The following is a 56706-nucleotide window of genomic DNA, read 5'->3' on the forward strand; positions in this document are numbered from 1 at the left end:
TATCTGCGCTCGCCTTGGAAGCGCAGGCGCGCCCCGGCCGAGGAGCTGGATACGTTATTCGCCCCGGCGGACGATCCACAAGTAGACGATACCCTGCCGCATGCCGTCATGAGTCTTTCCCGTCCCCTCCGCGAAGTCGTCATCCTGTACTACTATCAAGAGCTGAAGGCGAGGGAGATCGCCGATATGCTTCACCTGCCCATTTCCACTGTTACCGCGCGTCTCTCCCGCGCGCGGGAGCAACTGCGGCACACACTGAAAGGGTGGTACTACGATGAAGAATAACCACCGGAACATGAGGAGTGATCTTGACATGACCATGGCTAATATAACGCTAACCTCCGCCAAACGCGATGCGATCTTACGCGGTCTGGAAGCCAAACGACGCCCCATCCACTGGACTGCCGGTAAGATTCTGCTGGCGGCGGTTCTGGCCGCCGTGCTGACGGTCTCGGCCTTTGCCGCCGTCAGCCCCATGATACGAGAAGCGCTCGCCAATGCACTTGGCAGCTTCATCGCGCAAAGCCAGCCGATCACCGGCGTCGCCGTTGAGCAGGACGGGATCGAGATCCGTGTGGTCTCCGCGCTGTCGGACAGCGGCATGACGCGGATCTACTGTGAGGTGCAGGACAAAACCGGCGACCGACTAGGCCCCAACATGCAAATCGGCGCCATGATCGAAGGTCTGCCGTGGGAACCCGACAGCACCATGATCGGTACCACCCTTATCGCGTATGACAAGGAAACGCGTACCGCGCTGGTTGAACTGCGCGGTTCAGGCGGCTCAAGCGAGAATGATTTCCCTGCAACAATAAAATTTAAAGCATTTAAGCCCATTGAGGATCTCAAGGATTCTTCCGTCCGTGTCCCCATCGAAGCGGTTACGGAAAAGACGCTCACCACGATGCTGACAGAAGACGGCAAGACCGTGCTACAGCCCAATCAAACGGAATTGAAGCTTGAAAAGACAGAGCAACTTCGTTTTTCTTCCGTCGGCTTTGGCAGCGACAACCGCCTGCATGTGCAAGTGGCCTTTATGGGCGCCGCCAACCGGAATGATAGCTATGTGCTCACGAACGCGCGCAGCCGATCGGGCCGTGAGGATATGCTATACAACGAGGATGCCGATTTCATTTCTTTCTGTCAGGACGGAATCTGGTATGAAGATATGGCTTTTCATGTTACTCCCAGTGATTTAGAGGACCTTGTCTTTGACGATTTATATGGTAGCCTTTATGTGAAACCTGCGTTAGAGGGCGAATGGAACGTCGATGTTACAATCGAGCGCACGCCAACGCTGACCTATGAAACCAATGTTCAGGTAGGCGGCGCGCTCGTCAAAAAGGTGAACCTCTCTGCGATCTCGGTATTTGTTATTTCGGACAGTGAACGCACCGTGCTCGGCCACCGCCCCACCTACGCCATGCTGCGCGACGGCACCAAGCTAATCCTGACGAGCAACTGTGTAAGCAGCATGTGGGCGCTTGATACAGAAACCAACCAAGGCCATGCCTACGACCAATGGACGTTCAACGAACCGCTTGATCCAGCAGAGGTCGTATCCATGAACTTTGACGGCGTGACCGTGCCGCTGCAATAGCAGCAGTTCCCCTTTCTCAGCCTGACGGCAACGAGAAAGGGGATTTTTCTTTATCCATCTTGCCAGAACATTTGTTCGGTGTTATAATACAGATAAAACAGAAATGGTGGTGAAAGGATGGAACAGCAGACCCTGTTCGGCGGCGATGCGACAAGGCCCTTGGCCGACCGGCTGCGCCCGCAAACGCTGGACGATTTTTTTGGCCAAACGCATTTGCTTGGCGAAGGCAAGGTTCTGCGGCGGCTGATCGAAAACGATCAGGTATCCTCCATGATCTTCTGGGGCCCGCCCGGCGTTGGTAAAACGACGCTCGCCCGCATTATCGCAAACCGCACCAAGTCCTCTTTTATCGATTTTTCCGCTGTTACCAGCGGCATCAAGGAGATACGCGAGGTCATGAAGAGTGCGGAGGACAACCGCCGTTTTGGCGAGCGTACCATTGTATTTGTCGACGAGATACACCGTTTCAATAAAGCCCAGCAGGACGCCTTCCTCCCCTTTGTGGAAAAGGGCAGCATCATCCTGATCGGCGCGACGACTGAAAACCCTTCGTTCGAGGTAAACGGCGCGCTATTATCCCGCTGCAAGGTGTTTGTGCTGCAATCGCTCTCCGCGGACGAGCTGACCGGTCTGCTTCGCCGCGCGTTGACGAGCAAGCGCGGCTTTGGCGGCCAGCAGATCCACTTGGAGGACGACATGCTCGGCATGATCGCCGCCTTCGCGAACGGCGACGCGCGCACCGCGCTCTCCACCCTTGAAATGGTCGTTTTAAACGGCGATACGGAGGGCGGCGTGGTCACCGTGCGCCCAGAAACGCTGGAACAGTGCATTTCCAAAAAATCGCTTTTATATGATAAAAACGGTGAGGAGCACTATAACATCATCTCCGCGCTGCACAAGTCCATGCGCAACTCCGATCCGGACGCCGCCGTTTACTGGCTTGCCCGCATGCTGGAAGCCGGAGAAGACCCGCTGTACGTCGCCCGCCGCGTCGTCCGCTTTGCAAGCGAGGATGTCGGCATGGCCGATTCGCGCGGGTTGGAGGTCGCCGTTGCCGCCTATCAGGCGTGCCACTTCATCGGCATGCCGGAATGCACCGTGCATTTAGCGCACGCGGTCACGTATTTATCGCTCGCGCCTAAGTCGAACGCCCTCTATATGGCTTACGAAAGCGCGAAGAAAGATGCGCTGCAACAGCTTGCCGAGCCGGTCCCCCTTGTCATCCGCAACGCGCCCACGAGGCTGATGAAGGAACTGCACTACGGCGCGGGCTACCAATACGCGCACGATACCGAGGAAAAGCTGACCAACATGCAATGCCTGCCCGATTCGCTGGAGGGCCGCACCTACTACCGCCCCACCGATCAGGGCTCCGAAGCCAAGTACAAACAGCGTTTGGAACAGATTAAAGCATGGAAAAAAGCGCACCGCGATAAATAGCATATTTATCAAAAACCGGCCGTTATTTTTGGATAATCGGCCGGTTTTTCCTGCGTGTTTGTTGTTTTTTTCACGATTTATTTGCTTTTAACCACAGAACAGTATATCATGATAGTAATATTTTAATATTCAATAGGAGGTGAGCGGCATGTTATCTGCACTTTATGAACCTTTGACAGAAAATACTTCTGTCCTGATCGCACTCAGCCTGATCCTTTTTTCAGGCTTTCTTCTCACACGCCTGACCAAGCGGCTGCATCTGCCCAATGTAAGCGGCTTTATTCTGGCCGGTATGATCATCGGCCCGCATGCGCTCGGCCTCGTGCCCCATCAAATCGTCGACCGTATGGGCTTTGTCAGCGATATTGCTTTGGCCTTTATCGCCTTTGGCGTGGGCAAGTTTTTCCGTAAGAAAACGCTGAAAAAGACCGGCTGGGGCGTTATCGTCATTACTGTGATGGAATCGTTGCTGGCAGGCGTGCTCATTTCGTTGGCAATGTACTTCATTTTCGGCCTGCCCAGCGCTTTTTCCCTGCTGCTCGGCGCGATCGCGACCGCCACCGCGCCCGCCAGCACGATGATGACCATCAACCAATACCACGCGAAGGGCGAATTTGTCGATACGTTGCTGCAAGTGGCCGCGCTGGACGATGTTGTTTGCCTGCTGGCCTTTAGCGTTGCTTCCGCGCTTGTCAACAGCCACGATACCGGCGTAACGGCGGTACTCGATATTGTTTTACCCATTGTTTACAACCTGCTCGCCATCTGCCTCGGTTTTGTTTGCGGCTGGCTGCTCGCGCGGCTGCTTCGCCCGACGACCCGCTCGCGCGATAACCGGCTCATTTTGGTGGTGGCCATGCTGCTCGGTCTTTCCGGCCTGTGCGCGCTGGTCGATATCTCTCCCCTGCTCTCCTGCATGGTGTTTGGTGCATCCTACATCAACCTAACGCGCGACAAGGCGCTGTTCCACCAACTGAACGGCTTCACGCCGCCTGTGATGAGTATTTTCTTCATCGTGTCCGGTATGAATCTGGACATTCGCCTGCTTGGCACGGTGGGCATCATCGGCGTTTCCTATTTCTTCATCCGTATTCTGGGCAAATACGGCGGCGCTTATCTAGGTGCGCGAGCAACGCACGCCCCGCCGGAGATCCGCAAATACCTCGGTCTTGCCCTGATCCCGCAGGCGGGCGTTGCGATCGGCCTTGCGTTTCTCGGCCAGCGGCTGTTGCCACCCGCCATCGGCAACATGCTGCTGACGATCATTCTAGCCTCGTCCGTGCTATACGAACTGATCGGCCCGGCCTGCGCCAAGCTGGCGCTCACCCTCTCCGGCGCGATCCCCAAGGAGCATCTGAAAAACCCGCCCCCCCATTCGCCGGACGAAACAGACGACGAAGACCTGCCATAACGTCGGTACAGCTCATGCAAAAAGCTCCTCCTTTTTTCAAGGCGGAGCTTTTTGCATGAAGAGAATGAAAGGTCTATCATAGCGACAGATATAGCACTTTCATCTTTGACGGAGAAGTCAGTAAGGCAATAAGGCGATCCATTTATCATTCATTTCCTTCGCTGCGCAGCTCTTCCTTTTCTATGTCTTCAACACAAAGGTACTCCAAAAGCGCATATGTGACCGGAAAGATAACAATGAAAATATAAAATAATGTATATGTTACAGCCGATACAAGCATGCTACCGTATCTTCCAAAGATATGAAACCAACCCAAGTCAAACTTGATGCGATAGATATCTATTATATAGACGCATAAAAGAAAAACTAAAACGGCCAAAAAACGGACCGCCAGCCTGAAAGCCCTCCCTTTAGGTTGTGGTCTTAATAACCGAAAATGAAAGCTTTTTCGATGTGTCAAAAAGCAATAGCCATAAGCGCAAACCGCAGGAATACAAATATAGAGTCCCATAAGCAGCCACCCTGTTATTTCAGCCGTGGAGTCCGGCAGAATGCGAATCACACATAGGAGCATTGCAAAAAACAGCACGCTGAATACAACGCACTGACCAATCGACCCCCAAAAATACCGCAAAAATCTTTTGACATTCCGCATGCTACTTTCCTTTCCCGCAATTACGATAGAACACCTAGTTTTTTCGCGACTTGGTTCTCCACGTTCCAACAATATATTATAGGTTGAGCGGTCTCTGCTTTCTCTTTTGTAAGCCACAAGGGCGACAATTACCCCGCTCGCATCATAAAGAATGCGAGCGAGGTCATTGTTTCAGCAAGAAGTTCTTCTGATGTGCAACTAGATTAGGTGGTAACTCTACTAAAAGCAGTCACTGTTAGTGTGCCAATATTCACAACATCAATACTTGCATCACATCGGAAAGTGAGACCCGTATAAGAGTTGTCATACAACGTTGAATCATCTTCGCTGACTCTTACTCTGGATACATAGCCAATCCACCCCAAACCACCGACATGACTATTTCCATATTCAAGAACCCTGTTTTCAACCGCCATTCCTCCTGTTGACCATGATCCTCTGACAGAATGCAACTGATTATTATCACCCGGATTATCTATCCAGTAAACAAAAGACCACGCATGGACATCTCTTAAATACCAGTGTTCATAGTCCTCTTTAACAGTAGCGGCTGCAGCGGATACATACATATTAGCAATACCACCATCTTCGCAAACGATTTCTCCAAGCTTTTGAACAGTAGAGTTAACTTCTACTTCAACCGCATCCTGCCCACTTCTTGAAAACGGGATAAAGGTGGCATCAGCGCCTACACTTTCCCTAATAGAAATCGGAACAGAAGCATCAACAGCGTTGTTTAAAGCGGCTTCCTTCAAAACTTCATCATCTATAGACGCAATCAAAGCGTCAGCTTGAAGCTGAACAGATGAAGTTGCGTGATTGACATTATCAACTGAGCTATCGCTTGCTGATGCATAAGGAACGCCCAAAAGCAGTGCTGCGCTAAGCACTAGTGCGGTAAAAGACCTTTTTGTTATGTACATTATAAAGCTCCTTTCAAGCTGTTGTCATGATAGCCTGTGTAAAAGCTACTCAAAGTTAAATGAAGATATAAAAATTTTATATCCATTCGCGTCCGATTGACTTTGCATACTTATCTGCTATAATAGCATTATCCACACAAATCCGAGTTGCCGCTCTGCGGCAAGGTGTCCAGCCTTTCGGTTTTATGTGGATTTTTTATGTATTCATAAGCATCATCCTTTCTTTGGGAATACGGTGATATATACCGTTACAGATCGATCCATTCAGGATCAACCCAATAACCTCGCGTTTCATTCCAGCGTCTATATTGTTGTCTGCCTTCGTGGATTCTCGTTTTATAAACGATTACATCAGCGCGTAAAATGATCTCATTCACGGTAGTCAGATTTTCAAGGGCTGGCGTTTGTATGGGCTCAGCTGCATTCGCAAGTGTAAGCGAGCTTGCAATCAAAGCCACCGTGCTGATTGCATATATTATCTTTTTATTCATCTTCATTCACTCCTTCAAAATTGAAAATCCAATATTTTTGTAAAATATAGCTTCGTTCTCCTCCAGACGGGTATATGGGGATTCTTTAATGTATAGCCAATACTCTCCATCTCCTTCTAATAGAATATAGGAAGTTGACGGGTCAAAATCTATCGTATTCTTCTCGGTGCTTCGAGGCGCTTCAAACTTCGGCTGCGGCAGAAAGACATACGAAGTCAGAAGCACCATAGTAGTGCTCAGCGCAAGAACAGTTTGCCGGAGCTTGCTGCTTTTTCCCGGTCTGAAGTTCATAACGGCTCTGAACCGTTCCTCAATTCCGGCTTGCTCCGCACACTGCAAAAGCGCTGTAGCGGTGTATGGGAGAGTATCATTGGATGCGGAAATCCTCTTTAAGCTGTCTATGATCGCTTGCAGATATGGCGCTTTTTCCCTTGCGCCCAAATGCGCAATTACCGTTAGGTCACATTTGATCTCCAGCGTTTGCTCCAGATCCTTTTTCAGCAAATAGACGAACGGATTCATCCAAAATATGATACAGAACAGCGAAGTCATAAATTTCACAACGGTATCTTTATTATTGAAGTGCATAAGCTCATGTAGCAAGATATACCGCAGCTCCCGATCCGTGTATTCTTTTGGAGGCAGAATAATTCTTTTCTGAAAGATACCCAAACCGAACGGCACATCGATATTGGGACAAACCCAGACAGAGATTTTTACCTGCTTGTGCACCGCTGTTTGCAGGCGCTCAAGTGTCTGCTGGATTTTTTCATCCGCCAAGGCGGCATACCGCGTCATTCCGCGTATGGTCTTTTGGTATTGAAGCACATACCTGATGAGCAGAATGCAGCAAACCGCAACCCACAAGATCGACAGAATAGAAAGGTACGATATGGCAAGGCTTGTACCTGCAAAAGCTTTCGTATGTAAAAAACGATAAACCGCCGGATAAATCTTTTCCGACTCGACGATTACGGATGGGGCAACCTCAACCGGGCAAAACATTCTCGCCGCGCTGAATAAATAGAGCAGGAACATATAAAACACACCAAAGCACCTTGATGATCTTTTTGCTTTTCGAAGCAAATAGGTTAGAACGATCAGCGCGCTGCTCCAAAGAATTGCGGATAAAAAGGAAAATATCGTAACCTGCATTTTTATTCTTCCTCTTTTAAAGCATCAACCATCTCCTGCAGTTTTTTGATTAATTGCTCGTCGATCACATCCTTTTGGTCCGCTTCGCTTTTTTTCTTTTTAATCTGCTTTTTCTTCACGAACGCTACGGCGATGTCCGCCAGCGCCTTTGTGCTAAGGCCTTGTTGCTCTAAGAAAAAGGTTGCATAGTCTTCCCGCGAAACGATTGCTTTAAATTGCCTTACCAAACGCCCCCGGTGCTTTTCTGCGCCGCACATTTCAATAAACTTTTTCTCTTCTAATTCCCTGAGCATTTTGTGGATGTAGTTTCCGCTCCATGTCTTATCCTTCGCATATTGCAAAATATCTACGCTCGTGATCGGCGTGCCGATTTTCCAAAACACATTCATTAATTCCTCTTCCGACAGGGACAGTCTTTTTAATCCCATTTTATCACCTTCCACCAATCAATTAGTTACTAACTGATTTGTTACTAACTTTATAAGCTTATTATACCATTATTTCTCTTTTTGTCAAGGTTTCAATATATCTTGTTTTGTTTGCAGCGTTCCACCCCTGCATGCAGCAGAAAGGGCGCGTTGCAAAATAAAAGAATGTTCCAAATTCTTGTCATTCTGAGGAGCGAAACGACGAAGCATCTCGCGCGAACGCGCGGTTTCCACGTTAATTCCGCGCGTTCGCGCGAGATTCTTCACTTCGTTCAGAATGACAGACGGAATTTCTTTTATTTTGCAACGCGCCCTTTCCCAATTTATTTCAGCGTTTTGGCAAAGCTGTCTTTCAGCGTGACGACACGGTTGAAGCGGCCGGGTTCACGATCTTTTACGAAATAGCCCATACGGACAAACTGCATGTGCGCGCCCGTTTCCACTTCGGCAACAGACGGCTCCAGCTTGCAGCCGGACAGCTTTTTCAGCGAATCCGGGTTAAGGAAATCGAGGTAATTGGTGCCTTCCGGTACGTCCGCCGTGTTTTCCAGCGTGAAGAGGTTTTCATACAGATAGACCTCCGCGTCGATCGCGGTCGGCGCGGATACCCAATGGATCGTGCCGCGCACCTTGCGGCCATCCGCCGGCATGCCGTTGCCGGTTTCCAGATCGGCCGTGCAGCGCAGCTCAACGACCTCGCCGTTCTCATCCTTGACGATCTCGTTGCACTTCACGATATACGCGCCCATCAGGCGGACCTCGCCGTCCGGCTTGAGGCGCTGGAACTTCGGAGGCGGCACCTCGGCAAAGTCGCTTTTTTCAATATAAAGCTCGCGCGTGAACGGCACCATGCGGGTGCCGGTGGCTTCATCCTGCGGATTGTTCGCGATCTCGAACGACTCCTGCTTGTCCTCCGGATAGTTGGTAATTGTCAGCTTGATCGGCTCCAGCACGGCCATGCGGCGCAGCGCGGTCTTGTTCAGCTCCTCGCGGATGCAGTGTTCCAGCAGCTTGATATCGACCAGACTATTCGCCTTGGCGATGCCCGCGCGCTGCACAAAGTCCAAAATCGCGGAGGGCGTATAGCCACGGCGGCGTAGCGCGGAAAGCGTGGGCATGCGCGGATCGTCCCAGCCCTCGACGCGGCCGGTCTCTACCAGCTCGCGCAAGTAGCGCTTGCTCATGACCGTATTGGTCACATTCAGGCGGGCAAATTCGCGCTGCTTGGGGTGGTGCGGCAACGGACAGTTGTCCACGACCCACTCATACAGCGGCCGGTGGTTTTCAAACTCGATCGAACACATCGAATGCGTGATGCCCTCGATCGCGTCTTGGATCGGGTGCGCGAAATCGTACAGCGGATAAATGCACCACGCATCCCCCTGCCGGTGGTGATGCGCCCGTACGATACGGTAGATCGCGGGGTCGCGCAGGTTCATGTTGCGGCTCGCCATGTCGATCTTGGCGCGCAGCGTTTTAGAACCGTCCGGATACTTGCCCGCGCGCATCTCTTCAAAAAGGCGCAGGTTTTCTTCGACCGAACGGTCGCGGTAGGGGCTTTCTTTCCCCGGCGCTTTAAGCGTGCCGCGGTAGGCGCGCATTTCCTCCTGCGTCAGGTCGCACACAAAGGCCTTCCCGTCGCGGATGAGCTGCACGGCGCATTCATAGCAAGTCTCGAAATAGTCCGAACCGTAGTAAACGCCGCCGTTCGGCTCTTCGCCGGTCAGCCACTTGATATCCTCCCAGATCGAATCGACGTACTCCGTATCCTCTTTGACCGGGTTGGTATCGTCGTAACGCAGGTTGAACAGGCCGCCGTACTTCTTGGCGATCGACCAGTTGATAAAAATCGCCTTGGCCGAGCCGATGTGCAGATAGCCGTTCGGCTCCGGCGGGAAGCGGGTGTGTATCCTTTCGGTAAGGCCCGCCGCGAGATCCTCGTCGATGATCTCAGTCAAAAAGTTGTTTACGTTTTCCAACATTTTCTCTTTTAAATTAGGAATTAGAAATTAAAAATTAGGAATTGCGGAACGCCGGCATAGCCGGCATGAAATTAATGCGCTGCGCGCAAATACCGCTTTCCTAACTCCAACTCCCTACTTCCTAACTCCTACCTCCTAAAAATTCTCAAGATGCCCGGCTCCGCCGGACTCCATAATTACTAATTACTAATTGCCCTTTCGCATTTCTTCAGCCGCTTTAATACGGCTTCGCGCCCCATAATGCCCATGACCGATTGCAGGTCGGGCGCATTCTGCCGCCCCGCCACCGCAACACGGATGACCATTGAAACGTCGCCCACCGGGCCCTTGAACTGATCCGGGTTTTCCTTGTAGGCCTTGGTATCGCTGGCAAAGCCAAACCGGTCGGCCAGCTTCTTCATTTTTTCAAAGAAGGCGTCCGGCGTGTCGCTACCATCAAATTCCGCGGCATAGGCTGCCAGAATGGCCTTCGCATCCTCTGCCGAAACGCGCTCCGGCATGGTGTAATAGGGCTGGAACAGCTCGTCAAACAAAAAGTCCATATAGGGTTTGACGTCCGACCAAAGCGCCAGATCCTTGCGCGGCTTCTTGCCGCCGCGTCCAATGGCGAGATAAGCCTTGCTCTTTTCCGGCTCCTGCGTGAAAAGGGCGTGGAACGCGGCGTCGTGATCGCGGCTCCAATCGGCCACATAGTCGTACACGGTCTCAGCCGACATGCGGGAGATGACGTTTTTCGACACGTCGCGCAGCTTTTCGATATCGAACAGCGCGCCGGAGCCGCTCATCTTCTTGGTCGTGAACGGGAAATCGTTCATCGGCAGATCCGGTTGGCGCGTCGCCATTCCTCAAAGTTGGAATTGAGAAGCGTCATCAGGTATTCGAGCACGGCGGGCACCGGGTAACCCTCCGCGTAATAGAAATCGAGCGCCAGCTCCGGATCCTTGCGCTTGGACAGCTTGCGCTTGCCGCCGGTCTCCGGGTCGATCTTCATCAACTGCGCGGTGTGCGCGTATTTGGGCGCCTTCCAGCCCATGGCGCGAAACAGCTGTAAATGAACGGGCAGCGTGGCGAGCCACTCTTCGCCGCGCACGACCACGGTCGTGCCCATCAGGTGGTCGTCCACCACATGGGCGAAATGGTAGGTCGGTATGCCGTCCGATTTCAGGATCACGATATCTTGATCGTTCTCGGTCAGTTCCATTTTGCCCTTGACCAGATCCTCGTGGCGCACCTTGTTTTCGATTGAGCCCTCCGAACGGAAGCGGATCACATAGGGTAAACCCTGCGCGAGCGCCGCCTCGATATCCTCCATCGGCCGGTCGCGCCAGACCGCGTAGGAACCGTAATAGCCGAAGTTTTCTTTGTTCTGCTCCTGTCGCGCGTGCGCGGCGGCAAGCTCGTCCTCGGTGCAAAAGCACGGATATGCAAGGCCGCGCTGCACCAAACTTTTTACAAAGGTCTGGTAGATCTCGGCGCGCTGGCTCTGGCGGTAGGGCCCGTAAGCGCCATTGTCTCCCGTCAGGGTCGCGCCTTCGTCGAACGGCAGGCCAAAGGACGAAAAAGCGGAAAGAATGGTCTGCACGCCGCCTTCGACCTCGCGCTTTTTATCGGTATCTTCGATGCGAAGGTAGAACACGCCGCCGGATTGGTGCGCCAGCCGTTCGTCCACCAGCGCGCCAAATAGGTTACCCAAATGCATAAAGCCGGTCGGGCTGGGGCCCATGCGGGTCACCTTAGCGCCTTCGGGCAACTCTCTTTGGGGATAGCGCGCTTCTACCTGTTCGGGCGTTTCCGTAATATGCGGAAACAGTCGTTCCGCCAGTATAGTATGATCCATTCTTTTCACTCCAAAAACGTGTCTGCGGGCATATTTTTCCGCGATATTGATATTTTATCACGTAAACCTGCCCCTTGCAAGGTTGTCGACATAATTCGACAAATTTAGACGATTTTTTTTGTTCCAGCCTCTTGTATCCCGCTAAAATCTATGATAAACTATATAGGCACTTGTGAGAACAGGTGTGACCACCCAGCATCCGGAGAAGTATCGAAGTGGTCATAACGAGCTCGACTCGAAATCGAGTTGCCGGTAACACGGCACGTGGGTTCGAATCCCACCTTCTCCGCCAAGAAGAAGTTGACAGGTTGCCGTTTTGGGAAATCTGTCAACTTTTCTTTATTATGTAGGTTTGTACTATTTTTAAGGATCATTGAAATAAGGGGGATTTATCATGGCATGTTTTGTCGTTCCTGTCGCCGAGGCCGTCGTTACCACGATCGCCGCGCGCATCATGAAATCGAAGGAAAAGGAAGCGTCCGTACGCATAGGCGGCGCGGAGCTCGCGCACGCGGAAACACAGGTGAAAATTCCCTTCTCGCGCAAGCTGAAGTGGCTTTCGAGCCTGCTCTGGGGCGGTTCGGTCCTGCTTGCGTTCGAGCACCTTTGGCACGGTGAAATCGTGCCGTGGTTCCCCTTCCTCACCGCGGCCGCGAACCCCGCGGACGCTTCCGTGATGCTGCATGAAATGGCCACGGTGGGCGTTAGCATGGCGCTGCTCGTCACTGCGGTCTGGGGCGCCATGGTGCTGGTTACGAACGCCATGGAGAAAAAGGCCCGGCTGCCGGAGCCTGCCTCCGAACAGAGGTAAACCGGATGACCTTACTTATCACCGTTTTTGCCGCGGTCATCAGCACCGCTGTTTGGTATAAAAACGCGCCGAAAAACGATCTGCGCGTCGGCATTCTGTGCTGGATGTATTGGGGCGCTTCCCTGATGTGGCTGGTGGACGCGATCTTTTCATACGCGGAACAGGGCGCGGCCTTTTTCACCCCCGCCCTGCCGGACATGCTGAACGATCTGTACCTTGGCCTTTCCGCCGTCGCGCTGGGGCTGGTCATTTGGGTGGTCTCTCTGCTGATCCGCGACCCCAAGGGTGTTGTACGAGCCTCCCTTACGGGACGAAAGTCATGACCACCCCAAAGCGGGGTGGCATGAACAAGCCCTATAAGGGCATAAAAAAAGAGCTTTCCCCAAAAACTTGGGGAAAGCTCTTTTTTTCATGTTTTGATCTTACAGATACATTACGCTGCCCATCAGCACGGCGGAATTTTCGCCGCACAGCAGGGTGATGAGCTGAGCCGGAGCCCAAGTCGTGCCGTCCTGCTCATAGGAGGCAGCGCCGAGCGGGCTCGGCTTGGACATGCCGACAGCCTTGGCGGAGGCATAGTAGTACAGATCCTCGCCCAGCGTCACCGTGGTCTGGATCTCGCCGTTCGAGAGCTGAACGCTCTGATCCTTGCCGTTCCAAGTAACGGTAAAACCCTTGGCTTCGGCGGCGGCGCGCAGCGGCACCATCGCGATACCGTTTTCCACCTTGCCCTCGCCGATCGCGATGTCGCCTTCATGGATCATGGTGAATGCGCGATCCTGCTGGGGCGGCAGCACGACCTTGGTCGCAGTGGCCTGACCGGGCATGGAAAGCGCCATAAAATCATACCAAGCGAACAGCTGGGTGCCCATGTGGATATCTTCCAAGGAAACAATATTCTTGGTGGCCAGCGGGCGGATGTCGGTCTCAGCCGGAATGGTCACGAACATGCTGCCGGATTCGGCCAGAATGGTAACGCTGCCGTCCTGATTGCGCACGACCTCTTCCGCGGTCAGCAGGTGCGCGGGCGAATGCTTATCGTCCAGATTGACCAGCACGGCTTCGGCCGTGACCTGCGGCGGCAGGCTGCGGGTCATCGCGGCGCCGTAGTAAACGTATACCTTGTCGCCCTTATTCAGGTCGGTCTCATTGGCCAAAAATCCGGTCTGCGTATCCATGAGCAGCGTGTTTTCGGAAAAATGCAGTACCAGTTCCTCATGCGTATCGGTTTTAACCAGCATATCCGCATACTCGCCGGAGCCCTGCTGCATTTCAAGCACGGTGGCTTCCTCGCCGATCGTATAGGGGTAGTTGCCGGGTTCGGCCGGGGTCGTGTCCTCAGGCGCCGCCGGGTCGGCGGCAAAGGCGGTAGCGCCCAGCATGGCAGCGCCAAGCACTGCTGCTAAAAATCTCTTTTTCATAATCAATATCCTCCTTTAATAGGCTTCTGCAATCTTAGACGGCAGGGGTCTCCTTTTGTTCCTATTTTGCGAGGGGATATTGAGATAAATTTTCCGGCGGCGTCAAAACGACTTTGTCGTCCACCGCGACCAGCTCCATTTCGCTAAACAGCGTACCGGCCACCGTGCCGCCGTCGAACTCCACCGTGGTGCCCTGCGATACGATGCGGCCGCCGGACACGTTGTGCTTGACGAAAACGGAGTAGATCGTCATATCGCCCAGCCGGCCCACCGCATCCGCGGCGGCGCCCAGCGCGCCGTCGAGGCGGTTCAGGCCGGCCTTATTATAGGTAATGACATAGCCGCCGTTGCCGCTTTTCGCGATATTCTCCACCAAAGCCGCCGGCACGCGAGCGTAGGAGCCGGTGAGCGCATGCATCTGCTCGGCCGTCTGCGCGGTGCGGGCTTTCACACCGTTCTGCGAAACATACCGCATGCCGTCCGCCGTATAGCTTTCGGCGATAAAGGTCTTTTCCGTTCCGTCCGGCGCGCGCATGGTAACGGTGCGCTCCGAAAGCAGGACGGGCGAAACGCGGTCAAGCTTTAAGGTCTCCGCGCTGGTCAGGTCGAACAGCTTATCTTTTTCGCGATTCTCCCACGAAGCGCTGATCGAGCCGGTCAAGGTGTGCGTCACCTCCAGCGCTTTTAGATCGTCCATTCCGGCGGTCGCCTCGCGGTATTCCTGATAGACCGCGAACTGCGCAAGATAAGGCTCGGCCGCCGTTTTGTCCACCGCGCCCTGCTCGGTCAGTGTGCGCAATAACGTTTTTTCGCTGCCCTTGGGCTGCGCGGCCAGCGCGGTATAGCTCGCCGCGGCCACATGGTCGCGCAAAAAATGGCCGGCATCCACAATGGTTTCATCGTACACGCCGAGTTCTTCCGCATAGTCGGAAGCGCCGCGATAGGTAAAATCGCCCGCCGTATCGCTATAGCCGAGCGCCCGCAGCAGAAAAGCAGCATACATATTCGCGGTCAGCGGCGCTTCGGGCTCATAGGTGGTAGCCGTCGCGCCGGTGGTCAGGCCGTTTTCATATAAGTACTGCACATAAGGCTTTTCCCAGTTTTGCAGATCGGTAAAGGGCGCGGAATAGGTCAGGCTCTTTGCCTCGCTCTCCTTACCGAGCAGACGGGTCAGCATGGCGGCCGCTTCGGCCCGTGTGGGCGCGCGGTCCAGCTCGTAGCCGTTTTCCGTGCCCTGAAACAGGCCCAGTTCGTGCAAACGGTCCGCGCTTTGGGTAAAATCAGCCGCCAGAGCGGCTGTGGAAAGCGCGGCGCAGAGCGCTGCGCCCGCGTACGCGATACGAAACATTTTTTTCATCGTTTTTTCTCCTTATCTGTCGCAAAGACTCGCGCGCCGGCGCGCGTTTTTTATAGAAAATAGTCAAATCCGTGCCATCATTATAGCATATTCTCTGTGCCTTGCCAACCGAAAGGATTTGTGATTTGCGGGCATACTAAACCAAACGAATTAAAAAAGAGGTGTCTTTGCCATGAGCAGTATTCAAAAATGCGGTGTGATCGGCGTGGGCTTCGTCGGCGCGACCTCGGCCTTTACCCTTGCGACAAGCGGCCTGTTTTCCGAGATCACCCTTGTCGATATGAACCAGAAAAAGGCCGAGGGCGAGGCGGCCGATATCAACCACGGCATTTCCTTTGCCCGGCCCTGCCACGTGCGCGCGGGCGGCTACGCCGAACTGAAGGATTGCGGGCTGATCATCATAGCGGCGGGCGCAAACCAAAAACCGGGCGAGACCCGCGTCGAGCTGCTGGGCCGCAACCAAGCGATCATGTCCTCTATTATTAACGAAATTATGAATGTCAATCAAGACGCGATCCTGCTGATCGTATCCAACCCGGTGGACGTGCTCACCTATATGGCGCACAATATCTCCGGGCTGCCCGCGGGACGCGTGCTCGGTTCGGGCACGGTGCTGGACACCTCGCGCCTAAAGTACCTGCTGGGTCAGCACCTTGGCGTCGATATGCGCAACGTGCACGCTTTTATCATTGGCGAGCACGGCGACAGCGAGCTTGCCGTTTGGTCCTCGGCCAACATCTCCGGCGTCGACCTTGCCGATTACTGCCGCATCACGGGCAAGGATTATTCCTTTGGCGCAATGCAGCGCATCTATGAAAATGTACGCGACGCGGCGTACTCGATCATAGACGGCAAGGGCGCGACGTATTACGGCATCGGCATGGCGGTGCGCCGCATCGCGGAGGCGATCGTGCGGGACGAGCACTCGGTACTGCCGGTCTCTTCCCTGATTAGCGGCCATTACGGCGTAAACGGTCTTTGTTTGGGCCTGCCCTCGGTCGTGGGCCGGGGCGGCGTGGAATCGGTGCTGGACATCCCGCTCTCCTACGACGAGCTGCGGCAGCTGCAAACCTCGGCGGACAAGCTCGGCGAACTGATCGGCGAATTGGAGACCATAGGCTGACAAGAGACCGAAAAAAGGAACCGAAACAAAACAGTTTCGGTTCCTTTTCAAGCTATGTTTTAGGCCGCCGGGGTTGTCGGAAGGGTACCGGTCATCTCCTGATAAGTGCTCAGATCGGTCGGCAGCGTAACCTTGACGCTATCGCCCGTCGCATTCACCTTGCACTTCATGGTCATATCCATCGACGCCTTAACGTCCGACACGGTAACGGACAGGCGCATGGTCATATCCATTGCGGAAAGCTGGCCGTTCTTTACCGTTTCCTTCGCGGTCATCTCGTCGATATTGAACGAGAGATCGGCCACCGCGTCGCCCATGCCGGTCGCGCCCAAGATCGAATTGACCATGGAGCCAAGCGCGCCGCTCGCATAGGTCACGGTGTAGGTATCGCCAGATTTTTCAATGCTCTTGATCATGCTGATCGGGTTGTTCTGCATCTGGGTCATTTCCGTCATGCCGCCCAGCGAATCTTCAAAGGACATATCCATCTTGATTTTCTCGCCCATGCCGTTCATGTAATACACGCCGTCCGCGTAGTAATACTCGATCGCGGCTTCCTGCGTGTTGCTTGCGCCTTCCTCTACCAGTGAGGGATCAAGCACGGCCTTCATCGTGCCCTTCATGGACATTTTAGACTGATCCATGTTCGCCAGATTCATATCCATCTTCATGTTCATGGGCATGGAAAGGCTCATCAGCTTCTGATCGTTCATGGAAAGGTTCATGGAAATATCAGCGTCCATATCGACCTTGGTCTGCTGGCTGGTCAGGTATGCGTCGGCTGCATATTCGGCAACGGTCTCAAATGTTTTGAGTACCGGCGCTGCCTTGGCGCTGTCCACAGAGCCGTCCTCTACCAGCTTTTCGAGCAGCACCGTCTCGGTCTCGCCCTTGGGCGGGCAGGCCAGCGCGGTGTAGCTCATCGCGGCGACGTTGTCGCGCAGGAAGGGGGCGTTGATATCACAGTTGGCAAAGTCGGCAAGGCCGATCGAATACGCCTTTTCCACCGCCTGCTTGTAGGTGTAGCCGTCCTCAGTCTCGCTGTAGCCGAGCGCGCGCAGCAGGAACGCGGCGTACATGTTCGCCGTGCAGGCTTCTTCCGGCTCAAAGGTGGTCGCGCTCGCGCCGCTCGTCAGCTTGTTATCATACAGGTATTGCACATAGGGCTTCTGCCAGCCGTCCAGATCGGTAAAGGGCGCGGAATAGGTAAGCGTTTTTGCCTCCGCTTCCTTGCCGAGCAGCCGCACCAGCATGGCGGCCGCTTCGCCGCGCGTCGGCGCGCGGTCCAGCTCGTAGCCCTGCGCCGTGCCCTGAAACAAGCCCAGATCCTTGAGCGTATCCGCACAATGGTCAAAACTCGCCGCAGCGGCCGAAACAGCCAGCGATCCGACGATCAGCAGTGATGCGGAAAGGGTTTTCAGCAATCTTTTCATAATGACTCCTCCATTTTTATAAGGTGTTTGATAAAATACAATCACCCCACTATATGTCCCTTATTGTAGCACCGAATCCATCGGAAGTAAACGACAAATTGCGTGCCGTCGCGATCTTTAAAATATTTTAAGAAAGCGCGGTCTGCCTATTGACAATCGCGGTGGTTCGCGCTATGTTGTATATATTCAATATGCACATATTGCAGACGAGACATTCCACCATTTCGTCGTCCATGCACGATTCCAACCAACACACAGTGAGAAAGGACAATCCTATGAAAACCAAACGATTGTTGGCCGCGCTGCTTAGCAGCGCCATGCTGGCCGGTACGCTGCCCACGGCGCTTGCCGCGGAGCCCAACGCCGCTACCCGCGGCGAGGTATGCGCCGCACTGATTCAGGCGGCGGATGACTACAACCCGGCCGTGACCAAAAGCGACATCATGCACGGCGACCCCAACGGAGACCTGCGCGAACAGGCACCCGTCACCCGCGCGGAGGCGCTGGTGATGTTGCAGCGGGCCTTCGGCACGCTGCCCGCGCCCGTGGGCGATAATGCGCGCAAAGCTTACCCGGCCGCAAATTTTACCGATATCCCGAACTGGGCCAAGGATGAATTACAAAATGTATTCGACGCGGGCATTGTGGCGGGCACCTCGGCCACCACTTTTTCGCCCGAGGAATTTGTCACCATGGAGCAGATGAATAAATTCATCCGCCGCACCTATGCCCTATTCGGCACAAATGAAAAAGACGATTTTTACGCGACGGTTAACAAATCTTGGCTGGACAGTTCGGCCATCAAGCCCGGCTACACGTCGAACGGCACGCTGAATGAAATGATGACCAACACCGAACCGCTGACCGAGCTGATCGAACAAGCGGCCAAGAATCCGACGAACGAGGACGCGAGGCGCATTGCCGCGCTCTACAATAACTTTTTGGATTATGACGCGCGCGACGCGCTCGGCATCGAACCGATCAAGCCGTATCTCACCGCCCTCGATAACACAAAAACGCTATCCGATTTGATGGACGTACAGCAAAAGCTCTCCGACGAGGTAGGCGGCTCGCTTCTGCTCACCTTCTCGCTCACAACGGACATGAAGGATTCCAACCGCTACACGGTCGCCCTCTCAGGGCCCGGCGTTTCGTTGACCAAGGAGATCTACGCGGCGGACAGCGGCAGCCAGAAGGACGCTTATATCGCTTATGTGCAAAAGCTTTTCACCCTCGGCGGCTATGACGAGGCCACCGCTAAAGAAAACGCGTCGCTTGTCTGGCAGTTTGAGAAGGCGCTTGCCCCCCATATGCTGGACCGGCAGGATTACAGCAATGTTGATAAGATCTACAACCCGTACACGATGGATCAGCTTCGGGCCTTGTTCCCGCACGTCGATCTGGACAAGGTATACGCGCAGTCCGGCCTGACGAAAAGCGACCAGATCATCGTCATTGACCCGGGGCTTTTAAAGGCGCAGGCCGCTTATTTCGACGACGCGCACGTTCCCATGCTCAAGGCCTACACGCAGCTCGTCGTAATCTCGAGCTTCGGCAGTTATCTGGGCCGCGCCTTTGAGGACGCCGCCAACGAATACCAGCAGGCATTCCTCGGCATCAGCGGCACGCTGTCCGACAAGGAGCGCGCGACTAACATCGTGATGGCGCTGCTCTCCGACGAGCTCGGCCGGCTGTATGTGGAAAAATACTTTTCCGCGGAAGCCAAGGCCGACGTGACCGACATGGTGCGCGATTTTATTTCCATCTATGAAGAGCGCATCAAAAAAATAGACTGGATGAGCGACACAACCAAGCAAAAGGCGATCGCCAAGCTGGATACCATGGGCATCAAGATCGGTTACCCAGACGAGGGCCAGTGGAACGACCTTTTAAAGGATGTAACCCTCAAATCCAAGGCCGATGGCGGCAGCTATTTCGACAACATGCTGACCATTCAAAAGGCGCAGAAAAAGCTGCTGCAAAGCTGGCAGAGTAAGCCGGTGAATAAGGGCCTGTGGGCGATGAGCGTGTTCACCGTGAACGCCTGCTATGTGCCGCAGAACAACGAGATCGTCTTCCCCGCCGGCATCCTGCAAGCGCCGATGTACGATGTAAAGGCCCCGCGCGAAAAAAATCTGGGTGCGATCGGCTACGTTATCGCTCACGAGATCACGCACGCTTTTGATAACAACGGCGCCAAATTCGATGAAAACGGCAACGCCGCCGACTGGTGGACGTCCGCGGATTACGCCGCGTTCCAAAAGCTGTGCGAAAAGGCTATCTCTTACTACGACGGCGTGGAATCCGCGCCCGGCATCGTTTGCAACGGCACGCTGACTCTTTCGGAGAACATTGCCGACCTTGGCGCGGCCGCGTGCATTCTGGAGACGGCAAAGCGCGAAAAGGCCCCCGACCTCGCACTGCTGTTCCGCACCATGGCCGAAACTTGGGCTTCGACCGCGACGCGTGAATACGAGCAGTACGCCGCGACGATCGATGTACACGCGCCCGCCAAGCTGCGCGGCAGCCGCGTGCTGCAATCGATGGATGATTTCTATACCACCTTCGATATCAAGGAAGGCGACGGCATGTGGCTCGCCCCCGAAAACCGTGTTCGGATCTGGTAACGACAGAGTAATTAGCAATTAGGAAGTAGTAATTAGTAATTTTGAAATAAACGTTAAGCAGCAAAAATAAAATTAGGAAGTAGCATCTAGCGATTAGTAGTTGAGACACGGCACGGTGGCCGATCATTCGATCCCCCACCTGTGCGATTCTATAATTACTAATTACTACTTACTACTTCCTAATTTTTTAGTTTTTTTCTACTATAACAAGGTGCGGATACGCAATATCCACGCCGTTTTGCGCGTATTGCTTTAGGATGTTTTCCTGCACCGCGCACTTTAGGGCAAACGCGCTGCCATTGTCCTTGGCCCATAGCGAGGCGCGCAGTTTGACCGCGCTCGCGGCCAACTCCAGCACGACGACCGGCACCTCCGGCGCGTCCGCCGCACGCTGCGCCGGAGTCCGTACATCCAGAAATTCCGGATTGCGCGCGACCTCCTCCGCCAGCAGCTTTTTGGCCAGATCCACATCGGATTCATACGTGATACCGATCTCCAGAAACACGCACACGCGGCTGTCCGCATAGTCGGCGTTCTCTATAATGGCGCTGTTCATTTTGCTGTTGGGGATGATGACGCGCTTGTTTTCCCACGTACGGATGGTGGTATGGTGCAGCGTGATCTCTTCGATCACGCCGGAAATATCGTTATCCAGATACCGCACCACGTCGCCGATGACAAAGGGTTTGAACGCTAGGATCATCATACCGCTGACCACGCTGCCCAGCGCTTCCTGCGCGGCAAAGCCCGCGACCACCGCGATCACGCCGCCGGCGGCCAGCACCTTGTTCAGGCCCGCGCTTAAAAACGGAATGTTGGATACGATCACCGCGAAGCCTGCAAAATAGACCGCGGCGATTGCCACATAGCGGAAAAAGGCCAAAACCGTTGCATTCGCGCTGTTTTTCTGTTTTTGCAGCTCGATCATGCGCCGCATAAAGCGGCTCACCAGCCGCGCGCCCCATAGGGTAAGCAGCACGACCACCACGATCAGCCACACCGTGCCGATCAGCCTGCCGGCGTCTGTCGAGAAAAAAGCTCTGACCTGCTCAGAAAAATCCGCCATAAAAGCTCCTTTTGCTTAGTAAGCGATGCCCCAAACGACCATCTGGTGCGCGGGCTTGCCGCAAACGGGGCATACGTCGCCGATGTTCTCCTGCTCGAACGGAATACAGCGGGACGGCATACCCGTGACTTCCTTGATCTTCTCCTCGCAGGCCAGATCGCCGCACCACATGGACTTGACAAAGCCGATGTTTTCCTTCAAGATCTCCTGCATCTCATCCAGAGATTTTGCGGTGTAGGTGTGCTCCTCGCGGTTTTTCAGCGCCTTGTTGTAAAGCGCCTGCTGAATCTCTTCCAGCAGCTGCGGAACGACTGCTGCCAGCTCCTCGAATTTGACCACGGTCTTTTCGCGGCTGTCGCGGCGCACCAGCACGCACTGGCCCTGCTCGATATCGCGGGGGCCGACTTCCAGACGAAGCGGCACGCCCTTCATCTCGTACTCCGCGAACTTCCAGCCGGGGCTGTTCTCGGAAAGATCAATCTTGGCGCGCACGCCCGCGTTCTTAACAAGCCCTAACAGCTCCTGCGCCTTCTCTGTCACACCCGGCTTGTGCGAAGCGACCGGAATAACGACCAGCTGCGTGGGCGCGATGCGGGGCGGCAACACCAGACCTTCGTTATCGCCGTGCGTCATGATGATGGCGCCGATCATACGGGTGGACATGCCCCACGAGGTTTGGTACATATACTGCAGCGTATTGTTCTTATCGGTGTACTGCATGCCGAACGCACGGGCGAATCCATCGCCGAAGTAATGGCTGGTGCCGGATTGCAGCGCCTTGCCGTCGTGCATCATGGCTTCGATCGTATAGGTTTTTTCCGCGCCCGCAAAGCGCTCCTTAGCGGTCTTTTTCGCCCTTGATGACCGGAATGGCAAGCCACTCCTCAGCAAACTGCGCGTAAATGTTCAGCATTTGCAGGGTCTCCTGCATGGCCTCTTCCGAAGTCGCGTGCACGGTGTGGCCTTCCTGCCACCAGAACTCGCGCGAGCGGAGGAACGGGCGGGTCGTCTTTTCCCAGCGTACCACGCTGCACCACTGGTTATACAGCTTGGGCAGGTCGCGCCATGGAACGGACGATCTTTGCGTAATGCTCGCAGAACAGCGTTTCCGAGGTGGGGCGCACGCAAAGGCGCTCCTCCAGCTTTTCGCTGCCGCCGTGCGTTACCCACGCGACCTCGGGCGCAAAGCCCTCCACATGGTCCTTCTCCTTTTGAAGCAGGCTTTCCGGGATAAACAGCGGCATGGCCACGTTTTCATGTCCGGTCTCCTTAAACATGCCGTCCAGCGCCGACTGGATGTTCTCCCACAGCGCCTGCGCGTACGGGCGCATGATGATGCAACCCTTGACCGAGGAATAATCGATCATTTCCGCCTTTTTTACAATGTCGGTATACCACTGCGCAAAGTCCACGTCCATGGACGTAATCTCGCTTACCAGCTTCTTCTTGTCTGCCATTTGTGAACACTCACCTTTTCTTTTTGTATTTCATAGATTATTTTAAGGCACCACCGCACCGTTGCGCCCACGGCGCTGCCTTAACTAATTTTGATTTCCTGAAAGGGTTTTTGCCATGAATTATACGCAATCCTTCTATGTCAAGCCCGCCAGCCACGAAGTGGTGCAAACCACGGTCTCACTTTCGGCCGATCAGCGGCCCGCGCTCATCGGCACGGTCGTTTCGGGGGATGACAAACCGGTGGAGGCCGCGCTCGTCACCTTTTACCGCGCGGACGCGCCGGACTCGCCCATCGGCGCGCTGTACACAGACGAACTCGGCCGCTTCTCCTTCGGCCCGCTCGAACCCGGCAAGCTTTACCATGTCAAGGTATTCAAGCGCTCGGACAATATTCGCGCGCTTGAGCAAAATACTTAAGTCCTGTTTCCTAGCGCTTGCAGCCGTGCCTGCTCGGCGGCGCACATCGTGTCTTCGTCCGCCGTGCCGGTATCCGGCTCGCTCTGCGATACGATTTCCGTATTGTCGCCAGTATCGAGCAGTAAAGGCGTTGCATCGTCCGTGCGGATGAGATATATGCCCTTCGGCGCAGTCACTATGATCGCTGTCAGATCGATATAATCAATGGAGAAAATCTGCCTGCACTGCCGGGTCGTTGTTGATCCGGTCGCTGCATAGATAGACTGTATTCGGATAATACGTTCCCGCGTTCGGCACTTCGTATGCGGCCGCGCCGCCCATGAGCATCGCGGCCGCGATACAGGCAGATAACAGCTTTTTCATGATATCCCCTCCATCATGCACCCACGCCCGCGCCTAGGGCGTCGAGGCGATGCTGCTCCTCTTCCACGGCGTTTTCGCCGTATATCATTGTGATGCCCTCGTCCGCGTCTGTTACCTTTATGCGACCGTTTTCCAGCACGCAGGTAAACCGGCTCATGAAATGCGGCTCCGCGGCCTTTAAGGTCGTAAACTCTACCCTGCCGTTCGTTGTGCTTAGCACCTCGCCCAACAGCAGGCTGCCGTCGGGCAGTTCGGGCAGTAGCGCGGTTTCGGTACCGTCTGCGTTCAAACGAACAAGCGTATCGCCAGTCTGCGCCTGCACAGCGTATTCGGTGTATTCCATCCGCTTGCCCGCGTCGTGCGTAATCAGCACATAGCTGCCATCGGCTGGGTCAAAGGCGTAATCATATACCGGCCTGCTTATAATCTGTTTGAGTTGGTCATTTTCCATTTGATACAGACCCGCGCTGCCCCAAAGGAAATTTTCACTTTGGTTCTCCAGATGCGGTGCGTGAAACCAAACCACATTCTCAAATTTTTGGCGTTCATCTTGTAACGGATCATCGTTTTGAAGCGTATACTGATTGATCACCTTGCCTTTCAGTGTCCATGCGGTCACTGTAGTTTGTTCATTCGTTACGCGCTGTGTGATGATCAAATTGTTATTTATAACAAACAACTTTTCATTGGGGGACAAAGCCAGCGTTTGCATCTCACTTCCCTGTATAATGCAAAGCATCTCCGCAGCCTCAAAAACCAAAGCGTTCTCATCCAGATAATAAGAAAATACTCCGTCTTCTATTAATGCAGGCGGCGTTTCTAGCAGACGTACTTGCTTATCCTCGGTAACGATAAGCAAATATTGTTTCCCATTATGGGATCCTTTAATATAATCCGTTAGACCCGATTTTCCAAGAACAAACAGATCCTCAATACCGTCAAGACGCGCAATTTCTTTTGTTGCAAGTGTTTCCGCATCAATGGTATGGAGCATGTTTTTCCCTTGCGCGTTAGTAGCAAGACCATATAATGAATTAGCAAAACCTTGATCGTAATTTAGCGGCTTTACATTCGAATACTCGTTTCTCATAACCGTAACGCCTGCGATCACGCAGGATAGGCGTTCCTCTGATTTGTCGTCCTGACGTGTGGGTACACACTCATAATGACGCGGCAATACCCTCCAAGCAGCCGTTTTCAGCATTTCCTCAGTAAATATACCCTCATCGATAAGCCGTTGCGCCACAGTTATATGAGCGTCACTATTTAGATATAATTCCTGAACCCGCTCTGTTGTCGTTAACGTTCGTGCGGCTAAAGCGACCGCATCTCCACGCACAAATCCCACCGCATCGCATACCGCAATTTCTTCCGAATCCACGATCCAGAATGGCTCCTCACCATTCCGAGACGCGCGCGCTAAAAAAGTGCCGAATTGCTCACAAGAAGTATTTTCCTCCGCGCCGTACCGCGTCGCGGATACGCCTTTGGTCAGCCCGTTTTCATACAGCCAGCCGACATATGGGGCGGCCCATTGGGGTACATCGGTGAAGGGGTGCTCCCATGTGCCCGCGCGCGCCGTTTGCTCCGCGCCCAAAAAGCGCGTGAGCATGGCGGCGGCTTCGGCGCGGGTCATCGGCTTTTCCAGTTCAAAGCCTTTTTCCGTACCGTTAAACAGACCCAGCTCATGCAGCATTTGCGCCTGCGCCTCGGTGTCGCCGGGGTAATCGTTCCGGATCGTCCCCACATCCGCCGCGGCGGCGGACAGGGTCGCACACGCCATGAATGCCAGTGCGCAAAGCAGCTTTTTCATGCGCCCCTCCCCTTTCAGAGAATCACCGCAGCTTTTCCTTCACTTCGTAAGCAAGCTTTTCCTGAAATTCGGCCAGCTCCATCTGTGTGGTCTCGCCGGTCTTGCGGTCGCGCACGGAGATCAGGCCCGCTTCCTCGTCCTTGTCGCCGATGACGATCATATAAGGCACCTTGTGCAGCTGGGCTTCACGGATCTTATAGCCGATCTTTTCGTTGCGCTCATCCATCGTGGCGCGGAAGCCCGCATGATTAAGCTGGTCAAGCACCATTTTTGCGCAGCCGACGTTGCGGTCGGTCATCGGCATGACGCGCACCTGTTCGGGTGCGAGCCACGTCGGGAACGCACCGGCAAAATGCTCGGTGATGACGCCGATGAAGCGCTCGATCGAGCCGAGCACGACGCGGTGGATCATGACCGGACGGTGCTTTTCGCCGTCCGCGCCCGTGTATTCCAGTTCAAACCGCTCGGGCATCTGGAAATCGAGCTGGACGGTGCCGCACTGCCAGGTGCGGCCCAGCGAATCGGCCAGATGAAAATCGAGCTTCGGGCCGTAGAACGCGCCGTCGCCCTCGTTGACGACATACTTTTTATCCATTTCGGTGATCGCGTCCTTGAGCGTCTCCTGCGCGAATTCCCATACCTTTTCATCGCCCATGTGGTCCTCGGGCATGGTGGACAGCTCGATCTCGTAGGTCAGGCCGAAGGTGGAGTAAACCTCGTCAAAGAGCTTGACGACGTTTTTGATCTCATCCTTGATCTGGTCGGGCGTCATGAAGATATGCGCATCGTCCTGCGTGAAGCAGCGCACGCGGAACAGGCCGTGCAGCGCGCCGGACAGCTCGTGGCGGTGGACAAGGCCGAGCTCGCCCACGCGGAGCGGCAGGTCGCGGTAGGAGTGCATCTGGCTCTTGTAGACCAGCATGCCGCCCGGGCAGTTCATCGGCTTAATGGCATAATCCTCTTCGTCGATGACCGTGGTGTACATGTTGTTTTTGTAATGGCCCCAGTGCCCCGAACGTTCCCAGAGCGAGCGGTTGAGGATCATCGGCGTCGAAACCTCGACATAGCCGTACCGCTTGTGCACCTCGCGCCAGTAATCGATCAGCGTGTTCTTGAGCGTCATGCCGTTTGGCAGGAAGAACGGGAAGCCGGGGCCCTCCTCGGTCAGCATGAACAGGCCAAGCTCCTTGCCGATCTTGCGGTGATCGCGCTTCTTCGCTTCTTCCAAACGCTCCAGATAAGCGTCCAGCTCTTCCTTCTTCGGGAAAGCGGTGCCGTAGATGCGCTGGAGCATCTTGTTCTTGGAATCGCCGCGCCAGTAAGCGCCGGTGACGTTTTGCAGCTTGATCGCGTTGCCCTTGACGCGGCCGGTCGAATCCAGATGCGGGCCCGCGCACAGGTCGGTGAAATCGCCCTGCTTATAGAAAGAGATCGTAGCGTCCTCCGGCAGATCGTTAATCAGTTCGACCTTGTAGGGCTCGTCCCGCTCCTGCATGAATTTGATCGCCTCTGCGCGGGGCAGCTCAAAACGCTCGAGCTTTAGTTTTTCCTTGCAGATCTTGCGCATTTCCGCTTCCAGCGCCGCAAGGTGCTCCTCGGTCAGCGAGAACGGCGCGTCAAAATCGTAGTAAAAGCCGTTTTCGATCGACGGACCGATCGCGAGCTTTACCTCCGGATACAGGCGCTTGACGGCCTGCGCAAGGATATGGGACACCGTATGGCGGTAGGTATCGCGGTATTCCTCGTTTTCAAACGTGAACTTGTTTTCTTCAGACATGATTTTTCCTCCTTTGAAATTGCGGGGAGAACGAAAAAAGCCCACCCCCGACATAAAATCAGGGGTGAGCATAGATAGGCCCACGGTTCCACCCTGCTTGCAGGCCATGCATGACAGGGCCTGCCGCTCGGAGTTCTTAACGGGAACGACTCGTCGCGGCATACTTAGGGGTTCCGCCGCGAAGCTCTGGAATCGGTGCTGCTTTCCCCGCGCCTGCGGACGCTTTCAGCCGCGTCGCCCGCTCTCTGCCAAACGCTTTAGGGTAATCACAGGATTTCCTTCATCGCTTTTTACTTATGAATGGTACTATTTTATACCCCAAACGCGGCTTTGTCAACCATCATTCGCTTTTTTGCGGCAATCGGCGGTTTTCAGCATTTAAGCGCTTCATCCTCGATATGGGCGGTGATGCGGCCGTAAAATTCCTTTTTCTGCGCGTCGTCGCGGAACGCGCGGAACGGGACGATCAGCGCCGAATACTGATCGACGAACACGAAGTAGTGTCCCGCGTCCGTAGCGATACGCTGCACCGCGTCGTAGGGATAGCTCGTATCCTCATTTTCTCCGGTCAGGCGGAATTCATCGTCACCCAGCACCATTTTCTTCTCGCCGCAGGCATTTTTGCTGTTTGGATTTTTCAAAATGCGTTCTACGTTTTTTACGACCTTGCGCTTCATATACCAAGGCGTGCCGAAAAAGCATACCGCCGCGAGCGCCACATAAACCGCCACCGATATGACGTTCAGCGATTTCAGCCAAACCATCAGCGCCGTGCCGCCAAGCAGCACGATCACCGCGGTCGCGATGCGCGTCATCAGAATGCTGCGCTGCACCAGCGCGTTTTTGCTCCAGTAATCCAGATTAAAGGCGATAAAATCATCCTTTGTGATTTCATATTGCAGCTCCATTTGTCAAAACTCCTTTGTACGTACTGTTCCTATTGTAGCGAAAGGCGCGCCCAAAAGCAAGAAAAAAGAGCAGCCGAAAACGGCTGCTCTTGTAAAAAATTCGCTTACTTGGCCATCGAAGCGACTTCGGCCGCGAAATCGTCCTGCTTCTTTTCAATGCCCTCGCCCTTTTCAAAGCGAGCGTACTTGACGAGCTTGATCTCGCCGCCCAGCGTCTTGGCGACCTCTTCGATGTGCTTCTCAACGGAGAGCTTGTTCTCCTTGACGAAGGCCTGCTGCAGCAGGCAGTTCTCCTCGTAGTACTTGCCCACGCGGCCCTCTACCATCTTGGCGATGATCTGCTCCGGCTTGGGCTTGGCGGCGGTCTTGTTCTCCTCGATCGCCTGCGCCATCAGGATTTCGCGCTCCTTGTCGAGGGTCGCGGCGTCTACCTCGGACTTATCCATGAAGGACGGACGCATCGCGGCCGCCTGCATGCCGATATCCTTGCCCAGCTCCTTGACGGTGGCGTTGTCCTTCAGGTTATCCGAAACGGACAAACCGACCAGCACGCCGATAACGCCGCCCATATGGGTGTAGGCTACGTTAACGGTAGAGTCGTCGTAGCGCTCGAAGCGGCGGATCTGGATGTTCTCGCCGATCGTCAGCACCTTTTCCTGCAGCGCTTCCTGTACGGTCACGTCGCCCAGCTTGCAGGTCTTGAGCGCCTCTACGTCAGCCGGGTTCTCCTTCATGACCACGCCGGCCAGATCGGATACGAACTTCTGGAAATCAGCGTTCTTGGCAACGAAGTCGGTCTCGGAGTTGACTTCGATGATCGCGCCTACGCCGCAATCGCCGCACACGGTCGCGCAGACAACGCCCTCAGCCGCGATGCGGCCGGCCTTCTTAGCGGCCTTGGCAAGGCCCTTTTCACGCAGCAGCTCGACTGCCTTGTCGAAGTCGCCGTCAGCCTCTTGCAGCGCCTTCTTGCAGTCCATCATGCCTACATTGGTCATTTCACGAAGCTTTTTTACATCAGCAGCGGTAAAAGCCATTTTATAATTCCTCCTCAAATATCGATAGTCACCTTGCTTGGTGGGTAAAACAAATTAGTAATTAGTAGTTAGTAATTAGTAATTACTGTGCCGCACAAGCATGCGGGGTCATCAAGGCGCGAGCTGAAAGGCCATCGACCAAATTACTAATTTCTAATTCCTAATTACTAATTAAAAAGAATCTTATTCAGCCTGCGCTGCGGGAGCTTCGGCGGTCTCGGCCTTGGCCTCAACCTCGAGCTGCTCGCCCTGCTTGCCTTCCAGAACGGCGTTGGCCATGGTCTGGGAGATCAGCTTGATCGCGCGGATCGCATCGTCGTTGCCGGGGATCACATAATCGACCTCGTCCGGATCGCAGTTGGTATCAACGATTGCAACGATCGGGATATTCAGCTTGCGGGCTTCCGCGATCGCGTTCTTTTCCTTGCGGGAATCGACTACGAACAGCGCGCCGGGCAGCTTCTTCATCTCGCGAACGCCGCCGAGGTACTTTTCGAGCTTGGCGATTTCGAGCTGGAGCTTGATAACTTCCTTCTTGGGAAGCAGATCAAAGGTGCCGTCGGCCTGCATCTTCTGCAGCTGGTTCAGACGGGCGATACGGGTGCGCATGGTCTTGAAGTTGGTCAGCATGCCGCCGAGCCAACGGGCGTTGACAAAGAACTGGCCGGAACGCTCCGCCTCTTCCTTGATCGCGTCCTGCGCCTGCTTCTTGGTGCCGACGAACAGGATGGACTCGCCGGCTGCGGCGATGTCGCGAACGAAGAAGTAAGCTTCCTCGAGCTTCTTGACCGTCTTCTGCAGGTCGATGATATAGATACCGTTGCGTTCGGTGAAGATGTAGGTCGCCATCTTCGGGTTCCAGCGGCGGGTCTGGTGGCCAAAGTGCACGCCAGCCTCCAGCAGCTGCTTCATAGAGATTACTGCCATTTTTAATTTCCTCCTCGGTTGTTTCCTCCATCCCGGGTCATCTGACAGCGGCAACCTGCTTTACAGGTCACCAGCCGCTTTCATCACGGGATGTGTGAATTCGTGCTCTAATAGTTTAGCACTTTGCGCTTTCTTTGTCAATCATTTTTTGGTATCCTTTTCCCCATTCCTTCATCACGTCGATCACGGGTCCAAGGCTGCGTCCCAGCTCGGTCAACGCGTATTCCACACGGGGCGGCACCTCGGCGTAAACGGTGCGCGTGACGAGTCCGTCCGCCTCCATTTTCCTAAGGTTTGCGGTAAGCACCTTCTGGCTGATCGCGCCGAGCGATTTTTTCAGTTCGCCAAACCGCCGGGTGCCCGCCATCAGGTCGCGGATAATCAAAATTTTCCATCGGTCGCTGATCAGCGTCAGCGTGGTTTCAACCGGACAGGCCGGCAGCTTTCTCTCCATCGCTTCCTCCTTGGTATCCTTTGGGTACCTACCGCACATAAAAGTGCCTGCTTTACTTTTTTCGCTTGCAGGCCTATTATACAGATAAGAAGCGTAAAGCGCAAGAGTAGTATGGACGAAAGGCGGCAAAGCATGCATATAAACGGTGTGATGACGCAGGCGGAACGCCGCCTGTGGCTGATCCATTATTTAAAGGAAAAGGGCGGCCCGCTCGCGGACGCGCCTGTGCCGCCGGATGCGGACGGACAGCGCCGCCTGCTGCGCGGTCTGATGAACGTGCGCCCGCCCGCACCGATCGGGCCGGAGTTTTTGGCCGTGCAGGACGCATACCTGCAAACGGCGCTTTGTCACAAAGACGTGACGGATGCCGCCACCCTGCCCCTTACGCCGGACCGGCTGGGCCTTTGGCGCGGCGATATCACCACGCTGCGCGTGGACGCGATCGTTAACGCGGCAAACGGCGCGCTGCTCGGCTGCTTTATCCCCTGCCATTCGTGTATCGACAACGCCATCCACTCGGCCAGCGGCGTACAGCTGCGGCTCGCCTGTCATGATTTGATGAAACAGCAAGGCGCGCCCGAACCCACCGGCGCGGCCAAGCTCACGCCGGGGTTTAACCTGCCCGCCCGCTATGTCGTGCATACGGTCGGCCCCATCGTGCAAGGGCCGCAGCCGACGCGGGAGGACCGCGAGGCGCTTGCTGCGTGCTACCACGCCTGCCTGACCCGCGCCGTGGAGCACGGCCTCGCGTCCCTTGCATTCTGCTGCATCTCCACGGGCGTGTTTCATTTTCCAAACGAGCCTGCCGCCGAGATCGCCGTCCGAACCGTGCGCGATTTTCTAAAAAACGACCATACGCTGCAAAGGGTGATCTTTAATGTATTCACAGAACGGGACGAAACGCTCTACCGGCTGCTACTCGCCTGAAATACGCCGCGCGGCCGCGCTTTTCCAAAGCGCCCGCCGCGTGGTGATCGGCGGCGGGGCCGGACTATCCGCCGCCGCGGGCCTTTTGTACAGCGGCCCGCGCTTTACCGGGCGTTTCGCGCCCTTCATTGCCAAATACGGCTTGACCGACATGTATTCCGCTGGCTTCTATCCCTTTCCGAACGAGCGGGCGCGCTGGGCTTATTGGGCGCAGCACATTCTGGTCAACCGCATCCAGCCGCCCGCCCTGCCGCTGTACCGGCAGCTATACGGCCTTGTTGGCGCGCGCGAGCACTTTGTGATTACCACCAATGTGGATCACCAGTTTCAAAAGGCGGGGTTTGCCCCGGCGCGCGTATTCGCCGTGCAGGGTGACTATGGGGAGCTGCAATGCGCCCGCGCCTGCCACGGCGGCCTGTACCCAGCCGAGCCGGTCGTCCGGGCGCTGTCGGCCGCGACAAGGGATTGCCTTGTACCCGACGCGCTGGTGCCGCGCTGCCCGGTCTGCGGCGGCAAGATGGCGGTCCACCTGCGGGTAGACCAATCTTTTGTAGAGGACGATACGTGGCATGAGGCGTGCGCGCGATATGAGGATTTTCTGCGCGCCTGTATCGACGTGCCCACCGTGCTGCTTGAGCTTGGCGTGGGCTTCAACACCCCCGGCATTATCCGCTACCCGTTTGAGCGCCTTGCTCTCGCCTATGAGAATTTTTCGCTCATCCGCGTCAATCTGTCGGAAGCGCGGCTGCCCGACGAGCTAAAGTCACGCGGGGTTTCCCTCGCGGGCGATATGAAGGATACCCTGTCCGCGCTCGCCGCAAGATAAAAAGAAGTACGCTTTCGTTTGAAGGAAAGCGTACTTCTTTATTATTCTTCGGCGGGCGGATACTCGTTGCAGAGCAGATACAGCGGCGGCTCGTCCTCCTCGATCTGTGGAAAGCGGCCCTGCGGCTCGTAAAAACGGTTGTCCAAATGATCGTCATTCACCATGGATACCTCGCCGATGAGCACCGGCCCGTGTCCCGGTTCGGCCCAGAAAGCGTGGTACTGCCGCTGCGGCAGCGTAATGCTCATGCCGGGCGTCAGCCGTAAAACGGAGGCCGCGGGCACCGTGCGTTCCATGCCATCCAGCCGCACGGTAACGGGCGTATCCGCAAGTTCCTCCGCCGCCGTCGCGTTCCAAACCTGCACCATCAAGTTGCCGCCGCCCCGGTTGATGATATCCTCCATCTTGCTCCAATGGAAGTGGTTCGGGGAAAGCTGTCCCTCCTGTGAGATCAGCAGCTTTTCCGCGTAGGGCTTTGGGTACTTCTTGTCGGTCATGCTGCCGTTGCGGATCGTAAACAGCGCCAGACCGACGCGCTCGAACGCGCCGTGTCCGTAATCGGTAATATCCCAGCCCAGCATGTTGTCTCGTATCTCATCGCAGTCATGTCCCGCCAGCGCCCACTGCGCGGGCGGCCAAAACGCCCATGGCGGCAGATAAAAGCCCTGTTCTTTGACAAACGCCGCGGCATTTTGCAGAATCCGGTTGATCGCGGAACGCTTCATGACCGGCGCCTCCCTTCCGCTTTGTCCGCGAAAATGGGCAGTACCTGCCGGATGATCGCGGCAAACCGCTCCGCGTCCCACGCGCTGCGGCCGATGAATAGGCCGCCGATATCGGGCTGCGCCGCCAGCGCCGCAGCGTTTTCCGGGTTGACGCTGCCGCCGTACAGCACCGGGATCTTCGCGCCCGCCGCGCCGAACAATTCAAAAAGCGCCTGCCGGATCGCGGCGTGGCGCGCTTCGGCATAGGCGGCGCTTGCGGGCTCGCCCCCCACGCCGATGGCCCAGACCGGCTCGTAAGCGATCCAAAGCTGCTCCGCCCGCGCGGCGTCCACCCCGAAAAGCCCTTCCTTGAGCTGTGTGCGCAGCACCTCGTCGGCAATGCCGTGCGCCCGCTGCGCCTTGGTCTCGCCGACGCAGAGCAGCGCCGTCATACCGTGACGCAGGGCGGCGTGCACCTTACGGTTTTCCATTTCATCGGTCTCGCCCAGCACATGCCGCCGCTCGGAATGGCCGATCTCCGCGATGGTCACGCCCACCTCGGCCAGCATGGTGGGCGAAATTTCGCCGGTGAACTGTCCTTCATCCTCCCATCCCATATTCTGCGCGCCCAAACGAATGCCCGCCGCGCGCGCCGTAGCGCTCACGCGGTCAAGCGCGGTGTAGGATGGGATGACGAACAGCTCCATGCTCTCCCGGCTCAGATCCGCCGTTTGGCGGCCCAGCGCTTCGAGAAACGAGGCCGTTTGCGCGATATTCTTATACATTTTTGTATTAGTGCCGATATACAGCTTGCTCATCTGTCGCTAAGCCCCTTTCGGTCAGTGAAAGTTTGCGGCCTCGGTCTCTATGATCGCCTCCACCTTGGGCGTGGAGGGACCGTCCGCAAATTCGAGCTGCACCCAATCGGACGCGATCATTTTTGCCAGCTCCGGCCCGATCACGCGCGCGCCCATACACAGCACGTTGCCGTTATTGCTGAGGACCGACCGCCGCGCGGAATACAGATCGTGACCGACCGCCGCGCGAATACCGCGAAACTTGTTGGCCGTCATGCACATGCCGATGCCCGTGCCGCAAATCAAAATGCCGCGTTTGGCAAAACCGCTCGCTATCACCTTGTCGCACACCCGGCCCGCGATATGGGGATAGAGCGTGTCGTCCGCCGCTGAATCGCAGCCCACATCCTCCACCGTGCAGCCCAGCTTTTGCAGCTGCTCCCGGATGATGTTTTTCATTTCAAAACCCGCGTTGTCGCACCCAATGACGATCTCGCGCATGCTGTTTTCCTCCCTTCGTTTACTCAGTACCGCATGATCGCCCGCACCGCGCGTTCCGTCCCCTCGGACGGCTGCAGCGCGAAGCCCACCATGCCCTGATAGTCCATCTGCGTCAAACATTGCTTGATCGCGGCAAAATTAATTTCGCCGGTGCCGGGCTCGTGCCGGCCGGGCACATCGGCAAAATGGATATGCCCCGTGATACCCCGGTAGCGCCGCAGCGATTCGACCAATCTGCCGCCGTTTTGCTGCATGTGATACAGGTCGCAGAGCAGCCGCACGTTCGGGCTGCCCACCGTTTCGACGATCTCGGCGGCCAGATCGACATGCTCCATGAACACGCCGGGGTGCTCGGTGCCGCTGATCGCTTCGACCAACAGGATGATCCCCGCCCGCTCCATGTGCGGCGCAAGCTTTTTATAGGTATCGTACATGTTCAGCAGCTTTTTGGTCGCCGTCAATTCGTCGTGGCGGCACAGCACCTCGCTTTTCGCGCCCAGTGCGTTGGAGTGCGTGACCAGCATGCGCGCGCCCGCGCGGCGCGCCATATCGGCCGAACGGCAAACCAGCTCGATATATTCCTGCTGCCGCGCGCCGTCGATCGGCGAATAGAGCTCGTCCCCGGTGAAGGCGGCGATCGGGATGTCCGCCTGCCGGGCGGCGTTGATCACCGCGTCCATATCCTTTTCCAGCCACCCGGCAAACTCCACCGCATCGAACCCCGCGTCCTTCGCGCACTGAAAGCGCTCTAAAAAGGTTTTTTCGGTGAACAGCATTTCCAGATTCGCGCTTTTTTTCATATTTTCGACCTCTTTGCGTCTTACGAATGGAAATCCGCGATCTCGCGCGTAAATTCGCGGATGAACGCTATGTTCAGCACTTCTTCCTTCCAACCCGGCTTCATGATCAGCTCCATGCCGCGTTTCAGCGCGGCTTTCGCGCCGTCCGACATATTGTCCGGATCGGCGTCGCCGAAAGAGGTATGCAGCTGTGGGCGCAGGTGGCCGGTGACAAAGGAATGCGCGACCTCGCGCGGCACGCCCATGTCGATAATAACCTCCATGGCCTCGCGCATGGCTTCAAACAGCGGCGCGGTGACCAGCTCGACCACGCCGGGCTCCAGCATGCACATCTGCTCGGGCGTGATCCAAAACACCTTTAAAACCGGCTCGAACATGATGCGCGCCAGCGCTTCAAGTCCGGGCTTGTCCGCTTCGTCGCCGCGCACCAGCGAGCAAACGATATCCATCGGCGCGACGCCGCCCCAGTAGTCCTTCTGCACCGCCGGATCGTCGCTCGATGTGAAAACAGAGGGGTGGTTGGGGTGGATGACTAAGTATTTCAGGTGCTCCACCTCGGGGATCGCGCCCGAATAGGTGGCCGCCGGATCAAGCGTAATCAGGACCGCGCCCGGCTTCATGTTGGCGACCGCGTCCTTTGATACGAATTGCAGCACGCGGTCGGGTACCGCGAGGATGACATAGTCCGCTTCGCGCACCGCGTCCTCCAAGGGCTGCGGCCGCACGCCGAACGGCGCGAGAACGGCGGCGTTTTTTTCCACATAGGTCATCTCATACGCGGGGTCGTCCTTCAGTTTGGCCACCAAGCGGCGGCCCACCTTGCCGCCCGCGCCCACCAGTGCGATTTTGCTCATTATTGCGCTTCCTTTCCACATCCGGTCTGCGCGGCCTGCCGCCAAAGCGGCGCGCGCAGCGTTTCTTCATACATTTCACGGTACAGGTCGGGCCGCCAGTCGGGCGAGCCGACCCTTTGGTTAAATTCAAAATACGGGTAATGGGGCATGGTGCGCCCCGCGGTCATATCCAGCACAGCGGAAAACAGGCCGGGCGCACCGGCGCGCGCGCCGTTCAGCGGACTGCCCGCGGCGACCTGCGCCTGTTCGATGGGCTCGGCGGGCGATAAAATATGGCTGCCGCCCACAAAGCCCGCGCCCACAAGGTTCGCCACCGCGATAGGAATGGTGTTCAGGCCGACGCGACGCGTCAATATCTTCTGGTACGCCGCGCACATAGCGGGTTCGTTGACTGCCGACGCGCTCAAAATCAGCTGCGCGCCCCTTGCCTTTAAATAGCGCAGACCTTCAAAATAATAGAGGCAATCCTCGCCGCTGAGCAGGCCCACGCGGCCATACGGCGTTTCAAAGCAGGGCGGCAGCGAGCGCCCCGGTCTGGCCCAACGCGCCTCTACGGGCGACAGGTGCAGCGCATCATAGCGGCCCAGCAGCCCTTCCGGCCCACAAAGGACCACGCTGTTGTACACCGTATCCCCCTCGCGCACCGGCATGCCGAACGCCGCGTAGACCTGAAGCTCGCGCGTCAGCGCGGCCATGCGCTTCGCTCGCAGGGCCGGGCATGGGCTCGGCCCTGCTTTCCATGGACGCGTCCAACGCGCCCGCCCCGGCCAGCGCCAGCGCCGGAAACAGGATGATGCGGCTGCCTTGCCGCGCCGCCGCGCGCGTATATTCGAGCAGCCGCGCCAGACCGCCGCCCGTATCCGCCCGAAAATTCACGACCGATACCTTGACACAAGCCTGCATCACGTCGCGCCCCCTTCCGATATGGAAAGATCGGCGGTATAAAGCTGTAACCCGGGCGCGCCACACAAGCCGCCCACATACCATACGGGCCCTTCGCCCGCGCCCACCGGGCCGAGCACGCCGCCCGCGCTGCCCGCCGCAGCGACCACGGCGCGCGCCGCGCAGACCGTCAGTCTGGTATCGGCGCGGCGGGACGCGCCGCCGCGCAGGGGGCAAAGCAGCAGCCGCGCCCCCTGCCGCAGCGCGTTAAGCGCCTGCGCTTCGTCCGGCTCCGCGCCGGTCAGCAGCGCCGCCGGTCCCCACGGACTTTGCCAGAGGCCGGTGCCGCGCCAAATATCGCCCGACGGCGAACAGACCGCGCCGCCCGTTTCCAGCCCAAAGGCCGCGTAAACGCCATGCTCCGCCGCCGCGCGCGCAACCGCCCGCACGTCTTTTTCATCCAGCGAAACGACGGGGAAAAGCGCCAGCTCCGCGCCCTGCCGGGCCGCCGCGCGCACAAAGCCCGCCATGCGTCCGGCTGTATTTTCATGGCAGGCGGGCAGGCCCACCGCCGCCAGCGTAATGATCTGCCTCAATGCGCTCGCACCCTCCTTTGCCAATCCGGATCGTTGAGCACCGTGTCGCACATTTCCTGATAGATCGCGGGCCGCCAGCCCGGCGCTTGTCCTTCCGGTCCCGCCGTGAATAGGCGGCGCGTATGGCAGCATTCGCTTTCCGCCAGCGAAAGGTCGATCGCCGCGAGGAACACGCCGGGCTGCTGGCCCGCGGGATCACCAAAGGGATAGCCCGCGTAATACGCTGTTTCACCCACCGTTTCGCCCGGCCCCAGCACGCTGCTGCCGCCCATAAAGTGCTTGTAAAGGTCTAGGCCGACCAGATTGGCGCTCGCCAGATAAATGCTGTCCGCCAGCGCCATGCTCTCCAGATCCTCCCGGTTCACATTCGGCAGGATATCCTCAAAGGGCAGCGCGGTGACGTTGATGAAAAGCTGGCCGCCGCGCGCCTTGGTCATGCGCACCAGCTCGGGGAATTTGTAGCTGTCGTAGCAAATGCCGACGCCGATCACGCCGAACGGCGTGTCGAGGAACAGCGGTTCGTCCCCCCGTCGCGCCCAGCTCGCCTCGCCCGCCGGCATATGGACCTTGCGGAAGGAGCGCACGCTGCCGTCCGGCAGGCAGATCGCGGCGGAATTGCGCGTGACGGACGGATCGTCCCCATCCACCTCGGGCATGCCGAACAGGATGTAGGCGCCCGTACGCTTTGCGATCTCGCTTACCCGATCGGTCGCCGGGCCCGGAATCGTCTCGGCGAGCAGGGTCTGCATTTTTTGATGCAGCGGCTTGTCCGCTTCGTCATCGTAGCCGGTCAGGGCCAATTCGGGCAGCACGATGATGTCGGCCCCGCACAAAGCCGCTTGCTCGGCATAGGCGCAGATTCGCTCCAAATTCGCGTTTTTATCGCCCCAGACTGTTTTAAAATTGACAACCGCTATATTTACGACCGGATTCGTCATATGGTTTTCCCTCCTTCCGGCTCTCCAAACAGCTCGCGGAACAGGGCCGCGCTGCTATGGTATCCGTCCAGCTCGGTCTTGCCGGGCGGCGTGACCTGATTTTCCAAAATCACCGCGCCGCCGAACCGGTCCTGCCGCAAAGCCGCGGCCAGCTCGTCCAGCCACGGCGCCATCAGACCGCGCCCCAACGGACAATACGTCACTTCGGCCAGCGCGCGGCGGCAGCGCAAATCCTTGATGTGAATCTCCGCCACGCTTTCGCGGATGCACGCATAGGCGCGAAGCGGTTCTTCCCCGCTGTACAGGCAGTTGGCCGGGTCCCACAGAATGCGGAAGCGGCGGCTTTTCAGCTCGTCCGCCGCGCGCCGCGCCAGCGCCGCCGTATGCAGCACGCCGTTTGTCCCGGTCTCCACCATCAGGTCGATACCCTCGTCCTCGGCGATCCGGCACACCGGCTCCATCAGGCGCAGGTACGAGCGCCACGCGCCCCCGTCCGCCAGATGATTTTCCGCGCCGCCATAACCGAACAGCACGTTTTGCTTGTCAAACGAATTGATGCGCACCAGCCCGCAGCCGTGATAACGCGCCAAACGGATCGCACCGCGCAGATGCGAAAGCTCGTTTAGAAACGCGGGACTGTCCGGCCCGGTCTGGCTCAAGCGCAGGCCGCTGAACAAATTGCGCAGAATCGCCGTGCAGGTCACGCCGTTTTCGGCAAACAAGCGCTTTAGCGTTCGCTCCTGCTCGTCCGTCCGGTCGCCGTCCTCCGCGCCCCACGCGTATTGGATCTCCGCATAGGCAAAGCCATCCTTCCGGATTTGCCGCAGTGCGAACGCCGGGTCGCGCGAAACGCCGGAAAGCAGTACGCCGGCCTTCATGCCCGCCCCTCTGGCGCGCCCCATAGGTCTATCGCGCGGCCAAGGGCTTCGCAGCGTTGGGCCGCCTCGGCGAGTGGCACGCCGTCCGCCGTCGCCTGTACGGCGGCCATCGCGGCGCGCGCCCCCTCGGTAGTGCCCATGGGATGCCCCTGCACCGCGCCGCCGATGCCGATGATGCAGTCCGGCCCCAGCTCGCGCTGGTAGGCGGCCTGACTGCACGGCGTCACGCCGCCGCCCACCGCCGTCACCACCGGGCGCAGGCCGCCCAGCGGCAGACGCTGCGCCTGCACGGTCTTGCGAAAATCATAGCAGGCGTAAGCGTCGCCCGGCGGCGGGGTCATGGTCATGACCGCGTGCGCCCCGGCCAGCCGGGGCAGCAGCCCCAGAAATACCGCGTTCGACACGCCGCAGGCGCGCGAACAAAACGCGCCCACGCCCGCGTAGTGCGCCATGATGAACAGCTTATCCCCAAAGCGCCGCGCCAGCTCGCCCAGCGCGTCCAGCCCGCCGAATACGAAATTGACAAGGCATGCCTTCGCCCCCGCTTCGACAAGCGCCGCGGCGTTGTCCAGCATCTGTGTGGGCGCGCCCGAAATATTGGGTAAGTACAGCGTCTCGCGGCCGGTTTTTTCGTACGCCGCCCGCGCCGCCCCGCGGTAGGCGGCGAACCGCGCCCGCACATCGTTGTAATCCGGCGAAGCCAGCAGTTCGTCGTCCTTGATCAGATCGATGCCGCCCATGGCCGCCTGATAGAACAGCCCCGCGCCCTCTTTTGGGGAAAAGCCCGCGCACGGCTTGATCATGTTGAGCACCAGCGGCCGGCCCGTCACGCCGGTAAGATGGCGCAGCTCGTCCATCCCCTGCCGGGGGCCTTCAAACAGCTTGTCCGCGCCGCAGGCGAGTTCAAGATCGATCAGTCTGGCGCGCAGCGCCGTTGATACATCGTTGCCCAGCAGCGCGGTGAGCAGCATGGTCAGGCTGCCGCCGAAATTGGCCGCCGGGAACGCGATACGCAGCAAGAACGACGGCGCCTCAGCCGGGCCGGCATCGTACACGCCGAGCACGCGGCCTTGATAATGCGTCACCATATCGTCCGAAACGCCGGGCACGCTGATCCATGTACCCACGGTCTGCCCGACCGCGAACCGCCCCGCCCGCTCGAGCGCCGAAGCCCAGCCGAGCTGATCGGCCGCATAGGTGGCGATCACCGAAAGCTCGCCAAGCGACTCGCTCCGTCCAAAGGGCAAATGATCAAAGCGCATAGTCCTCCTCCTTTTTCTGTTCCGCGGCCCGCAGCAGCGCTTGCAGCACACAGACCTTGGCGGTCTCCTCGACCAGCTCGGCCGTGTGCTCGGCTTTCACTGCGGTCTTGCCCACCGCGACCAGTCCGTGCCCGCGCAGAATAAACGCGGACAGACCGGGGATATCCATAAACAATCCGCGCACCCGGCCCAGCTCTTCGGGCGGCACCACGGCCGCCTTGCAATCGAGCACCGGCACCGCGCCGCCCAGCTTTAAGCCGCTCTGCCAAGTCGCGGCCGGTATTTCGGCATGTCCCGCGCTCCACGCGACCGCCCACGGGCTGTGGCAATGCACGACCGCGCCCACGTCCGGCAGCGCTTCCAGCAGGGCGGCGTGCAGCCGCCATTCGCGCGTCGGCTTCGCCGCGCCGCTGGACAGCGGCCGGCCGTCAAAGCCGATTGCCGTCCACCCCTCGCCGCACGTGCCGCAATCGCCAAACGAACCGCCGGAGGATTTTACGATCATCCCCCGCCCATCCGGCAGGCGCGCGCTCAGGTTGCCGCCGCTGCCCGCCTGTAACCCGCGCGTGTAGGCGCGGTGCGCCGCGATCGTCAGGTCGCTCCAAATTGATTCATACCGCCCCATGGCACACTTCCTTTCTGCGCGCTTACCCTCCCCCTCCAAGGGGAGGGGTTGGGAACAAAAAAAACGCTGTCTCCCTTATGGCGCCGCTCGGTTCAAAAACGCCGGTTTTGCGGCGTGTTATTTCTTAAGCAAACGGATTTTCATAGGGCATCGCCATGTTCGCGTGGAACAGGGCGGTTTTCGAGTTTTGCAGGTGCACCCGCAGGCACGCCACCGCGCCCGCCGTGTCGCCCGCGTCCAGCGCATCCAAAATTTGCAGGTGCTCCTGCATCGAGCCGCCAAAGTTGCGCTCTTTCAGGCTGAGCAGGCGGTATCTGGTGTTTTCCTCGTAAATGGTTTCCAGAATTTTGTTTAGGCTCTTGTTGCGCAGCGGCTCCAAAAGCGCCAGATGGAACGCACAGTCCGCCTTTAGGTATTCGTGCATGGAAAAGCCGGCTGGGTTTTGCGTCCAATCCAGATAGAGCGCGCGATACTTTTCCCGCACCTCGGCAGGAACGCTGGCGGCCGTCGCTGACAAAACGGTCGGTTCCAAGATCTCGCGCAGCTGAAAGTTTTCGAGCACCGCTTCGAGCGACATGCGCGATACAAACACGCCTTTCCGCGGGATGATATCGACCAAATTGTCCTTTTGCAGCAAAATGAGCGCTTCACGGATGGGCGTGATGCTGGAAAACCCAAACCGCTCGGCCAGCCCCTGCTGATCGATCGACGCGCCGAACGCGACTTCTCCCGATAAAATCCAATCCTTAATGCTTCGATAAGCCTTTTCGGCTAAAGTTTCTTTTCGCATAATGCTTTCTCCTATCCCGATGCCTCACGCGCATCGCGCTGAAATGTGCATGATATAGGAGTATTATATCACAGTTGCTATGTTATTAGGATATTTTTAGTAGTTTATTTTAGGGCGGCGGCACGGTCGTTCCATGCCGCCGTCCGCTCTTGATCCAGTGCGTGTTTTCGCTTACTTGAGCGAGGCTCTGTACTCTTCCAAATTATCCTTATTGATCACCAGACAGGGCATGTCGACGTTCTTTTTAAAGTCCTCGCCCTTGATGCATTTGAGGGCCTCGTTGACCGCTTCCACGCCGAACAAATAGGGCTGCTGCGCGATCGTCGCGGTCAGCGTGCCCGCCTCGATCGCCGCAAGGCCTTCGTCGGTCGCGTCGAAGCCGTACACGTCCACATCGGTCAGGCCCGCCGCCTTGAGCGCCTCGATCACGCCCATCGCCGCGTCGTCGTTCGGCGCGAACACGGTGTTCATGTCCTTGAACGTGGTGATGGAGTCCTCCGCCATCTTGAGCACGTCCGCGCGGTCATAGTTGAGCTTGAGCGTCAGCATGTCGTAAGGCAGCTTTTTCTCGTCGAAGAAATCCGTATAGCCGGTTCTGCGCTGCTCGGTCAGCAGCACGCCGGGCGGGGTGGAGATGACCACGGTCTTCAGATCGTCGCCGCGTTTTTCATAGGCGTACTCGCCCAGCATTTTGCCTGCGCCGTAGTTATCCGAAATGATCACGCAGTCGACCTCGTCCTTGGCGCCGATATCGACGATAAAGATCGGAATACCGGCTTCCTTGACCATATCGATCATGGCGGAGGCGGATTCGTCGTCGATCGGCGAAAGAAGGATCGCGTCCACGCCCATGCTGATGCAGTCCTCGATCTGCGTCAGCTGGGTGCCCGCGTCCGCGTTGGAGTCGTAGGTGATATACTTGACGCCCAGTTCCTTGCACTGCGCTTCAAAGCCCTTTACCACGGTATCCCAATACTGGTTGGTCACCGTCTGGGTGATGTAAGCGATTGTGTAATCGCCGCTTCCCTCGGCGGACGCGCCGGCCTCGCTCTGCGGGTCCGCGGCGTCGGGCGCGTCGCCCGTTTTGCCACCTCCGCACGCAGCCAAAAGCAGCATGCTCATCGCCATCAGTATCGCCAGAATCCTATTGCGTTTCATAATTCTCCTCCTTTTAATTCTGCTTTGTTTTCTTTTCCCGCGCTGGCTCTTGCATCTTTCCCCCTTCCCCATCAGTCTGTCATGGTATGTTTATCACTCTTTGCGCCGCACGCGCAGCTGATCGAGTATCACGGAGAACAGGATGACCGCGCCCACGGCCACATCCTGCCACGCCGCCTGCACCTGAAGCAGGTTCAGGCCGTTGCGGATCACGCCCATGATCGCCGCGCCGATAAAGGTACCAAGCAGGTTGCCCTCGCCGCCCGACATGCTGGTGCCGCCGACCACGGTGGCCGCGATCGCGTCGCCCTCGTAATTGATGCCGCCGTTGCTTAAAGCGGAGCCCAGACGGCCGGTCAGGATCAGGCTGGCAATCGCCGCGCAAACGCCCGCGACCACGTAGGTGATCACCTGATACTTGACGGTATTGATGCCCGTGACCTTGGTCGCCTGCGGGTTGGAGCCCAAGGCAAAGATATAACGGCCGGTACGGGTCTTGGTCAGGATGATATGGCCGATCAAAAACAGGACGATACAGATGAAGATCGGCGCGGAAATGCCGAACGCATGGCCGATGCCGAACCAACGCAGCCCATCGGGCAATCCGGTGACCGGCTGGCCGTTGGTCAGCGCGGTGACAAAGCCGCGCAGCACCATCTGCGCCGCCATGGTGACGATAAAGGGCGGCAGGCTGAGCGTTGCGATGACCCAGCCCTGCGTCAAACCGACGAGCGCGCCAAGTACCAGAATGACCGCGACCGCCAGCGCCACCGAACCGGTGTTCACCGCGATCAGCGAGGAAACGACCGCCCACAGGCCGACCTGCGAGCCGACCGACAGGTCGATGCCGCCGCCGACGATGACAAACGTCATGCCGATGCCGAGCACGGCATAGCAGGAAATTTGCTTGACCACGTTGATCAGGTTCAAAACGGTGAAGAATTTATCGGAAAGCGAGCCCACGATGAGGCAGAGCACGATCAGGCTGAGGATCGGTCCGATGCTCAGCAAGGCCCCGATATCCCTCACTTTAAATTTAGCAATTTTCTGTTTCATGGAGCCCTCCCCTTTTACGCCTGCTGCGCCGTCGGTTCCTGCGACACGGTCTCGCGGGTGACGGCCAGCTTCATAATTTCAAATTCGTTTAATTCATCCTTTTGCAGTTCGCCCGTGATGCGGCCCTCGCACATGACCAGCACGCGGTTGCACATGCCGATGATCTCGGGCATTTCGCTCGATATCATGATGATCGAGATACCGCTGTTGCAGATATCGCTCATGATCTTGTAGATCTCCGCCTTGGCGCCCACGTCGACGCCGCGCGTCGGCTCGTCCAGAATGAGGATATCCATATCGGAGGACAGCCACTTGCCCACCGAGATTTTCTGCTGGTTGCCGCCGGAAAGGTTGACCAGCTTTTGCGTATACCGCGCGCAGCGCACGTTCAGCTTTTTCACCACGTCCTGCGTGATGTCAAGTTCGCGTTTTTTCGACAAAAGCCCCGCGCGCACGCATTTTTTCAGGCATGCGAGGGTCAGGTTTTCGCGCACGTTCATTTTGGTGATGATGCCGTTTTTCTTGCGGTCCTCCGGCACATAGCCCATGCCCAGCTTCATCATCTGGCTGATCTTCGGCCGTTTGATCTGCCGGCCCTTGAGCTCGATCTCGCCGCTTTCAAACCGTTGCAGGCCGAACACGCATTCCATCAGCTCGGTGCGGCCCGCGCCGACAAGGCCGGAAAAACCGAGCACCTCGCCCCGGTGCAGTTCAAAGGAAATATCGCGCAGCCGCTTGGCCTTGCAGTTCAGCCCGGTCACGCGGAGCATGACCTCGTCCGACACGGTCATCGGGGTATGGGTGTACATGCCGGACAGATCGCGGCCCACCATGTGCTGGATCAGGCTGTCGCGCGTCAATTCGCGCGTCAGATAGGTGCCGACCCGCTCGCCGTCGCGCATGACGGTGACGCGGTCGGAAATGCGGAAGATTTCATCCATGCGGTGGGAGATGTAGATGATCGCGATCCCTTTGCTTTTCAGCTCGGTGATCAGGGAGAAAAGCTTTTCCGTTTCGTCTATGGAAAGCGGCGCGGTGGGCTCGTCCATGATGACCACCTTGCTGCTCACGGACAGGCACTTGGATATTTCCACCAGCTGCTGCTGCGCGACGGTCAGGTTGCGCACCAGCCGGGTCAGGGGCACGGTCAGCTTGACCTGTTCGGCCAGCTCCTTCGCGCGCTCCATCAGCTCGTTCTCATCGACGAACGGGCCTTTCATATGCTCGTTGCTTAGAAAAATGTTATCCGCTACATTGAACGCCGGGATCAGGTTGAACTCCTGATGCATGATGGAAATGTTGTGATCGATCGCTTCTCTGGTGGTCTTAAAGTCGACCACCTCGCCCTCGATCGTGTACTCGCCCGCGTCCTTGGTGTATACGCCGGATATGATCTTTGCCAGCGTCGACTTGCCCGCGCCGTTTTCGCCCATCAGCGCGTGCACCTCGCCGGGAAGCAGGTCAAAATCGACGCCGTGCAGCACCTCGACGTTCGCAAAGGATTTCCGTATGCCACGGAGCATCAGGATCGGTTCCCTCGTATTCGTCTGTTCTTTCAACGCGCATCGCCTCCCTTTTTATGCGCTTCCCAGTGCGGCCGGGGTCTCGCGCCGCGCGGCCAACTCCTCAAACGCTTCCATGCAGCGCGCAGCAAACGCTTCGTCGTTGATATGCGCCTGCACGGTTTCCACCGCGAGATCGCCGCCGCTGTCCTTTAGGCCCGCTAAAAAGCCCGCGTCCGCCTCGGGATCGTACAGCGCGCAGCCCTCGCAGTTTTGCTGGCTGGAAGCCGCGCGCCGGGATCAGCACGCGCACCTGTTCGCCCGCGTCCGCAAGGCGCTCGCCGACGAACCGCCCGGCCGCCCGCAGCTCCTCGCCGCTGGCGCGCACATGCGTGTGGATCGAATTGTGCTTAAAGTACGCCCGGTCCCGCTTGTCCGCCGGCACCTTGTCCACCCCGTTGAACAGGATAAAATCCATGCTGCCCGGAATGAACAGAAACGGAATGCCCGCCCGCACCACGGGGCGCAGCCGATCCTCGTAATGCGGCATCAGCCCCTCGCAAAGGCCGTCCATGATATCGTGCGGGGATAGATCGATCACATACGAAATATCGCCCGCCGCGACCAGATTTTCCATCACATGCGCGCCCACACCGTTGCAGTGGAATACCAGCACCTCGTAGCCCCGGCGCTCAAGCGCCTGCTTGAGCTGCGTCGCGCACGCCGTCGTCACCCCGGCCATGGTGATGCCCACCACGTTGCCCGAGCTTTTTTCGTTGGAGCGCAGCTTGACCATGCCGCAGATCGCGCCCGCCGCCTCGTGCAGCACCTTGCGCAAAACGAAGTTCAGCCCCGCGATATCCACCACGGAATGCATGATCGCCATATCCGACACGCCGACAAAGGGCCCGAATACCGCGTTGCCGTTCGCCACGGTGGATACCATGTACTTGGGCACGCCCACCGGCAGCGCCTGCATGGCCGCGGTCGCGATGACCGTGCCCTGCACGCCGCCGACCGAGATCACGCCGTCCAGCCCGCCGTTTTCATGCATGCTGAGCAGCTTGCCGCGCAGCGCCTGCTGCATTTCAGCGATCGCCTCGTCCTTGCCGAGGCGGGCGAACGCCGCCGCGCTGAAGCCGGCTTCCTCCAGCAGCTCTTCCGCCCGGATATTGGCCATGATACCGCCGGAGGGCCGCAGGCTGCAATCGATCAGCACGGTCTCGCACTCGTTCTGCTCGATCAGATCGCGCAGATACGCGGCCTCCTCGTATTTGGTATCGAGCGTTGCCAGCACAGCAACCTTGTTCACATCCCTACACCCCTTTCTCGGGTACCAGCACCACCTTGATGCCCTTGTCCTCGCCGCCGCGCACAGCCTCGAACACCGCGCGGCCCTCCGAAAGCGGATATGTCGTCACCAGTTTATCAAACTGCACCACGCCGTCCCGCAGCGCTTCCAGCGCCTGCTCAAAGTCGGACATGTAATGGCACTGGCAGCCGTACGCGGTCAGCTCGCGGCTCACCAGCTGGCGGAAATTCACTTCGGTAAAATCATGACCCATGGCGATAAACAGCAGCTCGGCGCCCGGGCTGATCACGCGGAACGCCTGTTCGCGCACCGCCGAAATGCCCGCGCAGTCGACGCAAAGATCGACCTTTTTGCCGCCGGTCATTTCCATCACCGCCGCCTCGACGTCCGCCGTGCGGGAATCGACCGTGATCGTCGCGCCGATCTCCTTTGCCGTTTGCAGGCGGCCGGGCACCACATCCACCACGGCGACGTTCTTGGAGCGGGAAATCGCAATGGACGCGGCCAGCAGGCCGATCGCGCCCGCGCCGAAGATCACCACGTTTTGGAACGTTTTCTGCCGCAGGCGGTTAAAGCCGTGAATCACGGTCGCGAGCGGCTCGGAGATCGCGGCCTCCAGCGCGGAAACGCCCTTAGGCACGCGGATCAGGTAACGCGCGTCCACCGAAACCCTTGCGGCAAAGCCGCCCGGCAGCTCCGCGCCGTACAGCTCGGCGTTCGGGCAGAGATTAAAGCGGCCCTGCTCGCACATATCGCACTTGCCGCAATAGGTCATGGTCTCCACCGTGACCGCGTCGCCCACCTGAAAGCCGGTCACGTCGTCCGCCATTTCGGCGATCGTACCGGCAAACTCATGGCCGAACAAGATCGGAAAGCGCCAAGTGCTTTCCGCGCCGCGCACCACGTGCATGTCCGATCCGCAGATGCCGCAGCCGGCGACATCCAAGATTACGTGGCCGGGCTTGAGCTGGGGCTCGGAAACATCGATCCATTCGATCGAACGATCCGCGTTGATGACTAGGCCCTTCATAATGCACTCCTCCATTTATCCCGTGGGTGAATCGATATTTGATTGGCTGAAAGCCATTGTTTTCTAAGTTTCGCGGCCCACTCCGGCCGGGGCGGTTTGCGCCGCCCCGGCCAAAGCGCCGGTGTGGGAGAGTTTGCCCCAAATGGGCAGAGAAGAATGAGAAAGAGAATGAAAAACAGGTAAGTTTAGGGGTATTGCGCAACGCCAAGATGATAGGTATCGTGCGTCATCAGCACATGGTCGGTATCCTCCGCGCGCTCCATCACCAGTTCGATGCTGTGCCACAAATCGATCATGTTGCAAAAACGGCCGGGCGGCGTGATCGGCCAGCCCTTTTGCGGCTCCGGACGCATATTGTCCCGGAGGAACATCAGGTCGCCCACCAGATAGTAAACGCCGTTTTCCGTCTGCACGGATACCGCCATGTGTCCCGGGGAATGCCCCGGCGTGGGGATCATGCGGATGCCCTCGAACACCTCGGTCTCGCCGTCCAGCAGCGTGAACGTCCGGCCCGCGAAGGGCGGCGTCAGCCCGGTCGCCGCCGGGTATTCGTAGGAAGCCCAGTAGAAGGGCAGCGGGTCGTTCGCAAACTCATATTCGATCCGGCTGGCGTACAGCGCGGCGTCCGGGAACTTCTCCAGATTGGAGCAATGGTCCCAGTGCAGATGCGTGAACAGGATCGCGTCGATGTCGCGGGGCGCAATGCCTTCCGCCGCGAGCAGCGCGTCGATCGCCCGTCCCTCCTCCTGCAAGCCGTCATGATGGTATTTCACCGAACGCTCGGTGTCCGCCATGCCGGTATCGACCAGATATTTTTTTCCGCCGCCTTCGATCAGGAATGCGAACACCGGCAAATCGAGAATGGTCCCGTGCCCGTTCCGGAAGGTGGCGTAGTCGCCCTTATCCAGATACTGGTGTCCCGTGTTCAGCGGACGGATGGTGTAATTCATACACCTTCCTCCCGACACACGCGCTCCATCTCCGCGATCGCGAGCTCATGCTCATGTACCAGCGTGTCGTGATCGCCGAACGGCTCATACCAAGCCGCCGGATTGCGGGCCGCGCCCTTGGCGTCGCCCAGTTCCAGACAATAGGGGCCGTCGTAGCTCACGTCGGCCAGCGCGCGCATGAGAGCGTTGAAATCGTTCTTGCCCTTGCCCGGCCGCCAGTGCACGTTGCTCAGGCCGTGGTTATCGGCCAGCTGCACATTGAAAATATGTTTGTTGACGCGGTAAGCAAAAATTTCAGCCAGCTCGCCCACCATCGTCAGGTTGGCCACATCATAGGTCACGCCCACATTGTCCTCGCCCAGCTTTTCAAGCAGGCGCAGCACGGCGTCCGTATTGCGCGCCCAAGAGGTGGGCTGGTTCTCGATCGCCAGCTTCATGCCCTTTTCGCGGCAGACGGCGGCGAACTGATGCAGCGTATCGAGATAATCCTCGTAGTTTTGTGCAAAATCGGGATTGTCCGGCAGCTTTACCTCCCAGACCTGCATGCTGGGCTTGTAGTGCTCGTCGATGATCTCCACATCGAACGGATAGGACGCCGCGACCGTGATGAGCTTGGCGCCGAGCGCTTCGGCAATGTCCGCCGCCCGGCGAAAATCGCGGACAGCCTGTTCCCGCTCGCTCTTATCCACGCTGGAAGCGCCCTGCGGCGTTACGTTCAGCGCGGTCAGCGCCAGTCCGGTTTGTGCAAGCTGCGCTTTCAGCGCGCTCACGCGTTCGTCGGTATAATACTGTGCAAGCTCTTCGCGGGTGCGAATGCGCAGCTCCACGCCCTTGCATCCGGTTTTTGCGATCGATGTGATCGCGTTTTCATAAGGGGGCGCCCAGTCAAACGCCCATACGGCAGCCGAATAGACCATGTTATCTCCTCCTAAATTATTCAGTATTTATACGAGCGTCAGGCCCTCTTCCCGGCAGATCTGCTTTAAGAACTGCTCGGTCAGCTTGTACTCCTTCGCAATACGCACGGGATCGGCGTTAGCGGGCTTGGCCAGCGGGTCAACCGGCTCGAACGGGCTGGACGGCAGGCCGGCCGCGCCGGGCACGTCCTCCAGCTCCACGGTGATGTTGCCGTCATAGCCGATGGCCTTCAGCGCGCGGAAGAACGCGTTCCAGTCGATCTTGCCCTTGCCCGGCCGCCAATGGCCGTTGGTCAGGCCGTCGTTATCCGAAACATGCACGCCGAACACATGGCCCGCCAACCGGTACGCGACCTGATCGGGCATTTCGCCCATCGGGAACAGGTGGCTGGGATCGATGTTCATGCCGACCCGGTCGGAGCCGACATGCTCCAGAATGCGCAGCATGGAATCGGCGTTCTTCATGTAGCGGTGGGGATGCGGCTCGAAGGCCAGACGGTTGTCCAGTTCCTCGCACACATCCGCCAGCTTGCGGACCGAGCAGATGAAGTCTTCATAGTTGCGGTCAAAGTCCAGCCCCTTGGGGATATCGAGCGAGAAGGTCTGGATATTCGGGCGGCCCATTTCCTTGGGGTATGCAAATTCAAACGGTGGGGGCGCGCAGATGATCATCTTGGGCGAACCGAGCTGATTGCCGATATCGGTCGCGCGCTTGAAAAATTCAACAAACTCGTCGCGTTTGGCGGCCTCCGCGTCGGACGAACCGCTCATACCGAAGAACACGCCGGTCAGCTCCATGCCGCGGTCCGCAATCTGGCGGCGCAGCTCTCTGTTCTTTTCCGGGGTGTAGTATTGCATGGCTTCTTCGCTCCACACGGTCAACTCCACGCCCTTCCAGCCGAGCAAGGCGATCTGATCGATGGCTCCCTCGTATGGCGGCGTCCATCTGAACACCCAGGTAGTGCCTCCTAAGAACATGACATTTCCTCCTTTTTTATAGCGCCGGTGCCTCGCCCGGCGGTTTTTCCTTTTTTACAGCGCGCAAATCGCCTTGTAGCTCTTCATCGCTCTGTCGCATATGGTCTCGATCGGCTCTTCCCAATAAGAGCGGCGGAACACCTCGACCGACAGGTAGCCGTCGTAGCCGGTCGCGCGCAGGTTCTCCATATAGCCCGCGAGGTCGAGTACGCCTTCGGTCGGATATAGGCGGTCCGGATCGGCCAGACTTTCGCCCTCGCCCGCCTCGCTGTCGTTTACATGGACGATGAACAGCTTGTCCAGCGGGATCTCGCGCACCGTTTCCACATCCACGCCCGTGCGCGAATAGTGAAAGGTATCGACCAGCGTGCCAAGGTTATCGGGATTGCCCGCCCGCCCGATCAGGTCGAGCGTTTCCAGCGGGCCGGGAATCAGCGTGTGGCCGCTGATCGGTTCGATCGCCAGACGCACGCCGTGCTCCGCCGCCATCGCGGTCAGCACGCGCAGCTCCTCGGCGTAGGCCTGCCGCGCCTTTTCCTTGCTCATCTCGATCGGCCTGCCGTAGGGACAAATGGTCAGCATATTGCAGCCAATCACGGATGCGATCTCTAGGCCGCGCGCGATATCGGCCCGGCACTGCGCGGTCTCCCGGAACGGAGAAAACGCAAACGGGCAAATGCCGATCGCTTTGATCCGGTTTTCCTCCAAAAGCGTTTTCAGTTCCTTTGCCGTGTGCGCTTCCATAAAGGCCACTACCTTGTCCCACCACAGCTCGAGCCCCTCAAAGCCGGCGGCGGCAGCCGCGGGTATCTCGGTTTCCAGCGGGTATTTCATCGCTGTCGCGCCATTCAGTGCCGGTCTCATCAATGCAATTCCTCCTTTATTTGTGTGTTGCGTTGTATTTATATCTGTTCTATATTTGTAATATATCACTGATATTTCTGTTTGGCAACAGTTATTTTTCTTTTTCCCGCTTTTTGTAGGATTGCTGTGTTTCAGGTGCCGAAACTTGTCTATTATTACGGTATGCTCCCCCTTTCTCACTGTTTTTGTGCAGTTTTTTACAGGTATAAAAAGGGCGCGAAGACCGCTTATCGCGGCTTCGCGCCCTGCGCTATCCATCGGTTTTAATGTCTCGGCCGCGGCGGCGGGCCTTCGCGCCAGCGGACAAGGATATAATCCTCGCCCATGGTTTCGATGCAGTTCCAGGGGATCACGCAGTCTTCCCTGCTGAACATGCTGAGCAGCCCGCCGCGTCCGGGCACGACGATCGCGGTGATGCTGCCGCACGCGGGGTCAAAGATCAGGTCGCAAACCTCGCCCAGCCGCGCGCCGTCGCACAAGTTAATCACTTCGCGGCAGTGCAGCTCGGAAAACCGCATACACTCCATTCCGCTCACTCCTTTTTCAGCTTTTCCATAAAGGTATCCGTGCTCACGCCGGCCGGGCGGTTGAAGCGGCCCATTTCGTAAAGGCAATCCGGGTCCCGCGTCACGGTGTTCACCCGTTCCTCGCAGCCCAGCGTGCACTGAAAGCCCATATCCTTTAGGACCTTCTCGCTCTCGTCCGAACACGCGCCAAAGGGATAGGTATAGCAGGTCGGTTCGGGCAGTCCGGCCTCAATCAGCAGTTGCTGGGTCGCCTCGGTATCCTGCCGTAGAAAGCTGGCGTAACCCACCTGATCCTCGCCGCGGCGGCGCAAACAGCCGCGCCGCTCGCCGTATTCGTGCAAATTCCAAGAGTGGTTCTGCACCTCAAACACATCGTCCATCTCACCGAGGTGCGTCAGCTTCAGATGGGACCAATAGGCGTTTTCCTGTCCGTTCTCCGTATACAGCGCGGTCTGGCTGCCGATGATCGAAACCACCGCGCGCATGCCGCGCTCCTGCAGCAGCGGATAGGCATAGACATAGTTGTTATAATACCCATCGTCAAAGGTGATCATGACCGGCTTGTCGGGCAGCGGCGTTCCCTCCCCCACATAGGCGAGCAGATCGTTCACGGTGATGGTCTCATAGCCCTCTTTTTTCAAATAGTCCAGATCGGACGCCAGCGCATCCGGATGCAGCACATATTTGCCCTGCCGCGCGCCGTCCTTTAATATACTGTGATACATCAGGATCGGCAGGCGCACCCCATCCGCTTCTCCAAACGCCATTTGCGCGCGGCCATCCCACAGTCTGCCCGCGCCGATCAGCCCGCACAGAATAAGCACCGCGCATATCGCTTGCGTGATTACGCGCCGATAACCGAGTTCCAAAACAATACCCCCTTGGAAATACATCCTCTGCCAAAGAATATGCCATAGCCGCGCGGTTTTATGACTGGCTGACAAACCCCGCGCTTGTGGCAAGGCGCGTTTTCGTTTATAATGATTATAATAGGATATTGGAAAGGCGGGTGCTTCTATGCCTCCGGTCAATTTGCTGGCCAAGCCCAGCTCCTCCGCGTGCAACATGCGGTGCAAGTACTGCTTTTATCACGCGATCGCCAGCGCGAGAGACACCGCGTTTGAAGGCATGCTGTCGGACGAAGCGCTCGAGCACCTGATCCAAAGCGGTATGGCATATGCCGACGGCTTGTGTTCCTTTGCGTTTCAAGGCGGCGAACCCACGCTTGCCGGTCTGCCATTTTATCAAAAGGCGGTCAAGCTTCAAAAAAAGTATGCAAGGCCAGGGCTTGCCGTTTCCAACGCTTTGCAGACTAACGGATTGGTGATCGACGAGGAATGGGCGAAATTCCTGCATGACGAGCATTTTCTTGTCGGCCTTTCGCTGGACGGCCCGGCGGAAATCCACGACCGCAACCGTATCGACGCGGAGGGCAAGGGCACATGGAGCCGCGTCATGCGCGCCGCCCGGCTGCTTGCGCAGCACGGGGTGGATTATAATGTGCTTTGCGTCGTTACCGGCGGCAACGCGCGGGCGATCGAAAAAATCTACCGTTTTTATCGCAAGCAAGGCTTTCGGTACTTACAGTTTATTCCCTGCTTGGAGCCGCTCGAGCGGGAGCGCGGCAGCGAACCCTACCATCTATCCGTCAAGGATTACGGTCATTTCCTGATCCGTATTTTTGATCTGTGGTACGCCGATCTGCTGCGCGGCGACTATGTCAGCATCCGCCATTTGGATAACTGGCTGCTGCTCGCGCTGGGCGAAGCGCCCGAGGTATGCACCATGTGCGGCAAGTGCAGCATCCAATTCGTGGTGGAGGGCGACGGCGGCGTTTATCCATGCGATTTCTATGTATATGACGAGTGGCGGCTGGGCACGCTGGGCGAGCGTCCGCTGGCCGAGTTCGCCGCCTGTGAAACGGCCAAGCGATTTCTCAACGCGTCCCACCCCATTCCAGAACAGTGCCGTGCATGCCGCTGGGGCGCGCTTTGCCGCAACGGCTGCCGCCGGGACCGTGTCGCGCCGGCCGATGGCGGCGCGCCGCTAAATTTTTACTGTGACGCCATACGCGCCTTTTTCTCCGCCCGTGAAACCGAATTTATGGACGCGGCCCGCCGCGTGCTTGCCCAGCGCGCCGCGAACGCCCCGCGTTAAGCGCGCGAAAACCCGCAAAGCCCCGGCGGACCGTTTGGTCCGCCGGGGCTTTGCCCGAATAGAAGGAAAAAGAAGAAGAGGTAAGCTTAACAGGGCAAGAAACCTTCGGCCCACGTTTTTTGCGCGGGCGGATAGTGGTCGACCATGTATTGCAGGCGCTGCCGCGCCTCGTCGACCGGCGCGCGGTACGCGGGGTCCGCGATACGGTTTTTCGTTTCGTCCGGGTCGAGCAGCAGATCGTAAAACTCTTCGGCAGGCGCTTCGCCCAGCCGGTAACCCAGATACTTGATATATTTGCTTCCATGGGTGGTAATACATTGCCACGCGTTTGAGCGGCCGCGCCCGCCTCGGCTGCGCATCACCGCTTCCAGCCGTCACGCCGGGCGCGCGTTCCTCGGTAAAATCACATTCGGAAAAAGCAAACGCGCGCACCGCGTCCGTTTCACCGCGCAAAACCGGCAGCAGCGAGCGGCTCGGGATGATATCGTTATAGGCGGGCCAGCTCCGGCTGAGCGCCTGCGCGGGCGCAAGGCCCGCGTAGTCGAGCATCGTCGCCGCGAGATCGCTCAGCTCCACCGGCGCTGTGTTCTCGCCGATCGGCGCCGCGCCCGGCAAGCGGATCGCCAGCGGGACATTCAGCGCTTGCCTCCACGGCACGCCCTTTTGCAGCATGAAGTGGTCGCCCAGCATATCGCCGTGGTCCGAGGTAAACAGGAGGAGCGTATCCTCCAGCATATCCCGCTCCTCCAATATGGAAAGCAGCATACCGATCTGATCGTCGATCAGCCGGAGCATCGCCCGCGCCGCGCGGCGCTGTCTCCACAGCGCTTCCTTCTGCGCGCCGGTCAGCGACTGCCCATCGGGCAGAAGAAAATCGTCCACCCGCTGCATGGGAAATAGGTCGAGGTACCGCTGCGGCGCTTCGTAGGGCTTATGCGGCCCGCAAAAGGACACTTTCATAAAAAACGGTTTGGCTGGGTCGTGCTCGCGCAGCCGCTCGGCCGCGACGCGGCCGGTCACCACGTCCACATAATCCGCTTCCTCAAACGCCCAAGGCAGCGCCTTGTCGTAATTGTGGTCGGCGGTATCGCCGTTGGCGCCGCCGCACGCGGTCATAAAATCGCGCACCGCGTCCAATAAGCCCCTATCATCCAAGTATTTGGCATAGTGGTCATAGCATTTATCCAGCTGCTGCTTGCCGCCCGTTTCCCATACGAAGTCATACCCGTACGCCTTCATCTGTTCCCGCATCGCATAAAGCGGCATGCCCATGCCGCGCGGCGTGTTCCACGGGTGCGTTTGCGTATAGTGGAATTTTCCGATCCCATACGTCACATAGCCCGCCTTTTGCAGCGCCTGCATCACCGTGGGGATCTGGGGGAACAGATCGCCCGACATGGTCAGCGTGCCGATCTGACGGCTGTACCGCCCGGTAATCAGCGAAGTGCGCGCGGGCGTGCAGATCGGGTTTACCGTCTGGCAGCCGGAGAACCAGCCGCCCTCGCGCGCAATCCGGCCGAGGTTCGGCATGACCGCTTTGCCGCCCGGCGCATAACCGACGTAGTCCGCGCGCTGCTGGTCGGTCATCAGCAGCAAAATGTTTTTCGGCATCGTTACAACCCCAGCCGTTCATATTGTTCGGGCGGCGCGTCGTGAGCGGCCAGACAGGCGCGCAGCTTTTGCGCCATTTCAGCCTCCAGCGCCGCGTCCTTGACGGGACGTTCCTGCGCATAATCCGCTTCGATATCGAACAATAGCGTTTGCTCATTATACGGCGAGCGGCCGACAAATTCCTGCGAAGCGTTGCCCCAATGGATGATATCCGCCGGGAAACGGTAGACCGGGTAATCCGTCCATGATAAGAAACGCCCCATTTCGATCCTGCCGTAATCCGCAACCTGAACCGCGTCGTTCGCGCCGTAGGTCTGCCGCAGCACGGTCGGCATGGCGGTGTATACGTA

Annotated in this window: 56 protein-coding genes, 1 tRNA gene and 3 pseudogenes (2 of these 60 cut by a window edge); 13 read left to right on the top strand and 47 right to left on the bottom strand. The window is 57.7% G+C overall.

Annotation, left to right across the window (positions count from 1 at the left end; translation table 11 throughout):
- The 4 genes from RWV98_RS12875 to RWV98_RS12890 all read left to right on the top strand — a co-directional run.
- Positions 1-285 carry the 3' portion of an RNA polymerase sigma factor gene (locus RWV98_RS12875; RefSeq protein WP_317861218.1) on the top strand. Its footprint begins 231 nt before the window's first position, so the window shows 285 of its 516 coding nt (coding positions 232-516); its start codon lies beyond the left edge, outside the window; it ends in the stop codon at positions 283-285.
- A gap of 28 nt (positions 286-313) precedes the next feature.
- The gene (locus RWV98_RS12880; RefSeq protein ID WP_317861220.1) at positions 314-1600 is read left to right on the top strand and encodes a hypothetical protein; all 1287 of its coding nucleotides are present in this window, start codon (positions 314-316) and stop codon (positions 1598-1600) included.
- A gap of 117 nt (positions 1601-1717) precedes the next feature.
- Positions 1718-3040 (top strand): replication-associated recombination protein A, encoded by a 1323-nt coding sequence (locus tag RWV98_RS12885; RefSeq protein ID WP_317861222.1) that lies wholly within the window; start codon positions 1718-1720, stop codon positions 3038-3040.
- A gap of 148 nt (positions 3041-3188) precedes the next feature.
- Complete coding sequence (locus RWV98_RS12890; RefSeq protein ID WP_317861224.1) at positions 3189-4451, top strand: cation:proton antiporter; 1263 nt, start codon at positions 3189-3191, stop codon at positions 4449-4451.
- A 145-nt stretch (positions 4452-4596) separates the two neighbouring features.
- Here RWV98_RS12890 and RWV98_RS12895 read toward each other — a convergent pair whose 3' ends face one another.
- The 7 genes and pseudogenes from RWV98_RS12895 to gltX form a co-directional block, all read right to left on the bottom strand.
- Positions 4597-5106, bottom strand: a complete 510-nt coding sequence (locus RWV98_RS12895; protein ID WP_317861226.1) for a hypothetical protein — start codon at positions 5104-5106, stop codon at positions 4597-4599.
- A gap of 203 nt (positions 5107-5309) precedes the next feature.
- Positions 5310-6029 (bottom strand): hypothetical protein, encoded by a 720-nt coding sequence (locus tag RWV98_RS12900; RefSeq protein WP_317861228.1) that lies wholly within the window; start codon positions 6027-6029, stop codon positions 5310-5312.
- Positions 6030-6277: 248 nt separating this feature from the next.
- Positions 6278-6520 (bottom strand): hypothetical protein, encoded by a 243-nt coding sequence (locus tag RWV98_RS12905; protein WP_317861230.1) that lies wholly within the window; start codon positions 6518-6520, stop codon positions 6278-6280.
- Between the two features lie 6 nt (positions 6521-6526).
- Positions 6527-7675: a M56 family metallopeptidase gene (locus tag RWV98_RS12910; protein ID WP_317861232.1), complete on the bottom strand. Its 1149-nt coding sequence runs from the start codon at positions 7673-7675 to the stop codon at positions 6527-6529.
- Positions 7676-7677: 2 nt separating this feature from the next.
- Entirely contained in the window at positions 7678-8103 is a 426-nt protein-coding gene (locus tag RWV98_RS12915) for a BlaI/MecI/CopY family transcriptional regulator (RefSeq protein WP_317861234.1), read from the bottom strand.
- Between the two features lie 323 nt (positions 8104-8426).
- Positions 8427-10085: a glutamine--tRNA ligase/YqeY domain fusion protein gene (locus RWV98_RS12920; RefSeq protein ID WP_317861236.1), complete on the bottom strand. Its 1659-nt coding sequence runs from the start codon at positions 10083-10085 to the stop codon at positions 8427-8429.
- 179 nt (positions 10086-10264) lie between these two features.
- Positions 10265-11922: pseudogene (gltX, locus tag RWV98_RS12925) on the bottom strand (glutamate--tRNA ligase).
- Positions 11923-12123: 201 nt separating this feature from the next.
- On the opposite strand from gltX, the gene RWV98_RS12930 reads away from it, so the two are divergent.
- From RWV98_RS12930 to RWV98_RS12940, 3 genes are all read left to right on the top strand, one after another.
- Positions 12124-12214: transfer RNA gene (locus RWV98_RS12930), tRNA-Ser, on the top strand.
- Between the two features lie 102 nt (positions 12215-12316).
- The gene (locus tag RWV98_RS12935) at positions 12317-12733 is read left to right on the top strand and encodes a hypothetical protein (RefSeq protein WP_317861238.1); all 417 of its coding nucleotides are present in this window, start codon (positions 12317-12319) and stop codon (positions 12731-12733) included.
- Positions 12734-12738: 5 nt separating this feature from the next.
- A complete protein-coding gene (locus RWV98_RS12940; protein ID WP_317861240.1) occupies positions 12739-13056 on the top strand; it encodes a hypothetical protein in 318 nt (105 codons plus the stop codon).
- Between the two features lie 99 nt (positions 13057-13155).
- Here RWV98_RS12940 and RWV98_RS12945 read toward each other — a convergent pair whose 3' ends face one another.
- Both RWV98_RS12945 and RWV98_RS12950 read right to left on the bottom strand, forming a co-directional pair.
- A complete protein-coding gene (locus RWV98_RS12945) occupies positions 13156-14154 on the bottom strand; it encodes a copper amine oxidase N-terminal domain-containing protein (RefSeq protein ID WP_280963035.1) in 999 nt (332 codons plus the stop codon).
- Positions 14155-14215: 61 nt separating this feature from the next.
- On the bottom strand, positions 14216-15511 hold the full coding sequence (locus tag RWV98_RS12950) for an S-layer homology domain-containing protein (RefSeq protein ID WP_317861242.1): 1296 nt from the start codon (positions 15509-15511) through the stop codon (positions 14216-14218).
- A 172-nt stretch (positions 15512-15683) separates the two neighbouring features.
- Here RWV98_RS12950 and RWV98_RS12955 point away from each other — a divergent pair, with 172 nt between their 5' ends.
- Positions 15684-16634, top strand: coding sequence for an L-lactate dehydrogenase (locus RWV98_RS12955; protein ID WP_317861244.1), 951 nt, complete (start codon positions 15684-15686; stop codon positions 16632-16634).
- Between the two features lie 59 nt (positions 16635-16693).
- Here RWV98_RS12955 and RWV98_RS12960 read toward each other — a convergent pair whose 3' ends face one another.
- On the bottom strand, positions 16694-18067 hold the full coding sequence (locus RWV98_RS12960) for an S-layer homology domain-containing protein (protein WP_317861246.1): 1374 nt from the start codon (positions 18065-18067) through the stop codon (positions 16694-16696).
- Positions 18068-18342: 275 nt separating this feature from the next.
- Between RWV98_RS12960 and RWV98_RS12965 the strand changes: the two genes are divergently transcribed.
- Entirely contained in the window at positions 18343-20694 is a 2352-nt protein-coding gene (locus RWV98_RS12965) for a M13-type metalloendopeptidase (RefSeq protein ID WP_317861248.1), read from the top strand.
- Positions 20695-20881: 187 nt separating this feature from the next.
- On the opposite strand, the gene RWV98_RS12970 is transcribed toward RWV98_RS12965, so the two are convergent.
- A complete protein-coding gene (locus tag RWV98_RS12970) occupies positions 20882-21760 on the bottom strand; it encodes a mechanosensitive ion channel family protein (protein WP_280963030.1) in 879 nt (292 codons plus the stop codon).
- 15 nt (positions 21761-21775) lie between these two features.
- Positions 21776-23217: pseudogene (gene proS / locus RWV98_RS12975) on the bottom strand (proline--tRNA ligase).
- A gap of 115 nt (positions 23218-23332) precedes the next feature.
- On the opposite strand from proS, the gene RWV98_RS12980 reads away from it, so the two are divergent.
- Positions 23333-23635 carry a carboxypeptidase-like regulatory domain-containing protein gene (locus RWV98_RS12980; protein ID WP_280963028.1) on the top strand — a complete coding sequence of 101 codons (303 nt, stop codon included), beginning with the start codon at positions 23333-23335 and terminating at the stop codon, positions 23633-23635.
- On the opposite strand, the gene RWV98_RS12985 is transcribed toward RWV98_RS12980, so the two are convergent.
- The 8 genes from RWV98_RS12985 to RWV98_RS13020 form a co-directional block, all read right to left on the bottom strand.
- A complete protein-coding gene (locus RWV98_RS12985; protein WP_317861251.1) occupies positions 23632-23811 on the bottom strand; it encodes a hypothetical protein in 180 nt (59 codons plus the stop codon). The two genes, RWV98_RS12980 and RWV98_RS12985, sit on opposite strands and share 4 nt — an antisense overlap.
- 25 nt (positions 23812-23836) lie before the next feature.
- Complete coding sequence (locus RWV98_RS12990; protein WP_317861252.1) at positions 23837-23998, bottom strand: hypothetical protein; 162 nt, start codon at positions 23996-23998, stop codon at positions 23837-23839.
- A gap of 13 nt (positions 23999-24011) precedes the next feature.
- Complete coding sequence (locus tag RWV98_RS12995; RefSeq protein WP_317861254.1) at positions 24012-25811, bottom strand: S-layer homology domain-containing protein; 1800 nt, start codon at positions 25809-25811, stop codon at positions 24012-24014.
- A 22-nt stretch (positions 25812-25833) separates the two neighbouring features.
- Entirely contained in the window at positions 25834-27588 is a 1755-nt protein-coding gene (gene thrS, locus RWV98_RS13000; protein ID WP_280963024.1) for a threonine--tRNA ligase, read from the bottom strand.
- Positions 27589-27959: 371 nt separating this feature from the next.
- Positions 27960-28496 carry a YcxB family protein gene (locus tag RWV98_RS13005; RefSeq protein WP_280963022.1) on the bottom strand — a complete coding sequence of 179 codons (537 nt, stop codon included), beginning with the start codon at positions 28494-28496 and terminating at the stop codon, positions 27960-27962.
- Between the two features lie 104 nt (positions 28497-28600).
- Positions 28601-29533: a translation elongation factor Ts gene (tsf, locus tag RWV98_RS13010; protein WP_280963021.1), complete on the bottom strand. Its 933-nt coding sequence runs from the start codon at positions 29531-29533 to the stop codon at positions 28601-28603.
- Positions 29534-29716: 183 nt separating this feature from the next.
- Entirely contained in the window at positions 29717-30460 is a 744-nt protein-coding gene (gene rpsB, locus RWV98_RS13015) for a 30S ribosomal protein S2 (protein ID WP_280963020.1), read from the bottom strand.
- 115 nt (positions 30461-30575) lie between these two features.
- The gene (locus RWV98_RS13020) at positions 30576-30914 is read right to left on the bottom strand and encodes a winged helix-turn-helix transcriptional regulator (protein ID WP_317861258.1); all 339 of its coding nucleotides are present in this window, start codon (positions 30912-30914) and stop codon (positions 30576-30578) included.
- Between the two features lie 132 nt (positions 30915-31046).
- Here RWV98_RS13020 and RWV98_RS13025 point away from each other — a divergent pair, with 132 nt between their 5' ends.
- The gene (locus RWV98_RS13025) at positions 31047-31841 is read left to right on the top strand and encodes a protein-ADP-ribose hydrolase (protein WP_317861260.1); all 795 of its coding nucleotides are present in this window, start codon (positions 31047-31049) and stop codon (positions 31839-31841) included.
- Positions 31792-32667 carry a Sir2 silent information regulator family NAD-dependent deacetylase gene (locus tag RWV98_RS13030; RefSeq protein ID WP_317861262.1) on the top strand — a complete coding sequence of 292 codons (876 nt, stop codon included), beginning with the start codon at positions 31792-31794 and terminating at the stop codon, positions 32665-32667. The genes RWV98_RS13025 and RWV98_RS13030 overlap by 50 nt, the downstream gene beginning before the upstream one ends.
- Before the next feature lie 41 nt (positions 32668-32708).
- Here the strand turns inward: RWV98_RS13030 and RWV98_RS13035 are convergent, their stop codons facing one another.
- The 25 genes and pseudogenes from RWV98_RS13035 to RWV98_RS13150 form a co-directional block, all read right to left on the bottom strand.
- Positions 32709-33392 (bottom strand): D-lyxose/D-mannose family sugar isomerase, encoded by a 684-nt coding sequence (locus RWV98_RS13035; RefSeq protein WP_317861264.1) that lies wholly within the window; start codon positions 33390-33392, stop codon positions 32709-32711.
- Positions 33389-34189 (bottom strand): triose-phosphate isomerase, encoded by an 801-nt coding sequence (locus RWV98_RS13040; protein ID WP_317861266.1) that lies wholly within the window; start codon positions 34187-34189, stop codon positions 33389-33391. Before RWV98_RS13040 ends, RWV98_RS13035 begins: the two co-directional genes overlap by 4 nt.
- 21 nt (positions 34190-34210) lie before the next feature.
- The gene (gene rpiB / locus RWV98_RS13045; protein WP_317861268.1) at positions 34211-34669 is read right to left on the bottom strand and encodes a ribose 5-phosphate isomerase B; all 459 of its coding nucleotides are present in this window, start codon (positions 34667-34669) and stop codon (positions 34211-34213) included.
- A 23-nt stretch (positions 34670-34692) separates the two neighbouring features.
- The gene (locus tag RWV98_RS13050) at positions 34693-35469 is read right to left on the bottom strand and encodes a TIM barrel protein (RefSeq protein ID WP_317861270.1); all 777 of its coding nucleotides are present in this window, start codon (positions 35467-35469) and stop codon (positions 34693-34695) included.
- 20 nt (positions 35470-35489) lie between these two features.
- A complete protein-coding gene (locus RWV98_RS13055; protein ID WP_317861272.1) occupies positions 35490-36323 on the bottom strand; it encodes a phosphogluconate dehydrogenase C-terminal domain-containing protein in 834 nt (277 codons plus the stop codon).
- A complete protein-coding gene (locus RWV98_RS13060) occupies positions 36323-37009 on the bottom strand; it encodes a carbon-nitrogen hydrolase family protein (RefSeq protein ID WP_317865756.1) in 687 nt (228 codons plus the stop codon). The genes RWV98_RS13055 and RWV98_RS13060 overlap by 1 nt, the downstream gene beginning before the upstream one ends.
- Positions 36897-37229: a hypothetical protein gene (locus tag RWV98_RS13065; RefSeq protein WP_317861274.1), complete on the bottom strand. Its 333-nt coding sequence runs from the start codon at positions 37227-37229 to the stop codon at positions 36897-36899. The genes RWV98_RS13060 and RWV98_RS13065 overlap by 113 nt, the downstream gene beginning before the upstream one ends.
- Positions 37226-37801, bottom strand: coding sequence for a hypothetical protein (locus tag RWV98_RS13070; RefSeq protein ID WP_317861275.1), 576 nt, complete (start codon positions 37799-37801; stop codon positions 37226-37228). Before RWV98_RS13070 ends, RWV98_RS13065 begins: the two co-directional genes overlap by 4 nt.
- A complete protein-coding gene (locus tag RWV98_RS13075; protein ID WP_317861276.1) occupies positions 37798-38739 on the bottom strand; it encodes a carbon-nitrogen hydrolase family protein in 942 nt (313 codons plus the stop codon). Before RWV98_RS13075 ends, RWV98_RS13070 begins: the two co-directional genes overlap by 4 nt.
- Complete coding sequence (locus RWV98_RS13080) at positions 38736-39617, bottom strand: sugar phosphate isomerase/epimerase family protein (RefSeq protein WP_317861278.1); 882 nt, start codon at positions 39615-39617, stop codon at positions 38736-38738. Before RWV98_RS13080 ends, RWV98_RS13075 begins: the two co-directional genes overlap by 4 nt.
- Positions 39614-40879: a RuBisCO large subunit C-terminal-like domain-containing protein gene (locus tag RWV98_RS13085; RefSeq protein WP_317861279.1), complete on the bottom strand. Its 1266-nt coding sequence runs from the start codon at positions 40877-40879 to the stop codon at positions 39614-39616. The genes RWV98_RS13080 and RWV98_RS13085 overlap by 4 nt, the downstream gene beginning before the upstream one ends.
- Positions 40869-41504: a class II aldolase/adducin family protein gene (locus RWV98_RS13090; protein WP_317861281.1), complete on the bottom strand. Its 636-nt coding sequence runs from the start codon at positions 41502-41504 to the stop codon at positions 40869-40871. Before RWV98_RS13090 ends, RWV98_RS13085 begins: the two co-directional genes overlap by 11 nt.
- 124 nt (positions 41505-41628) lie before the next feature.
- A complete protein-coding gene (locus RWV98_RS13095) occupies positions 41629-42294 on the bottom strand; it encodes a GntR family transcriptional regulator (protein WP_317861283.1) in 666 nt (221 codons plus the stop codon).
- A 171-nt stretch (positions 42295-42465) separates the two neighbouring features.
- Complete coding sequence (locus tag RWV98_RS13100) at positions 42466-43452, bottom strand: sugar ABC transporter substrate-binding protein (RefSeq protein ID WP_280961361.1); 987 nt, start codon at positions 43450-43452, stop codon at positions 42466-42468.
- Between the two features lie 93 nt (positions 43453-43545).
- Positions 43546-44508 carry an ABC transporter permease gene (locus RWV98_RS13105; protein ID WP_280961360.1) on the bottom strand — a complete coding sequence of 321 codons (963 nt, stop codon included), beginning with the start codon at positions 44506-44508 and terminating at the stop codon, positions 43546-43548.
- A 14-nt stretch (positions 44509-44522) separates the two neighbouring features.
- Positions 44523-46067: a sugar ABC transporter ATP-binding protein gene (locus RWV98_RS13110; protein WP_280961359.1), complete on the bottom strand. Its 1545-nt coding sequence runs from the start codon at positions 46065-46067 to the stop codon at positions 44523-44525.
- Positions 46068-46085: 18 nt separating this feature from the next.
- The gene (locus RWV98_RS19465; RefSeq protein WP_442872125.1) at positions 46086-46265 is read right to left on the bottom strand and encodes a hypothetical protein; all 180 of its coding nucleotides are present in this window, start codon (positions 46263-46265) and stop codon (positions 46086-46088) included.
- A 19-nt stretch (positions 46266-46284) separates the two neighbouring features.
- Positions 46285-47322: pseudogene (locus RWV98_RS13115) on the bottom strand (Tm-1-like ATP-binding domain-containing protein); the annotation flags it as partial.
- A 4-nt stretch (positions 47323-47326) separates the two neighbouring features.
- Positions 47327-48352 carry a zinc-dependent alcohol dehydrogenase gene (locus tag RWV98_RS13120; RefSeq protein WP_317861288.1) on the bottom strand — a complete coding sequence of 342 codons (1026 nt, stop codon included), beginning with the start codon at positions 48350-48352 and terminating at the stop codon, positions 47327-47329.
- A gap of 185 nt (positions 48353-48537) precedes the next feature.
- Positions 48538-49302 (bottom strand): N-acyl homoserine lactonase family protein, encoded by a 765-nt coding sequence (locus RWV98_RS13125; protein WP_280961356.1) that lies wholly within the window; start codon positions 49300-49302, stop codon positions 48538-48540.
- Positions 49299-50219, bottom strand: coding sequence for a sugar phosphate isomerase/epimerase family protein (locus tag RWV98_RS13130; RefSeq protein WP_317861290.1), 921 nt, complete (start codon positions 50217-50219; stop codon positions 49299-49301). Before RWV98_RS13130 ends, RWV98_RS13125 begins: the two co-directional genes overlap by 4 nt.
- Positions 50220-50246: 27 nt before the next feature.
- A complete protein-coding gene (locus RWV98_RS13135; RefSeq protein ID WP_317861291.1) occupies positions 50247-51173 on the bottom strand; it encodes a sugar phosphate isomerase/epimerase family protein in 927 nt (308 codons plus the stop codon).
- A gap of 78 nt (positions 51174-51251) precedes the next feature.
- The gene (locus RWV98_RS13140; RefSeq protein WP_317865758.1) at positions 51252-52061 is read right to left on the bottom strand and encodes a sugar phosphate isomerase/epimerase family protein; all 810 of its coding nucleotides are present in this window, start codon (positions 52059-52061) and stop codon (positions 51252-51254) included.
- 263 nt (positions 52062-52324) lie between these two features.
- A complete protein-coding gene (locus RWV98_RS13145) occupies positions 52325-52588 on the bottom strand; it encodes a PRC-barrel domain-containing protein (protein ID WP_280961353.1) in 264 nt (87 codons plus the stop codon).
- A 5-nt stretch (positions 52589-52593) separates the two neighbouring features.
- On the bottom strand, positions 52594-53457 hold the full coding sequence (locus RWV98_RS13150; RefSeq protein ID WP_280961352.1) for a polysaccharide deacetylase family protein: 864 nt from the start codon (positions 53455-53457) through the stop codon (positions 52594-52596).
- Between the two features lie 148 nt (positions 53458-53605).
- On the opposite strand from RWV98_RS13150, the gene RWV98_RS13155 reads away from it, so the two are divergent.
- Positions 53606-54745: an anaerobic sulfatase maturase gene (locus RWV98_RS13155; RefSeq protein WP_317861294.1), complete on the top strand. Its 1140-nt coding sequence runs from the start codon at positions 53606-53608 to the stop codon at positions 54743-54745.
- Here RWV98_RS13155 and RWV98_RS13160 read toward each other — a convergent pair.
- Both RWV98_RS13160 and RWV98_RS13165 read right to left on the bottom strand, forming a co-directional pair.
- Positions 54635-56356, bottom strand: a complete 1722-nt coding sequence (locus tag RWV98_RS13160) for a sulfatase family protein (RefSeq protein WP_317861296.1) — start codon at positions 56354-56356, stop codon at positions 54635-54637. The genes RWV98_RS13155 and RWV98_RS13160 overlap by 111 nt on opposite strands.
- Positions 56357-56358: 2 nt before the next feature.
- A protein-coding gene (locus RWV98_RS13165; protein WP_317861298.1) for a sulfatase crosses the window boundary here: on the bottom strand, positions 56359-56706 show its 3' portion. The gene runs 1182 nt beyond the window's last position; the window shows 348 of its 1530 coding nt (coding positions 1183-1530); its start codon lies off the right edge, out of view; it ends in the stop codon at positions 56359-56361.

Origin of the sequence: Agathobaculum sp. NTUH-O15-33 (genome assembly GCF_033193315.1) — a bacterium.
GTDB classification, from domain to species: Bacteria; Bacillota; Clostridia; order Oscillospirales; family Butyricicoccaceae; genus Agathobaculum; species Agathobaculum faecihominis_A.

Excerpts from the sequence above, each read along its gene's own strand:
- thrS (WP_280963024.1), bottom strand. The coding sequence starts at position 27,588 with ATGTCTGAAGAAAACAAGTTCACGTTTGAAAACGAGGAATACCGCGAT.
- RWV98_RS12910 (WP_317861232.1), bottom strand. The coding sequence starts at position 7,675 with ATGCAGGTTACGATATTTTCCTTTTTATCCGCAATTCTTTGGAGCAGC.
- RWV98_RS13090 (WP_317861281.1), bottom strand. The coding sequence starts at position 41,504 with ATGGGGCGGTATGAATCAATTTGGAGCGACCTGACGATCGCGGCGCAC.
- RWV98_RS12920 (WP_317861236.1), bottom strand. The coding sequence starts at position 10,085 with ATGTTGGAAAACGTAAACAACTTTTTGACTGAGATCATCGACGAGGAT.
- RWV98_RS12980 (WP_280963028.1), top strand. The coding sequence starts at position 23,333 with ATGAATTATACGCAATCCTTCTATGTCAAGCCCGCCAGCCACGAAGTG.
- RWV98_RS13055 (WP_317861272.1), bottom strand. The coding sequence starts at position 36,323 with ATGAGCAAAATCGCACTGGTGGGCGCGGGCGGCAAGGTGGGCCGCCGC.
- RWV98_RS12880 (WP_317861220.1), top strand. The coding sequence starts at position 314 with ATGACCATGGCTAATATAACGCTAACCTCCGCCAAACGCGATGCGATC.
- RWV98_RS13160 (WP_317861296.1), bottom strand. The coding sequence starts at position 56,356 with ATGCCGAAAAACATTTTGCTGCTGATGACCGACCAGCAGCGCGCGGAC.
- RWV98_RS13035 (WP_317861264.1), bottom strand. The coding sequence starts at position 33,392 with ATGAAGCGTTCCGCGATCAACCGGATTCTGCAAAATGCCGCGGCGTTT.
- RWV98_RS13095 (WP_317861283.1), bottom strand. The coding sequence starts at position 42,294 with ATGCGAAAAGAAACTTTAGCCGAAAAGGCTTATCGAAGCATTAAGGAT.
- RWV98_RS13075 (WP_317861276.1), bottom strand. The coding sequence starts at position 38,739 with ATGACGAATCCGGTCGTAAATATAGCGGTTGTCAATTTTAAAACAGTC.
- RWV98_RS13140 (WP_317865758.1), bottom strand. The coding sequence starts at position 52,061 with ATGAGACCGGCACTGAATGGCGCGACAGCGATGAAATACCCGCTGGAA.
- RWV98_RS13040 (WP_317861266.1), bottom strand. The coding sequence starts at position 34,189 with ATGAGCAAGCTGTATATCGGCACTAATACAAAAATGTATAAGAATATC.
- RWV98_RS13155 (WP_317861294.1), top strand. The coding sequence starts at position 53,606 with ATGCCTCCGGTCAATTTGCTGGCCAAGCCCAGCTCCTCCGCGTGCAAC.
- RWV98_RS12950 (WP_317861242.1), bottom strand. The coding sequence starts at position 15,511 with ATGAAAAAAATGTTTCGTATCGCGTACGCGGGCGCAGCGCTCTGCGCC.
- RWV98_RS13025 (WP_317861260.1), top strand. The coding sequence starts at position 31,047 with ATGCATATAAACGGTGTGATGACGCAGGCGGAACGCCGCCTGTGGCTG.
- RWV98_RS12995 (WP_317861254.1), bottom strand. The coding sequence starts at position 25,811 with ATGAAAAAGCTGCTTTGCGCACTGGCATTCATGGCGTGTGCGACCCTG.
- RWV98_RS13130 (WP_317861290.1), bottom strand. The coding sequence starts at position 50,219 with ATGGTCTATTCGGCTGCCGTATGGGCGTTTGACTGGGCGCCCCCTTAT.
- RWV98_RS13030 (WP_317861262.1), top strand. The coding sequence starts at position 31,792 with ATGTATTCACAGAACGGGACGAAACGCTCTACCGGCTGCTACTCGCCT.
- RWV98_RS13125 (WP_280961356.1), bottom strand. The coding sequence starts at position 49,302 with ATGAATTACACCATCCGTCCGCTGAACACGGGACACCAGTATCTGGAT.
- RWV98_RS13080 (WP_317861278.1), bottom strand. The coding sequence starts at position 39,617 with ATGAAGGCCGGCGTACTGCTTTCCGGCGTTTCGCGCGACCCGGCGTTC.
- RWV98_RS13105 (WP_280961360.1), bottom strand. The coding sequence starts at position 44,508 with ATGAAACAGAAAATTGCTAAATTTAAAGTGAGGGATATCGGGGCCTTG.
- RWV98_RS13100 (WP_280961361.1), bottom strand. The coding sequence starts at position 43,452 with ATGAAACGCAATAGGATTCTGGCGATACTGATGGCGATGAGCATGCTG.
- rpiB (WP_317861268.1), bottom strand. The coding sequence starts at position 34,669 with ATGCGCGAGATCGTCATTGGGTGCGACAACGCGGGTTTTGAAATGAAA.
- RWV98_RS12955 (WP_317861244.1), top strand. The coding sequence starts at position 15,684 with ATGAGCAGTATTCAAAAATGCGGTGTGATCGGCGTGGGCTTCGTCGGC.
- RWV98_RS12905 (WP_317861230.1), bottom strand. The coding sequence starts at position 6,520 with ATGAATAAAAAGATAATATATGCAATCAGCACGGTGGCTTTGATTGCA.
- RWV98_RS13050 (WP_317861270.1), bottom strand. The coding sequence starts at position 35,469 with ATGAAAAAAAGCGCGAATCTGGAAATGCTGTTCACCGAAAAAACCTTT.
- RWV98_RS12890 (WP_317861224.1), top strand. The coding sequence starts at position 3,189 with ATGTTATCTGCACTTTATGAACCTTTGACAGAAAATACTTCTGTCCTG.
- RWV98_RS13005 (WP_280963022.1), bottom strand. The coding sequence starts at position 28,496 with ATGGAGCTGCAATATGAAATCACAAAGGATGATTTTATCGCCTTTAAT.
- RWV98_RS12970 (WP_280963030.1), bottom strand. The coding sequence starts at position 21,760 with ATGGCGGATTTTTCTGAGCAGGTCAGAGCTTTTTTCTCGACAGACGCC.
- RWV98_RS12915 (WP_317861234.1), bottom strand. The coding sequence starts at position 8,103 with ATGGGATTAAAAAGACTGTCCCTGTCGGAAGAGGAATTAATGAATGTG.
- RWV98_RS12940 (WP_317861240.1), top strand. The coding sequence starts at position 12,739 with ATGACCTTACTTATCACCGTTTTTGCCGCGGTCATCAGCACCGCTGTT.
- RWV98_RS13120 (WP_317861288.1), bottom strand. The coding sequence starts at position 48,352 with ATGAAGGGCCTAGTCATCAACGCGGATCGTTCGATCGAATGGATCGAT.
- RWV98_RS13085 (WP_317861279.1), bottom strand. The coding sequence starts at position 40,879 with ATGCGCTTTGATCATTTGCCCTTTGGACGGAGCGAGTCGCTTGGCGAG.
- rpsB (WP_280963020.1), bottom strand. The coding sequence starts at position 30,460 with ATGGCAGTAATCTCTATGAAGCAGCTGCTGGAGGCTGGCGTGCACTTT.
- RWV98_RS12965 (WP_317861248.1), top strand. The coding sequence starts at position 18,343 with ATGAAAACCAAACGATTGTTGGCCGCGCTGCTTAGCAGCGCCATGCTG.
- RWV98_RS12885 (WP_317861222.1), top strand. The coding sequence starts at position 1,718 with ATGGAACAGCAGACCCTGTTCGGCGGCGATGCGACAAGGCCCTTGGCC.
- RWV98_RS13145 (WP_280961353.1), bottom strand. The coding sequence starts at position 52,588 with ATGGAGTGTATGCGGTTTTCCGAGCTGCACTGCCGCGAAGTGATTAAC.
- RWV98_RS12935 (WP_317861238.1), top strand. The coding sequence starts at position 12,317 with ATGGCATGTTTTGTCGTTCCTGTCGCCGAGGCCGTCGTTACCACGATC.
- RWV98_RS12960 (WP_317861246.1), bottom strand. The coding sequence starts at position 18,067 with ATGAAAAGATTGCTGAAAACCCTTTCCGCATCACTGCTGATCGTCGGA.
- RWV98_RS13020 (WP_317861258.1), bottom strand. The coding sequence starts at position 30,914 with ATGGAGAGAAAGCTGCCGGCCTGTCCGGTTGAAACCACGCTGACGCTG.
- tsf (WP_280963021.1), bottom strand. The coding sequence starts at position 29,533 with ATGGCTTTTACCGCTGCTGATGTAAAAAAGCTTCGTGAAATGACCAAT.
- RWV98_RS12945 (WP_280963035.1), bottom strand. The coding sequence starts at position 14,154 with ATGAAAAAGAGATTTTTAGCAGCAGTGCTTGGCGCTGCCATGCTGGGC.
- RWV98_RS12990 (WP_317861252.1), bottom strand. The coding sequence starts at position 23,998 with ATGAAAAAGCTGTTATCTGCCTGTATCGCGGCCGCGATGCTCATGGGC.
- RWV98_RS12900 (WP_317861228.1), bottom strand. The coding sequence starts at position 6,029 with ATGTACATAACAAAAAGGTCTTTTACCGCACTAGTGCTTAGCGCAGCA.
- RWV98_RS12895 (WP_317861226.1), bottom strand. The coding sequence starts at position 5,106 with ATGCGGAATGTCAAAAGATTTTTGCGGTATTTTTGGGGGTCGATTGGT.